Origin of the sequence: Clostridium culturomicium, from assembly GCF_000821305.1 — a bacterium.
Lineage (GTDB): Bacteria > Bacillota > Clostridia > Clostridiales > Clostridiaceae > Clostridium_J > Clostridium_J culturomicium.
Genome location: NZ_CCXK01000015.1, coordinates 403,701 through 461,371, shown reverse-complemented (window position 1 = coordinate 461,371; position 57,671 = coordinate 403,701). Strand labels below are relative to the sequence as shown.

Below are 57,671 nucleotides of genomic sequence, written 5' to 3'. Positions count from 1 at the left end.
TTTAGAAGAAAGTGAAAATTGTACGGTGTTTGGCAAGAAAAATCTAGTAATAGGCTTTGGAGTTAAGGATTTAGTAATAGTAGATGCTGGAGATGTAATTTTAGTAATGGATAAAGAAAAGGATCAGGAACTAAAGCATCTTCTAAATGAAATGAAAAAAGAAAAAGAGTTTGAAGAATTCTTATAAAGCAATAAAGGATAGCTGTTTTATGCAGCTATCCTTTATTATTTGGAATCTTCTATCATGCTATAGACTTTTTCATAGGCATTCAGGGTGTTCATAGCAGTTTTCTCCCAGGAAAACTCAGCGGCTCTTTTTAAAGATTTTTCTTGAAGATTTTCTCTTAATGAATTATTACTTATTAAAGTTTCCATTGCATTTTGAAGTTCCGTATCACTAAAAGGATTAATTAAAAGACCATTATCTTTAACTACTTCTGGAATAGAGGTGGTATTTGAGGTTATTACTGCAGTACCACAGCTCATTGCTTCTAGAGGTGGAAGTCCAAAACCTTCATAAGTAGATGGATATATGAAGCCTTCGCAGGCATTATAGTATATAGGCATATCCTCATCAGGAGCAAAGCCAGTAAATTTAATATAGCTTTCCATGTTTAAAGATGACACAAGTTTAACCAGCTCTTGAGATTCATCACGATAAGAGCCAACGATTACAAGATTATAAATTTCATCTAAATGAGGAACGATCTTCGCAAAAGCGGTTATAAGACCATGAACATTTTTACGTTTGCTAAAGCCACCTATGTATAAGAGAAAGGGCTTATCAACACCGTACTTTTCTTTTATATATTCTTTACATTTGGTTTTATCTAATGGTGCATATTTTGAGTCTGCAGCAAGGGGAGTAACAAAGATTTTGTCAGGATTAATAGGAAAAAATCTTAAAATATCTTCTTTAGAATATTCCGATACAGTTAAAATTCCGGAGCAATTCTCAATAATATAAGGCATTTCTTTTAAAAATTTAAGCAAGTAACCACGACCAACTGTTTCTGGCATGATGTATGGAATTAAATCATGAATAGTAACTATCGTCTTGCATTTAGTATCATCATTCAAGCCTATTCCGTTTTGTGGAATATGATACAAATCTATTTCTTCCCTTTTTATATTTTCGGGAAAAAAGTTTTCTTGAAAGTATCTTTGATATTTTTTTGAGCACATAACTAAATTTGTATTTTCATTTTGATATTGATGATAGTTTAATCCAGACCAATAAATCTGATAATAGTTTCTTTTGTCTATGTTAAGTAGGTTTTTTAAAAGATTTTCAGCATAAGTACCTAGTCCACTGCCCTTATACCAATTAATTCCTCTACCATCAATGGCAATTCTCATAATTACAACTCCTTAAAAACTTATATAATATATATTAATCCATGAACAAATAAGTGTTACAAATACTTGAAAACTAAACACACATTTATTCATAACTTCATATATTACATATAGAAGGTTATGGAGGAGGTTTTCTTGAAAAATATAGATATATTGAGGATTCTTAAACAAGAATACAACATCGAGGCTAAAGAGGTTGAAAAAATCAAAGGAGCATACAGAGTAGAGACTGAGGACAAAGTTTATTGCTTGAAAATTGTTAAGTATGAGCTTCAACATTTTTTATTTATATTATCAGCAATAAATCACTTGAATGACAATGGATTTAAATATGCACCTGAAATAATTAAAACTGTGAATGGTAAAGAATATATAGCTATTGATGGTTTTTTTGCTTATATAACTTGTTGGCTTAGGGGAAGGGAAGTTTCTTATGATAATCCTATAGAGCTAGAGTTAGCAGCAAGAAAGCTTGCAGAGCTTCATAAAGCCAGCCAGGGTTTTGTGGTTGAAGAATACATGAGGCCAAGGGTAGGATGGTTTAAATGGATTGAAGTATACAGAACTAGGCGAGGAGAAATCTTAGATTTTAGAGATAGGATATATACAAAAAAACATAAAACGATGTTTGATTTTTACTTTTTACAGCTTATGGAGGGAGCACTAGATCAGTGTGATAAGTCTATAGAGGATTTATGCAATAGTAAATATGAAATAAGGATGCTTGAGGAAGTAAAAAATGGGGGCTTCTGTCACCATGATTATGCACATCACAATATACTAATTGGTGATGACAATGAATTAAATATTATTGATTTTGACTATTGTATATTGGATACTCATCTTCATGATTTATCAAGTCTGCTAATAAGGGCTATGAAGTATGATAAATGGTGTGAGGAACGTATGAAGATTATATTAAGAGCGTATAACGAGGTATATCCGTTAAAGCAAGAAGAAATACCTATAATGGCTGCATTTATGGAATTTCCACAAGACTATTGGCAGAGAGGAATTCAATACTACTGGGAGAACAAGCCTTGGGATGAAGAGTTCTTTATAAAAAAAATAAAAGTTTATGAGGATGACCGAAAATGCAGACAGGAGTTTTTAGAAAGATTTAAAGAAGTTAAAATCAGCGATCTTTAAAGGAGGGAAGATTTTGGCTAGGAATGATGATGATAGAAATTTAAAAGATATAGATATGGTTGAGGAATTAAAAACCTTAGACGATTATGATAAAAAGCTAGAAGATATGGAGGCCCAAATTAAGGAATTAAAGAAAATCAAAAGAAGAAGGAAAAAAATGATGGAGCTTGAGTCTGAAAGAGATGATATCATAAAGAAAATTAATAAGGTCGATAAAACTAAACATAGATAGAGGTGAGGGAATGGAGAGATTTTTTTATGATAGTTTTCAGGAATATCTATGTTCGAGAGGTGTAAAAAAAGTTAATTTCATGCTAAAGAGCAATGAAGCTTTAAATAAAAGGATATTAGAGAAAAAGGTTATTAATCAGCTTTATATTATTAAGGAAGTTCATAATTTGTCCTGTGGATTTAATGGCTACTTGAGAAAAAGGATAAATAACCAGACTTGCAAACTTGTTGAAGAAGAAAAGATTCAGTTAAAGAAGTTTAAAAGAAGTTTAGAAAATATAAAAGAACGTGGACCGCAGGATAGAATTGAAACTATAGTTTTAGATAGAGGATATGAGCTTTTAGATAGAGGACAAAAGTGTATAGATGTTATAACTGAAAATGGATATATGGATCTAGTAGCTAGAAGTATGAAAAATGTTGAAATCTGTTTAACAGAAGTAGACTTTGATAATTTAGGTAAAAGTGATGCTATTGAAATTGTTAATTTTGATGACATAGCATACAACATGGTAGAAATGGATTGCTACTATTTCTTGGCAAAGCTTAAGAGAAAAGGGTTTTATGTAGATTTTGAAGGCGCAATAGAACAATTTTGTAAATTAGAGGATTTAGGACAGGAAAGCAACATATTTATCAGATCACTTTTATCTTATCCTTATGAATTTTTTAAAGTATACGAAAAATATAAGAAAAATAAAAAGAACTGGAGTGAAGATGAGTATGTGAGGAGGATGCTTAATGGGATTAAGGAAGATGAAGAGTCCTTAATATAAGGAGGTACTTATTATGGAGACAAGATTTTCATATAAGGAGTGGCTTAGTATGTATGACTTAGATATAAAGCTGTTTGATAACTACGATTTTATCGTGGAGGATTCAATCCCTTTAAGGAAGGTTTTTATTTTAGTGACAGATAAGGGGAACAAGATAATAAAGCGCGTTACTTATAACGAAGAAGAGCTAGAGTTTGTACAAAAAAACATAGATTATTTGAAAAGTAATGGTTTTAATAGAATAATTAATTTTTATAAGAATAAAGAAGGGAAAGTTATTACACCATGGAAGAATAAAAACTATATAGTTATGGACTTAATAGAAGGAAGAGAATGTGATTATATTAATCCATTGGATATAAAGCTAGCTGTAAAGAGCTTAGCAGAACTGCATAATGCATCAAAAAATATAGAGTTTGATGTTGATTCAAAGAAATTTATGGGGTTTAAATTAATAAACCTATTTGAGGATAAATTAAAGGATTTAATTAAAATAAAAAATGAATTTAACAGTTATGAAAATAAGAATGAATTTCATAATGTATTTTTAAGCAATGTTAATAATCAAATTGAAAGAATAGAATTAGGAATTTCAATTTTAAAAAATTCAAAGTATAAAGAACTTTGCAGCAGTGGAGACAACTTTATTCTTTGTCATCACGATTTAGCTTATCACAATATTTTAGTTTTTAATGATGAAGGTTATTTTATAGACTTTGATTATTCTATAATTGACTTAAGAGTTCATGATTTATGTAATTTTATAAATAAGGCTACAAAACATAGTTGTTTTGACTTTGAAGTTTTGAAGATGATTATAGATGAGTATAATAAAAATACTAATCCGTTAACTCAGGATGAATATGAGGTGCTATATGGAATGCTATGCTTTCCACAAGGATTTTATTCAATAGCGTCAGATTATTTTTATCGAAAAAAACTTTGGCAATATGATAGTTTTTTGTATAAAATATCTAAAAAGGTGCAAGATATTAATGAGCGAGAAGAAATGATTGAAAACTTTAAAAAAGCTTACGTTGATGCTACTTTTTAGTCCCCCCTATTGAGTAGCATAAAGGGATATTTCATTAATGAAATATCCCTTTAATTTTATTTTAATATTTTTTTATAGGCCTCCATGGTTTTTTTTGCGGTAGTTTCCCATGTCAGAGAGTTAGACTTTTCAAATCCCTTTTCAATGAGTAAGTTTTTAAGATTATCATTTGATATTACAGAAAGAATATTTTCAGCTAAAATATCTATGTCCTGAGGTGGACATAAAAGCGCACTATCACCTAGAATTTCTGGTATTGATGTTGCGTTAGAGGCAATAACGGGAGTTCCACAAGCCATGGCCTCTATAGGAGGAAGTCCGAAACCTTCATAGAAGGACGGATAAACTAAAAGTTCAGCTCCGCTATAAAGGTAAGGCATGTGCTCCATTGAAATAAAACCAGGAAATAAAACTTTGTTTGAGATATGAAGCTTTTCAGACAATGATTTATATATATCATAGGACTTTCCTTTAGTACCAGCAATAACGAGAACCATATCATTAGAAAGCTTCCTTTCAATTTTACTAAAAGCCTCAATTAAACCGCTAATATTTTTCCTAGGACTGAAGCCTCCAACATATAAAATATAATTATTTGGAATAGAATAGTATTTTTTTAATATGTTATTACATATATGTTTACTTGTAGGCTTATAAATTGGTTCACTTGCAAGATAGGTAACATGAATTTTTTCTTTAGGAAAATTAAAATCCTTTGAAATGTCTTCGCGAGAGAATTCGGATACAGTTATTATTCCATCACATCTGTCAATGATAGATCTCATGTGAGTGTTAAATAGATTCAAATAGTTCTCACCAACTGTTTCAGGCATGTGAATGGGAATTGTATCATGAAGAGTTATTACAAATGGTAGATTGTGATTAATTGGAAGCCCTATACCATTTTGGGGAGTATGATAAATATCTACCATGTTTGGTGTTAATTCCGCGGGGATTTTCACATTATCCCAAAAATTCTTTGATTGTATAGTTGGGAGTGGTTTGAAGTTGAAATTTGATTTGAATTTTATGTCTAGAGGCGTATTGTCACTAAAGAGCATAAATCTGTTGTCGTAATCAAGGGTATTAAGTGCATTTATTAACTGATAGGTATAAGTGCCAATTCCGGTGCCACGATACCATTTGGCAGCTCTAATGTCGATGCCGATATTCATATCAATTCTCCTTAATAAGGCTATATACTTTATACTATTCAATCACTTCAAATATGTTATGGACTATTCTAAATTATAAGCAGTACACATATAAATTATAGAGGGGGTGCGGAATATGATGAGAGAATTTGAAATTGAGCGTCAGTTTGATATTAAAATTGAGAGCATTAAGCCTAATAAAGGCGTATATCAATTAAAGACAAACAAAGGCGTTAGATGTTTAAAGAAGATAAGCTATGGAACCCAAAAGCTTCTCTTTGTATATGGAGCAAAGGAACATCTTTATAATAATGGATTCAAAAATATAGATAGATATTATCTTAATACAGAAGGAAAAGCCTATGCTCTAGTTAATGAAGATATTTATACACTTTCTGAATGGATAGAAGGAAGAGAGTGTGATTTTTATAATGATGAGGATTTAATATTAGCTACAAAGGCCCTAGCGAATTTTCATATAGCATCAAAAGGTTATGAGCCATCCGAAAATAGTAAGTTAAAATCTGATTTAGGTAGATGGCCACATCTTATGGAGAAAAGGATAAAATCCTTCGATAAGATGAAAGAAATGGTAAGAAAGAAAAAAAATCATAAAGGTGAATTTGATTTAAGTTATATAAAATCTGTTGATTATTATAAAACTTTAGGCAAAAAAGCTTTGGAAATTCTTGGGGATTCAAATTATTACAATCTTTGTAAGGATACTGAGGAAGAAAAGAGTTTTTGTCATCATGATTTTACTTATCACAATATTATTTTGGGCGAAGATAATAGTGTAAGTGTAATTGATTTTGATTATTGTAAGCGAGAATTAAGAACTTTTGATTTAGCAAATTTCATGATTAAAGTACTTAAAAGGAGAGAGTGGGATTTTGATATAGCAAAGGCTATTATAGATAATTACAACGAAGTTTCTCCTTTGAGGGAGGATGAATATAAGGTTTTATATGCATTTTTAATTTTCCCACAAAGATATTGGAGAATCTGTAATAGATATTACTACAATGAAGTTAACTGGGTTCAGAATACCTTTAACAAAAAGATGGAAGAGCTTATAGCAGAGCAAGATAAATTTGAAGTATTTATGAAATCATTTAAAGAGTATTTTGAGATTAATTAATGAGATATTTGTATAGCAAAGACGCTATTTTATTAAAATTTTAAACAAAGACCATGAAGTTATATATTTCATGGTCTTTATTTTTTCACCATTAGCACCTTATGTACATATTATATATTACGACATAGGTAGCGTTAAAGCTAAAGGAGAGAAATATGGAAATAGGAGATAAGGTAGTAAGAAGATCTTATGGGAAAGATATAATTTTTACAATTATAGATATCTACGATGAGGATGGAAAAAGAAAATATTTATTAAAGGGATTAAATATTAGAATTGAAGCAGATAGTGATGAAGATGATTTAGAATTGAGTAATAATGGTGAGAAAGACAAGGTTTTTAATAAAAAGGTTAATACTACTTTAAAAAAGGTTTTGCTAGCTAGAAATGGAAATGCTGCGACGTTTAGATATCCTGAAATTGATATTGAAAGAAGGGATAAGAAAAATTCCTCTTTAAAAAAAAATGAATTGTTCTTTGGAAGACCAGGAAAAATACTTCATATAGACGGGGATCCTGTTTATTTGGAGATATGTTTAAAAACCTATAAGCAGTTAAATATAGATGCAGTTGGAAGGGTTATTGCTGAAAAAGAACAGCCATCAAAAATATTAGATTTAGTTAAGGAGGTGAATCCAGATATTGTTGTAATTACAGGACATGATGGAATGATGAAGAATGCATCAGATTATATGGATCTTAATAACTATAGAAATTCAAAGTATTTTGTGGAGTGTGTTTCACTTTTAAGGAGTTATAAATCTAATTATGATGATTTAGTTATCTTTGCAGGGGCATGTCAGTCAAATTATGAGGCATTATTAGATGCAGGTGCAAATTTTGCATCCTCACCAAACAGGGTACTTATTCACTGTTTAGATCCTGTATTTATATGTGAGAAGGTTGCTTATACCAATATTAATGAGATAGTGAATATTGAGGACGCTATTGAAAATACAATAACTGGAATTAAAGGTGTTGGTGGACTTCAAACAAGAGGAAAATATAGAGAAGGATATCCCAAATCTCAATATTATAATAACAGTATAATGGTTTAGTTTTTTTTATTGAATTATTTTAATTAACAGCAGTGTCGATTTATTGAATAATTTATCGATACTGCTGTTAATTGTAGTTAAATGTAGGCTTGTTTGCGAATATTCTAAATAATTACTACACATACTATTGTCAAGTTGATTTCAGTTCATTTTTGAGCGTTATAAAGGGAAAATGTGCAGTAATTAAAAAAATACGTTAAAAATTAACGGATTTTTAACATTGACAAGGTACATATATATGTTGTAAAATATTTGGTTCGCTTGACTAAAAAACCAAAATTTGTTACAATAATAATAGAAGCCTTTACGAAAATTAAGAAAGAGGGTGTCTACTGTGAAAATGGGAAATGTATTGACCACGATTAAAAAAGATATCGAAGGTCATGTTGGCGAGAAAGTGACATTAAAGGCAAATGGCGGAAGACGAAAGATTGTAGTAAATAAAGGAGTTCTAGAAAAGACATACGATAGTATATTCATTATAAGACTAGACAGTAATTGTCAGCGTACTGTTAGCTATAGTTATAGTGATGTACTTACAAAGACAGTTCAACTAGTATTTGCAGGATAACATATTGAGACATTCTATTAAGAATGTCTCTTTTTTATTTGGGAGCTTCTAAATAGGTTATTTCTCCAATATCTATATATTAAATAATAATTATTCCAAAATCATAAAAATTTTTTTAGTTCAATGGCATAAGTAGTTATATTTCGGAACAATCCCATATATACATTATTAGTAGGTATTTTAGGAGGGAAAGTTTATGGATTTAGATCTGATAAAAGACTATATAGAGTATGAACAATCAATAGCTCAAAATGACGCAAAGATCTTTGTAAAAGAAGAGTATGTTATACCAGATACTCTTCCAGATGTAGAAAGCATACTAATGTTAGATGTTAAACCTATGATTACTAATAAAGAAGTTGGAACTGATAAGGTTAATTTAGAAGGTCAGTTGCAATATACGATTCTTTATATGGCAAAAGACAGTGGTGCTACAGAAGCACATTCAGTTACTTACAATGGTAATATGGCAGAGTCAATTAATATGGTTGGGGCTCAAGCTAATATGTATTGTGATGTAGAATTGAATATTGAACATATGGACTGTGTTATTATTAATGAAAGAAAGATATCAATTCAAGGATTTATGGTATGTAGATGTAATGGATACAATATAAATTCTTTTGAAATTGTTAAAGATGTTCATGAAGGTAAGGATATTCAATTCTTGAAGAAGCCAATGACTGTTGATAAGGTTATGGAACCAATAGAAGCAGAATTAGTTGGTAAAGCTGAAATGAAGATTGACATGGAGAAAAATGAGTGCTTAAAGGTTGTTAAGTACAATGTATTGATTGGTAAAAAAGATGTTAGAATACATGATGGAGGCCTAAAAATAGAGGCTATGGCAACTGTTTCTATATTATATAAAGGCAAGAATGGAAGAGAGTTATTCTGTATTTCAGATAATGTGCCATTGTATAAGGAAGTAACAGTAGATGAATTAAAACCAAATATGGAGTACTTTACTGATTTCTGCTTGAATTCTTTTGAATATGATGTTAGACAAGATGATATGGGAGAAAGCAGAATTATAGATGTAGAATTTATAGTAAAAGCTACTACTAACGTTATGTATAAAGAAGAAGTTGAAGTAATTCAAGATGGATATTCTCCAACTAAGCATCTTGATATGGAGACTAAGGAAAATAATATTAATGTTATCCAGGGTCATGGGTATAATGAGTGTATAGTTAAAGGTGATATTGAAACTAAAAATGATGATTTAAAACCAGTTAAGGTTATAATGACAACAGGAGCTGTAACAATCAGTGATAAGTATGTTAAGAATGATAAGGTTGAAGTTGAGGGTGTATTAAAAGTATGTGTAATTTATGCATCTGAAGACGATGAACATTATCTTGTTAACATGGAGGATGAGATACCATTTAGTGCTAAAGTTGATATAGCAGGTACCAATCCAAATATGCAGGCTGTAGCTAGTGTTGCATTAGAATCCATCGAAGGCAGCTTAGAAGGCGGTAATATTAACATTAGAGCTGTTGTGAGAGTTCACTGCAAGGTATTCTATACAATCAAAAATAAATTTGTTGTTAGTATGTCTGTTAATGATGGTGAAGTTCCAAAGAAAAAGGCAAGTATTATTATTTATGTAGTTCAGCCTGAAGATACTCTTTGGGGAATTGCTAAAAAATACTTAACTACAATAGAAGAAATTATTGGATTAAATGATTTATATGACGATGAGGATATTAAACCATCTCAAAAGTTAATAATTCCAGGAAGAGCAATAGTATAGCTGTTAGTGCCATGGGGGTTAAGAAATTGACTTCTATGGCATTTTTATTTTGTGCATTCACGCTTGACGTTTCTATATAAAAAGCTTATTCTCTTTGTTAGTGAGGTGTTTGAATTATGAAAGTTAAGGCCTATGGAAAAATTAATATTGCTTTAGATGTAATCGGAAAGCGAGATGACGGCTATCATCTTTTAAAAATGATTATGCAGACGGTAAATATTTATGATGAACTTGAATTAAAAAAAAGTGCGAAGGGAATAAAGATAACTAGCAATAAATCCTTTGTACCTACTGACAATAGAAATCTAGTATATAAGGCTATAGAGTTATTTTGTAACACGTATAGTGTTGAAAAGGCAATTTCAGTTCATATTGAGAAAAACATACCTGTAGAGGCTGGTATGGCAGGGGGAAGCACTGATGCTGCAGCGGCACTAAGGGCCATGAGAGATTTATATAAGCCTGAAATAAGTGATAAAGAGTTAATGGAGCTTGGAGTTAAAATTGGGGCTGATGTACCTTATTGTATAAAAGGTGGAACAGCCTTGTGTGAGGGAATTGGGGAAGTTATTACTGAGCTTAAACCGTTTAAGGATAAGCTGTTAGTAGTAGTTAAGCCTAACTTTGGAGTTTCAACTATTGCTACCTATAAAGGATTTAAACTTAGCGAAGTTAAACAGCATCCAAAGGTTGATGAGTTGATTGAAGCCATGAATAGGGATGATTTAAAATATGTAGCTGATAATATGATGAATTTGTTAGAGTTAGTTACATTAAAAGAACATGAGGAGATTTCAAGAATAAAAGAATTTATGTGTGCAGAAGGAGCTTTAGGCTCAATGATGAGTGGAAGCGGGCCGACAGTGTTTGGCTTTTTTGATAGTGAGGAAAAAGCAAATAAATGTGCTGAAATGTTAAAAGATAAATATAAAGAGGTCTTTGTAACTTCAACAATATAGTGGTTATAAAGTAAGTAAAGGGTATCGTGAATTTAAATTCTCGATACCCTTCTTATTTGTATATTATTTTTATTTAAAGCTCAAACTAAAGTGAAGTATATTATGAAATTTAAGGAGACGTGAACTGTGATAGAAACATTTATAGAACGAATAGATATGTACTTGGTTTTGTTAGTTTTAGCTTCGGCTTACATGCTCATTGTTTCGGACTCGAGATATTTTAAGAGAGAGAATAAGCAGAGGGCTAGAAATCAAAGTATAGCTATTGGAGTTGTTATGGCAATTATTACTGTTGGATTATATATTGTTAGGCAGACATGGTTATAACATAGAAGAGAAGGGAGTTTAGGCTATGAAGGAAAAGGTACGCACTAATATTTCTAAAAGTACAAAAGAGAATATGGCTTATGTCAGAGACCTCTTTAAGGATACCAGTGATATGGTTTTTAGAGAGTTTAATTGCGGGAACATTCTTTGTGCTTTAGTGTACATTGATGGAATGGCAGATAAAATTTTATTAGATGATTACGTTGTAGAGCCATTGATGGAGATGGCGGGTGAGGTAACAGATCCGGTAGAGCTAAAATCAAGAGTTATTTCTGTATCGGATATGAGAGAAGTAAAAACAATGACTGATGGCTTAGCAGCAGCATTGTCAGGAGAAACTCTTTTATTCATTGATGGATATCCTGGCGCTATAATTATTGCCACAAGAAGCTGGCCCAACAGGGGAGTTTCGGAGCCTTCATCAGAAACTGTTATAAGGGGACCTAGGGAAGGGTTTACTGAAACTATTAGATTTAACACTGCACTGCTTAGAAGAAGAATTAGGGATGTAGGGCTAAAAGTAGAAGCATCTCAATGTGGTGTAAGGTCTAAAACAGACATAGCCTTAGTGTATATAGATGACATTGTAAACATAGAAGTTTTAAAAGAATTAAGAAGGAGATTGAAAAGAATTGATATAGATGCCATTTTAGACAGCGGATACATAGAGCAGTTTATTGAGGATAATGAAAATACCCCATTTCCGCAGGTCCAAAGCACTGAAAGACCAGATGTGGTTTCGGCAGCTTTATATGAAGGCAGAATTGGAATTATAGTGGATGGTTCACCTTTTGTACTTATAGTGCCTGCTGTATTAGTTGATTTCTTCCAAGCACCAGATGATTATTATTCTAGCTGGATAACTGGAACCTTTGTAAGATTTCTGAGATTAATAGGGATTATGACATCTCTTATTATGCCTGCTCTATATGTGGCAGTGACATCCTTCCACGCAGACTTAATTCCTACAAAGCTGGCATATACTATTGCTGCATCAAGGGAGGGTGTTCCATTTCCGGCTTATGTAGAAGTATTTTTAATGGAAGCTGCATTAGCGTTTTTGATTCAAGCCATAATAAAGCTTCCAAAGGCTATAAGCTCAACTATTGGTATTGTTGGTGGTTTAATTATTGGTCAGTCAGCTGTAAGTGCAGGGTTAGTTAGTCCGATAATGATCATTATATTAGGGACAACGGCAATAACTACTTTCTTGATTCCTAACTATGAAGTAACGGCTGCATTTACATACTTTAGAATTATGATTATTATTTTATCTGCGGTTTTGGGTTTGTATGGAATAATGCTTGGGGTAATATTCCTAGTAATTCATTTAACCAGGATTAAGAGTTTTGGTATTCCATACTTAGCACCTGCAGTAGACTTGGTATGGAGTGATATGAAAGATTTATTTGTGAGACTACCTTTAAATAGATTTATAAAAAGACCAGAGTTTTTGAAGCCTCGCAATACTATAAGACAAAAAGAAGATACTAATTAAGGAGGATGAACTATGGAGAAAAAAGGATTTATTGAAGAATTTGCTCTGTTTGTAAGTCTTTCAGTTTCGATGATAGGTGTTGGAATATTTTACGCACCTTCTATTGTTGCAAAATATGTGGGGCCAAGTGGCTGGATTTCAGCATTGATTACTGGTGTGGAAATTTTAATAATTTTATATTTAATATATAAAGTTATTAGTTTGAATAAATTTAAAGACTTAACATTTATCTTGACCAGCAATTATGGAAGGCTTATTGGGAAAATAGTAGCAGTTGCATATTCAATATTAACTTTAATAGTATTAGCACTATCCCTTAGGACTTTTTCAGAAGTAATATCGATGTATTTATTAAAAAATACGCCGACGGAAGTTATAATAGCAACATTTATATTCATTGGTATGTATCTAAGCAGAGGTGGTCTTGCTAATGTGGTTCATTTTAATGAAATAGTATTTTGGATAATGTTTGTACCAATAGGAATAATGCTTCTATTAACTCTTCCAGCAGCAGATTTTAGTAATTTGCTTCCGATAGGAGGGTATCCCGTAAAAGATTATTTTTTATCTAGCTTTGAAATATTATTTTTGTTTAATGGATTTTCTATGGCATTCATATTAATGCCTTATGTAAAGAAAAGAAAAAAGATTAAATCTATAATCTTTAAAAGCAGTATTTTCGTTACAATATTTTATATTATTATTTTAATTTTGGTTTCAGCAACCTTATCGTCTGTACAAACAGCGGATAGCATTTTTCCTACAATAACAATGCTGCAGTCTATCAGCTCAAGCAGTGGAATTTTAGAGAAGTGGGATAGCTTGATAATGGCTTTATGGGTTATATTTTATTTTACCTCTTTTGCAAATATATACTATTTTTCATCTATTATTTTAAAAGATGTATTCAATATTGAGGATGTTAGAATCTCATCAATGATATATGTACCTATTGTATATCTTGCAGCTATGATACCTGAAAATATAATTGATGTGAGAAATTTAAGGTTTAATTATCTTAGAATTGGATTTATAGGGGTACTTTTAATAATCATAGGCTTAACTTTAGCTGTAAGTTTATTTGGAGTTAGAAGGAGGAGTGTTAGTGAAAAATAAAGTTTTGAATTTAATTTTAGTATTATCATTAGCACTGTTACTTACAGGATGCTGGGATAGAATTGAGATTGATAGGAGAGCTTTCGTTTCAACCATAGGAATAGATGTTGGAAGTGACGTAGATAAAAAGGAATCCCTATCGGAAGATGTAGATATTAATAATTATAAAGATATGAATATGGTTAAAATAACTTATGGCTTCCCAGATTTACGTCATATGGATACACAAAAGGGAACAACAGAAGGACTTTCATTAACTGTAGATGGATATTCACCAACAGATGCATATTTTAAAGCTGCGAGTATGAGTAGCAGAAGTCTTCATTTTGGACATAGCAAGCTTCTTCTTTTGAGCAATAAGGTTTTTGACTATCCAGAATTAGAAAAGGAGATTTTAGATTATATTGAGAGAGAACCTAATTTAAATAGGTCTATAATCATGGCTATAGTTAAAGGAAATACAGAGGATTATATAAAGGTTAAGCCAATGATGGAGGACGGTATAGATAGTTATATAACAAATCTTCTTGGAAACAGCAGAATTACGGGTACTATATCTCCTATAACATTAACTAAGTACATTGATATGGTTAAGTCTAAGTCTATAAGCATGCTTCCTGTATTTGATTTAAAAAGTGAGGACGAAATTGAGTTAGAAGGCGTCGCTGTTATAGAAAACAATAAAATAAAAGCTTACTTAAATAATAATGAAATAGAAAATGTACAAATTCTTAGAAGTGATATTGGTTCAAGTAAAAAGGTTGTTACCAGCGGAGGTCATCCCATAGATTATTATATAGAGACTGTGGATTCTAATTTAGATATAAAATACATAGATAATAAACTACATTTAAAATACTCTATTTTTACAGAGGGGGATTTAGCAGGATATTATACTGATGCTAAGGAAATCGAAGCTAAAGATATTAAAATTCTTGAAGAAGAATTAAATACACAGATGGAGAAGGAACTGCTAGAGGTAGCTTACAGAACAAAGAATGATTTAAAACTAGATGTGTTAGAAATTGAAGATAAGGTGAAAAAATATCATTATAAACTTTGGGAAAGCATTAAGGATAATTGGTCAGAGGAATTTCAAAAAGCAGAGATTTCTATAGTAGTTAAAAATCAAATTAGAACTGTAGGAATTATAAATTAAAGATCAAATAAATTTAAAAGTTATGTATATAACTTGTCCAAGTGGCAATAATTTGAGTATAGATGAAAGTGTTGGGGGAGGAAAAAACATGAAGAAAAATATACCTGGAATTATTGTCACTTTACTTTTAATGATAATTACTATTGGATTTATAAATATAAATACGGTAAAAGCTCAAAGCAAGGATATGGATAATCAAGTGGATGGGCAAGAAGATATAACGGTTGAGGAAATCGCTGAAAAACTAATTAGATTTCATGTTATAGCAAATAGTGATGGAAAAGCGGATCAAGAGCTTAAATTAAAGGTTCGTGATGAAGTTTTAAAATATATACAGCCAATACTTAAAGAAAGTACAAGTATTGAAGAATCAAGAATAATATTAACTGAGAAGAATGAGGAGATTTTAAAGATTGCAGAGAGAGTTATTGAAGAAAACGGATATGATTATAAAGTTCAATCAACTTTATCTAAAGAGTATTTTCCAGTTAAAACTTATGGAAATATAACTTTGCCACAAGGCCAATATGAAGCTTATAGAATTATTATAGGAAGTGGAGAAGGTCAGAATTGGTGGTGTGTAATGTTTCCGCCTATATGCTTTGTTGATATAACTAAGGGCGAAGTTGCTTATGAAGAAACTGAAAAAGAGATGAAAAGCGTATTAAATGAAGATGAGTTTAATATGGTTGATAATACAAGTAAGGAGAATAATAAAAAAACTAGTAAAAATGATAATAAAACTGATAAGAATGATAACAAAAGTGTAAAGGTAGTAGATAATACTGAAGATAAAAATGTAGTAGTAAAGTTTAAGGTAGCTGAAATGTTTAAAGGACTTATGAAGTAGTAAAATAAAATAATAATACAATAAAATGATGAAGAAACTCTGCCTCACATGCGGTTGGTGGAGTAATCAGCTTAGTAAGTACGAGGTGCTAAATCAAAGATTTAAACTCTCACTTAAGTTCTGATAATCAAATCAAAGATTTGGAGGATCATTTATTGAATATGATAGTGAACATGGATAAAATAAAGAGTATAATTATTTGTGTTCACTATTTATTTTATCTATGAATAAGGTGTACAGAGGATAAATATTTTTAGGAGTGATATTAATGAAAAAGAAAATAGCAATATTGTTTGGCGGTCAATCAACAGAACATGAGGTTTCTAGAGTGTCTGCTACTTCTGTTTTAAAAAATATAGATAATGACAAGTATGTTGTATATCCAATAGGAATAACTAAAGATGGACAATGGTTTCAGTATAAGGGTAATGTAGATAATATAGGCAGTGGGAAATGGGAAAGTGATTCTGAAAATAAAATTGAAGGTGGAATCAATCTATTACTTAATAAAGAAGTTGATGTAGTATTCCCAGTTCTTCATGGAATGTATGGTGAAGATGGTACAATGCAGGGGTTCTGCAAACTTATGAATCTTCCATGTGTAGGGCCATCAGTAATGAGCTCTGCAGTTTGTATGGATAAGGTTTATACAAAGTATTTATTAGAGCATGAGGGAATAAAACAAGCTGATTATGTAGTTGTAAATGCTTTTGATTACAGTAAAGATACAAAACAATTTACAGATGCAATTGAAAGTAAATTAGGGTACCCATGCTTTGTAAAACCTGCTAACAGTGGTTCATCTGTTGGTATAACTAAGGCACATAACCTATCAGAATTGAAAAATGGCTTGGAAGAAGCTCTAAAACATGACAGAAAAGTACTTGTTGAGGTTGGTCTTAATGCAAGAGAAATAGAGGTAGCTGTTCTTGGAAATGATGATCCAAAGGCTTCTATTGCTGGAGAAATTATTCCGGCTAAAGAGTTCTATGATTATGAGGCAAAATACCAAAATGCATCTTCAAAGCTACTAATACCAGCAGCTTTAAATGATGAAGAAATGAAGCATATTAGAGAGCAAGCAGTTAAAATTTATAAAAAACTTGACTGTGCTGGAATGTCTAGAGTAGATTTCCTTGTTGATAAGGAAACTGGAGAGGTATATTTAAATGAGGTTAATACACTTCCTGGATTCACAAGTATAAGTATGTATCCTAAGATGTGGGAAGCATCAGGTCTTCCATATAATGAGCTTATTAATGAGTTAATCGAATTAGCAATAGAAAGAGGTTAATATGCTAGTGCTGCATTTATTTTTAAGAAAAAAGTAGATATGTTTGTATTAAACCATTACTTTCAAGTTGATTATAAGAGCAGATAATAGTAGAATGAGACTGTACCAATGAAGAATTCTTATGTTAGTTTTATAGCATATGGTACACCATATTATAAAAAGGTTAGGTGAAATATTATGACAAGAGCATTAGCAATGGTTTCAGGTGGATTAGACAGTATTCTTGCAGCAAAATTAATTAAAGATCAAGGAATTGATGTAATAGGGATTTGTTTTAGATCTCATTTCTTTAATGAAGAAAATGCGAAAAAGATGGTAAAGCAAATTGATATTCCTTTAAAAGTAGTGGATTTTAGTCCAGCTCATTTTGAGATGGTTAAAAACCCAAAGAATGGATATGGTAAGAATATGAATCCATGTATAGACTGTCATGCTATGATGATGAGATACTGTGGACAGTTATTAGAGGAACTAGAAGCAGATTTTATAATAACAGGTGAAGTTTTAAACCAAAGACCGATGTCACAAAACAGAATGGCTTTAGATAGAGTTAAGAAGGAAAGTGGAATTGAATCAAAGATTTTAAGACCACTTTGTGCAAAGATGCTTGCTCCAACAGAGATGGAGGAAAATGGGCTAGTTGATAGAGAGAAGCTTATGAACATTCAAGGAAGATCTAGAAAGGTTCAAATGGAACTTGCAGAGCAGTGGGGAATTAAAGAATATCCATCTCCAGCAGGGGGCTGCAAACTTACTGAACCAAACTATTCAGTAAGACTTAAAGAACTTTTATCTTTCAATAAAGATCCAGAAGAGAGAGAATTAGGCTTATTAAGAGTTGGACGTCACTTTAGAGTAACGCCTAATGCTAAGGTTATTTCAACAAGAACTCAAGATGAAGTAGCACTACTTAAGAAGTATTTAGGTAAAGATGATACTATATTATTAGTTAAAGATTTTAATGGTTCTATGGTTGTTATCATAGGCGAAGCTACAGAAGAAGTAATAAGTTTTGCTGCTAAAGTGGCAATAAGATATAGTAAAGGAAAAGATGAACCAAAGGTTACTGTAAAATATGCTAAATTCGGTGAACAGAATCATGGAACTATCGATGAGGTTTGTGCAACTGATGCAGAGTTAGATGCCCATATAATCCAATAAGAGTATTTACTGGGAAGTGAGGGGTGGATTATGAGTAAGGATGCAGTTATTAGTGTATGCAGTGTTCAAAATAATGAGGAACAGGAACGTATTGAAATAGTTAGTCCAGGAACATTTGTTAAAGAAAATGATGAATTTGTTGCAACATATAATGAAACAGAACTATCTGGTTTAGGAAATACAGTAACAACATTCCGTATTGGGGAAAATTATTTTAATATGATTAGAACTGGTGATATAAACACAACTATGGAATTTAAGAATGGTAAAAGAGCAGCTATTCTTTACAACACACCACATGGTGCTTTATCTATCAGAATCAAAACTAATAAAGTAAAAATAGATATAAATGAAGATGGCGGAAAAATTAATGTAGATTATGATGTTATTGTTGCTAAAAATGAAATCATAAATACAAAACTAGAAGCCACAATCAAAGTAAAATAATAATAAATTACATTTAAGAGTTATGCACCAATGAAATGTGTGTAACTCTTTTTTTATTAATCAAGATTAGGAATTAATTTTAAGTGAAGAGTATAGGAAGGTTTTTCGTTGTTAGGTTTTGAAGGAGGGGTTAAGGGTGTATTGCTTTAATGATATTTTAGGGGTTAGTGATGAAATTAATAAAGTAAAAGCTATCGGTATGATGGCATGTCAAACTTCTTCACCGGTTTTTATTTATGGAGAAACAGGAACGGGAAAAGAGATGATGGCTCAAGCTATCCACTGTAAGTCGATCAGATATAAAAAGCCATTTGTAGCTCAAAATTGTTCGGCAATTCCAGAAAATCTTTTAGAAAGTACTTTTTTTGGTGTTAGTAAGGGGAGTTTCACTGGTGCAGTAGAAGCTGAAGGAATTTTTGAGGCTGTTCAAGGTGGGACTTTATATTTAGATGAATTAAACTCAATGGACATTTCTTTTCAGGGAAAGCTTCTCAGGGTTATACAAGAAGGTGAGTTAAGACGACTTGGAGAAAATAAAATCCGGAAGGTGGATGTGAGAATAATTGCATCTGTAAGTGAAGACCCAGAAATTTTAATTAAGACTAATAGATTAAGAAAAGATTTATATTATAGACTGAATGTTATTAGAATTGATATTCCAGCTTTGGATGAAAGAAAAGAAGATATACCACTTTTAGTTAATAGTTTTATAAGTAAACATAATTTAAAATTACAAGCTAATATAGATGGAATAACGGAGGAAGCTTTAAAAGCTATTATGAAAAAAACTTATGATGGCAATGTGAGAGAGCTTGAACATTTGATTGAGGGAGCTATTATATTGAAGCAAAAGGGTATTATTGATAGCTGCGATCTTAATATAAAAGAAAATTTAAATACTTCGTTGAAATGCAGGTTAGAGATAATGGAAAAGAAGTATATAAAAGAAGCATTGATTATATGCGATTACAATGTAAGCAGAGCAAGTGTTTTTTTGGACATACCAAGACAAACACTACAGTATAAGATGAAAAAGCATAAAATTATGTTATAAACAAAGTGGTTATCATACTGGTTTTATGTAAATTTATATAAAGACAAGTATTTGAATAAATGATATAATTATGGACAAAATAGGGAGTAGATGTTTTATGTTTTAAAATGCTACAAATATTTTGTAATAATTCTAGTAAGTAAATATGTTGTAGATTATAAAAAAGGTAGTGTATACTAAGATATATAATCAAAGTATATCTTTGGTTTTATTAGTCAAACTTATTTTTAGAGCGCTTCTTCAAGTTGAGTATAGAAGGCTTTCCCTTTAAAAATCTTTTACGATTTTCATTTTAAGAAATTTGTGCCGAATTTATATAAATGATTCCAAAATGTAGTTTAGTTTTAAAATTATAGATTAATTAGGAGGTGATCCTTTGGATAATGGTAATTTATATAGCAAAAGTGTTATAGAATTAAAGGCTATTGCAAAGGAATTAGGAATAAAGAATATTTCCAAGCTGAAAAAAAATGAGTTAATTGATGAGATAGATAAAATATCACAAAATAGTATGAGTGAAAAAATGGAGAAATCTACATTAGAACCGGCAGAAATTAAAAGAGAAGGAGTTGTTCTTAGAGAAAAAATTTCTAGGAAAAACTCAGAAGAGGATAACGATATAATGAAGGGCAATACGGAAAGTACATATAGTACGGAGATACAAATTGAAAACTCAAGCTCTGAAGTGAATAAAGATTCGGAGAGAAATAGAGAAAATTCAAGCTACGATATGAGTAGAAGTAATGGAGACGGAAATTCAGATGAAAGAGTAGTTTCAGCTGAAGAAAAAAGAGAACGTTTAAAAAGTTTAATTAGTGAATCAGAGACGGCAAAAGGTGTATTTGAATTAAGTGACAATGCTAACTTTGGACTTTTAAGAATGAATAATTATCTAAGCGGAAATGATGATATTTATGTATCTATTTCACAGGTTAGAAGATTTAATCTTAAAACAGGTGATGAAGTTGAAGGTAAGGTTAGAATGTCTAAGGATGGAGAGAAATATAAGGCTCTTCTTCAGGTTAACAAAATAAATGGAGAGAACCCAGAAAAGGCTGTTGGAAGAATGCCTTTTGAAAAACTTACTCCTATATACCCAATGGAGAGATTACAGCTTGAAACAACGGATTCTAGAGATTTATCCACAAGAATAATGGATGTTATTGCACCTATCGGAAAGGGGCAAAGGGGCGTAATAGTAGCTCCGCCTAAGGCTGGAAAAACATCTATTCTAAAGAAGATTGCACATAGTATTGCAGAGAATCATCCAGAGGTAAAGGTAATTGTACTTCTTATAGATGAAAGACCAGAGGAAGTTACAGATATGCAAAGGTCTATCAAAGGAGATGTTATTTACTCTACTTTTGATGAAGAGCCAGAACATCATGCTAAGGTTGCTTACATGGTTCTAGAAAGAGCTAAGAGAATGGTTGAGCAAGGGCAAGATGTTATTATACTTTTAGACAGCTTAACTAGACTTGCAAGAGCCTATAATTTAACAATAACGAGAACAGGAAGAACCTTATCAGGGGGATTGGATACTGGTGCGCTTTTAATGCCTAAAAAGTTCTTCGGAGCTGCGAGAAATGTTGAGGAAGGTGGAAGTTTAACTATCCTTGCAACTGCTTTAGTTGAAACTGGAAGTAGAATGGACGATATGATTTTTGAAGAGTTTAAGGGAACTGGTAATATGGAGGTTCATCTTGACAGACAGCTTCAGGAAAGAAGAATATTCCCTGCCATTGATATTTATAAATCTGGAACACGTAGAGAAGATTTATTATTTACACAAAAGCAGCTAGAAGTATCTTATGCAATTAGAAAGATAATGTATAAGACAGGAAACCCACAGATAGTAACTGAAAAATTATTAGAATTATTATCTAAAACTAAAAGTAATGATGAGTTTTTTGAAATAGTATCTAAAAATCAAGATATATTGAAGTAGAATAAAAGCAACTTTAAAGAATGAATATTTAACATATCACTCTTTAAAGTTGCTTTTAAAATAAAAAAATAGGAGAAGTAAAACTTCTCCTAACTTAAAAATATATATGATTATTCGCTTTTAAGGTTGAACTTCTTCATGAATCTGTCAACTCTTCCGCCAACATCTACATTCTTCTGCTTACCTGTGAAGTATGGATGACATTGAGAACAAATATCAACTTTTAACTCGTCTTTAACAGATCCAGTTGTAAAAGTATTTCCACATGCACATTTAACTACAGCTTCATTGTTATACTTTGGATGTATTCCGTTTTGCATTACATTTCACCTCTTTCGATATTACATATATATCCGTATTATCAACTATTAGATTATAACATATGCATATTTTTCAGTCAAGGTAATGATTTTTTTAATATTTTTTACTTACTTTGGTATTTGAACATAGAATATTAATTTGATTAATCATATCATTTCTAATAAAATATTATGTATATGATTAATGAATGAATATACTATGGAGGAATATGACAATGAGTAAGCTATACTTTAGATATGGAGCAATGAATTGTGGGAAATCAACAAACCTTCTTCAAGTAGCATTTAACTATGAAGAAAGAGGCATGAAGGCGATTATAATAAAACCTAAAACTGATACAAAGGGTGGAGAGAAAATAGTTTCTAGATTAGGGGTAACTAGACAGGTGGATTTGTGTCTAGGAAGTGAAGAGAATATTTTTAAATCAGTTGAAGATTATATAAAAGAGAATGGCGATATACATTGTATATTAGCGGATGAGGTTCAGTTTTTCAAAGCAAAACAAGTTGACGAACTTTTTAAAATTGCTGTAATACTGGATGTACCAGTAATCTGTTATGGGCTTAGAACTGACTTTCAAATGCAGGGCTTTGAGGGGAGCGAAAGGTTATTGTTACTTGCGCATAGCTTGGAAGAGTTGAAGACGATTTGTAAATGTGGTAAAAAAGCAATTGTTAATGGAAGAAAAATTAATGGTAAGTTTGTATTTGAGGGAGAGCAGGTTGCCATAGATATGGAAGATAACGTGGAGTATGAGTCTCTTTGTGCAGAGTGTTATTTTAAATTCAAAGCTATGTCAGAAGAAATGAGATAAGTAAGATGAATTCATAGGTATATTAATTTATACTCTAAGGTATTCATAAGCTGGGAGTATTATAGCTTGGAATGAGTAATAAGTAATTAAATAAAATTTCTATTTTTTACAATATGAAAATTCTTTATAAATAAGTTGTAGAAAAGGTAGGTGTAATTATGGAGAAGAAGACAACCGTTGGGGGGCAAGCCGTAATTGAAGGTGTAATGATGAGAGGAACCAAAGGGCTTGCAACTGCAGTAAGGCTTCCAAATGGAAATATTGAGATAAAGACAGAAAATAGTTCTAGTTATACTAAAAAAAATAAAATTCTTGGGCTTCCGCTTATAAGAGGTTTTGTTTCTTTAATAGAATCGTTAATAGTGGGAATAAAGAGCTTAGAGTATTCGGCATCTTTTTTTGAAGATGAAGAAGAGGAAGAGTCTAAATTTGATAAGTGGTTTGATAAAACATTTAAGGATAAGGGAGATAGTATTTTAATGGGAATATCTCTTGTTTTATCTTTAACTTTTTCAGTAATATTATTTTTTATATTGCCAACAACTTTGGCTAGTCTTATGAAAAAATATGTAACGGATAATGCTTTGGCATTAAATATATTAGAAGGTGTAATAAGAGTTTTGATATTCTTAACGTATATAGTGCTTATTGGTAAAATGAAGGATATATATAGACTTTATCAATATCATGGGGCAGAACACAAAACTATTTTCTGTTATGAAAATGGAATTGATCTAACTCCAGAAAATGCTCAAAAGTTTGGCAGACTTCATCCTAGGTGTGGAACAAATTTCATGTTCTTAGTAATGGTAATTAGTATAATTATTTTCTCATTTACAGGATGGGAATCACTTGGACAAAGGGTTGTTTCAAGAATTTTATTATTACCTTTAGTTTCAGGAGTAACATATGAAATCATCAGATGGCTTGGAAAAAGTGATAGTACTATATCAAAAATTATTGCATGGCCAGGACTATTATTGCAAAAGATAACTACAAAAGAACCTGATGAAAAAATGCTAGAGGTTGCAATCGCGTCTCTTAAGGCGGCAGAAGGGTTAGAATAGAATAAACGAGGAATAATATGAATATAAGTGAAGCATTATCAAGTGGGTATAATTTATTAAAAGAAGCTCAAATTGAGTCTTATATAATTGATACGCAGCTTTTATTAAGCAGAGTATTAAATGTTGATAAGTTATATCTAATTATGAATAGAAATGAAGAGCTATCTAAAGAGATAGAAGTAAAATTTGAGGAGCTTTTAAAAAAGAGAAAAGAAAAAATGCCAATAGCATATATTCTTAATGATGTAGAATTTATGGGACTTCATTATTATGTGAAAGAAGGAGTTTTAATTCCAAGACCAGATACTGAAATTCTTGTGGAAGAATGCTTAACAATTATAAAAAATAATCAGTTGAAAACAATATGTGATATGTGTTGTGGAAGTGGTGCCATAGGTTTAGCTATTGGAAAGCATATGGAAGACACTAAGGTCTGCCTATATGATATAAGCGATACGGCTATAGAGGTTAGTAGCAGAAACCAAGAGATTCTTGGACTTGAAAGAAGAACCAACATCATAAAAAGTGATTTGTTTGAGAGGCCTTTAAAGGAAAAGATGAAATTTGACATGATAGTTTCAAATCCGCCATATATCGAGGAACACATAATTCCAACGCTTATGGAAGATGTTAAAAATTATGAACCTCATTTAGCGTTATCTGGTGGACCAGATGGGCTAGAGTTTTATAGACGTATTTGTGAAGACGGAAAAGAGCTTTTAAATCCAAGTGGTTATATGTGTTTTGAAATAGGGTATAATCAAGAACAAGAGACTAAAGAGCTTTTAAGAGAAAACGGCTTTATTGATATATACAGCCTGAGGGATTTAGGTGGTAATTTTAGAGTTGTTATAGGGAAATTACCTTAGATGATGCTTCAAGCCTATGATTTGGCAAGCAGAACTTAAGTGAGGGTCTAAATCATTAATTTAGTATCTCGAAGTTACTCAGGTGAGTAGCTCCACCAAAATATGGTAAGGTTGAGTTTCATTAGAAATTAATAAGGAAAGATTAAGGGTGAAGGGTTATGGAAAGGATTCCTACAGAAGTCTTGGAAAAGTATTAAGAAGTTCAAAAGGAGTTTCTACATTAATTTTTCATTTTTCATCTTTCATTTAATAGTCAATGTACGTAAAATTATGTTATAATATTACGATATGAAAAGAGATTAAGATTAAATACGGAGAGTGTTATATATATGTTAGAGAGATTAGATTTTTTAGAGAACAAATATGATGAATTATCCAACAAAATTAGTGATCCAAGCATAATGGCTAACCAAAAAGAATGGCAGAAGTTATGTAAGGAGCATGCAGAGGTTGAAATTATAGTTGGAAAGTACAGAGAGTACAAAGAAGCAGAAGCTGCATTAGCAGATAATAAAGAAATGCTTAATGAAGAATCAGATAGAGAAATGAGAGAAATGATTCAAGAGGATATTAAAGCATTAACAGAGCAAGTTGAAACAGTAAGAGATGAAATAAGAATTCTTTTATTACCAAAGGACCCTAATGATGATAAGAACGTATTTATCGAAATTAGAGGTGGAGCGGGTGGAGACGAAGCAGCTCTATTTGCAGCAAACTTATTTAGAATGTACACAAGATATGCTGAAAGACATAGATGGAAAGTTGAAATTATGAGTGCTAATGAAACTGATATCGGTGGATTTAAAGAAGTTGTATTCATGGTTAAAGGCGATAAAGCTTATAGTAAGTTAAAGTATGAAAGTGGAGTTCATAGAGTTCAGAGAGTCCCAGATACAGAATCAAGTGGAAGAATTCACACATCAACTGCTACAGTTGCAGTTCTTCCAGAAGTTGAAGATGTAGATATTGATATAAACATGAATGATATTAAAGTTGACGTGTTCAGAGCATCAGGAAACGGTGGTCAGTGCGTTAATACAACTGACTCAGCAGTAAGAATGACTCACCTTCCAACAGGACTTGTTGTATCTTGCCAAGATGAAAAATCACAGTTAAAGAACAAAGAAAAAGCATTAAAAATCTTAAGAGCTAGATTGTTTGAAGCAGCTGAAGCTGAAAGAGCAAAAGGAATAGCTGATGACAGAAAGAGCCAGGTTGGAACTGGAGATAGAAGTGAGAGAATAAGAACTTACAACTATCCTCAAGGAAGAGTTTCTGACCATAGAATAGGACTAACTCTTTATAAGTTAGAAGCGTTCTTAGATGGGGATATAGATGAAATGCTTGATGCATTAATAACTACAGACCAAGCAGAAAAAATGAAAGAAATGGGTAATGGCATCTAATTTGCCTTTTAAAGGATTAGGAGAGTAGTATATGGATATAAATAAAGTCCTGAAGAAGCAAAGAAAATCTTATGTAAGATTTATGCTATCCATGGGCTTTATTTTTCTGTTATTGCCTATGGTGTTATGGCTCACAAAGCAGATAACAACATTTTTTTTAGGATATCTGGTGATTATAGAGGCATTAATACTTGCCCTTATGATTATGAGATATAATGAGGAATATCTGAAGAGTGAGCTGGTAAATGATAAAATTGCAATTTCTATACTGGGTGGGAGAGTAAAGTATAAAATCTCTTACAGCAAGGTTGCTTTAGTACATACAATTCCAAATGAGAAGTATTTTGATATCTTAATAATAACTAAATCAAATTTTAGAAATAAAAGAATGAGAGTTGTAACTAAAAAAGCCCTTGAAAAGTATTCTGATATCGAGAAGCATTACAGAAAAATAAAAATGCCTGAAAGTGGAAGCTACTATTATTTTATAGTTAGAAGAGGTGGAGCAAAGAAATACCTTTTATTAGACTTACTATATAAGTATTCAGTATCGGCTATATTTACTGAAAGTGCTGTAAAAAACATAAAAGAATATAGAAATTTGAATACGCTCTAAGGCAAAAACTTTAAAGCTGAATAAAATCAGCACTCCATAAATATATTTAAGTGAAGTTTATTATTTATGGAGGGGGATTATGAATAATACAATATTTATTATAGGGATATTTTCGGCAGTGGTATCCCTGATAGGAACTATGGTGGGTGCCTTTATAGGTGTATCTATAAAAAATCCTACTGAAAAACTTTTAGGTACATTATTGTCCATTGCGACAGGCATAATTATATCAATAATTTTTTTAGAGTTAATACCAGATTCAATAGAACATATTGGATTTTTTAAGACTCTCATTGTAATAGTTATTGGTATAGCAATAATATATCTAGTGGATAGAATGATAAAGATAGCTAATGACAGTAATCAGATTTCTGCTACGAGAATAAATCATACTAAGGTAGCAATATTAATGGCTTTAGGACTCATGATGCATAACTTCCCAGAAGGAATTATTATGGGATTTGGTTTTGTTAAGGGGTCAGGATTAGGTGTTAAAATGAGTATTTTAATATCCATTCATGATATCCCAGAAGGAATAGCGATAGCAGCTCCATTAATTGCTGCGGGCAAGAATCCATTCAAGATACTGTGGTATAGCTTTTTAGTAGCATTTCCAACAGTAATAGGTGCTTGGCTTGGTATAATAATGAATAACATATCCACAGCATTTTTGGGTTATAGTATAGCCTTTGCTAGTGGAATAATGATTTATGTTGCATTTGGTCAAATGCTGCCAGAGAGTAATGAATTAAATAAAAGTTACTCTAATGCAATGTGGATTATCATTGGTATAATATTTGGATTCGTAATGATAAATTTATTTTAACTATTAAGGTGGGGGAAAAGTGATGAAAACAAAAGTTGCGATGTTGAGTGAGAATGCCGTAGATAAGAGAATAATAAATGATGCAGCACTTAAGATAAGAGACGGAGGTATTGTGGCTTTTCCAACGGAAACTGTATATGGATTAGGAGCAGATGCTTTAAATGAAAAAGCAGTAGCTAAAATTTTTGAAGCGAAGGGAAGGCCACAGGATAACCCGCTTATAATTCATGTTGCAGATTTTAATATAGATGAGTATGTTACAGAAGTTCCAGATATGGCAAAGGATATAATGCAGAAGTTTTGGCCAGGACCAATAACAATTATATTAAATAAGAAAGAAATAGTACCAAGTATTACAAGTGCTGGACTTGATACTATAGGTATAAGGATGCCTCAAAATAATATAGCAAGGGAACTTATCAAGGCCTCAGGGGTACCAATTGCTGCACCATCGGCTAATATATCAGGAAGGCCAAGTCCGACAGATATGGAAAGCTGTGTTGAAGACTTAGATGGGAAGGTAGATTATATTATTGGAGGCGAAAACAGTATAGTTGGGGTAGAATCAACTATAGTAGATTGTACTGTTAATCCGATTTGTGTATTAAGACCAGGAGCTGTTACATTAGAGATGCTTCAAACCGTTGATAGCAATGCATACATTGATCCAGCTATATTATCAAAACCTAAAGAGGATTTTAGACCAAAGGCACCTGGAATGAAGTATAGACACTATGCTCCAAAGGCGCCAGTTAAAATAGTATCTGGTGAAATTGATAAAGTAGTTGCAAAAATTAGTGAAATGGTATTAAATTATAATGAACAAGATAAAAAGGTAGGCGTTATAGCCACTGATGAAACTAAAGATTTATATAAAAATCAAATAGTTGTATCTCTTGGTTCAAGAGAAAATTTAAATGATATAGGAAAAAACCTATTTAAGGTACTTAGAAGCTTTGATAGTATGGATGTAAACATAATACTTTGTGAAGCATTTGAGGAAGTTGGGGTTGGTACAGCGATAATGAATAGACTTAAAAAAAGTGCTGGCTTTGATATCTTAGAAGTTTAGTGGAGGTAATTTATGAAAATAGCAATTGGTAGTGACCACGGTGGATTAAGACTTAAGAAAGATGTAATTAAACATCTTGAGAAAAAGGGAATTGAAGTGAAAGACTTCGGAACGTACACAGAAGAATCATGTGATTATCCAGATTATGCAAATGCTGTTGGAAAAGCTGTAGTAGCTAAAGAATTTGACTTTGGTATCTTAATTTGTGGAACAGGTATAGGAATAAGCATAGCTGCAAATAAAATATCAGGAGTTAGAGCAGCTTTATGTAGTGATACATTTAGTGCACATGCAACTAGAGAGCATAACAATGCAAATATATTAGCTATGGGTGAAAGAGTCGTAGGACCTGGATTAGCCTTAGATATAGTTGATGCTTTTCTTGGTGCTGAATTTGAAGGCGGAAGACACCAAAACAGAGTTAATAAAATTACTGATATAGAAAAAGAATACAGTAGATAATCTAAGGAGGGTACATATAATGAGTAAAGTTACACAAATCAATCATCCATTAATACTACATAAGTTAGCATTTATGAGAGATAAAAACACAGGATCTAAGTATTTCAGAGAGTTAGTTGAAGAGGTTGCAATGCTTATGGCATATGAAGTAACAAGAGATCTTCAAACAGAAACAGTTGAAATTGAGACACCAATCTGTACGGCTAAATGCCAAATGCTTGCAGGTAAGAAAGTTGCCATAGTTCCAATATTAAGAGCAGGTCTTGGAATGGTTGATGGTATGCTTAAGCTTATACCAGCTGCTAAGGTTGGTCATATAGGAATGTACAGAGATGAAGAAACTTTAATGCCAGTAGAGTATTTCTGTAAATTACCACAAGATATTGAAGAAAGAGATATAATCGTTACAGATCCAATGCTTGCTACAGGTGGATCTGCTATTGATGCAATCAATGCTTTAAAGAAAAGAGGAGCAAAGAATATAAGACTTATGTGTCTTGTTGGAGCACCAGAAGGCGTAAAAGCTGTTATGGAAGCACATCCAGACGTTGATATATACTTAGCTTCAATTGATGAAAAGTTAAATGAACATGGATATATAGTACCAGGCCTAGGCGATGCTGGTGATCGTTTGTTCGGAACTAAATAATATTTTAATCATAAAAAGTACTAGAAATTAGTGATAATTTCTAGTGCTTTTTTGTTTGAAGAATAGACGGATAAATGAAAATAATGAATGAATGTGAAAAAATTACTTCATATTATATAATATTAGAATGAGGCCATATTTATAGATACATGAAAATATAGATAGAATAAGATTATAATTGAATATTTCGTTAGTATGAATAATCATTTTTTTGAATTAAAATGATTGTTATAATTCTAACAATTGTGGTTTAATTCGAAAATAAAAACACCACAGTCAAATGACTATGGTGTTTTTTATATAAGGTATATAGGCAAACAAATTTAGTTTTGGGAGATTATTTACCGAAATATCTGTTTAATAATCCTAAGAAAGCTTTTCCGTGTCTAGCTTCATCTTTACACATTTCATGAACTGTATCGTGGATAGCGTCTAATCCAAGTTCTTTTGCTCTCTTAGCAAGTTTTAATTTTCCATCAGTTGCGCCATATTCAGCATCAACTCTAACTCTTAAGTTTTCTTTAGTGTCAGCAACAACAACTTCACCTAATAATTCAGCGAATTTAGCAGCATGCTCAGCTTCTTCAAAAGCTATTCTCTTATAAGCTTCAGCAACTTCTGGGTATCCTTCTCTATCAGCTTGTCTGCTCATAGCTAAGTACATTCCAACTTCTGTACATTCACCAGTGAAGTTAGCTCTTAAACCTTCAACGATTTCTGCGTCAACACCAGCACCAGCACCTATTCTGTGTTCGTCAGCCCAAACTAGTTCTCCTGACATTTCTTCGAATTTATCAGCACCTACTTTACATACTGGACAAACTTCTGGAGCTGTTTCTCCTTCGTGAATATAACCACAAACTGTACATACGAATTTTTTCATAATATATTCCTCCTTAAATCAATTAAATTACATTTATTTTTATTTGCTAAAATCTTGCGTCTCATCTCTATGTATTAATCATACAACAAATAATAATTATTGTCAACGGATAATTATTATTTGTTAGTAAAATTTTTTAAAAATGTTTCGACAAGAAACAGAAAAAAATAAATGTTAATTTTTAATATAATGTTACATATGGTGTAAATGTACATATGTATTGTAACATATTAATATTGTAAAATACTACAAAAAATTCTTTAACATATAGATTGTTTCATTAATTTTTTGTAATCATTTCGTTAAAATTTAAAATAATTCAAGAGAAATCGAGCAAACAAAAGAGAAACGAAGGAACGGTGAACTAAATATTAAAAAATATGTTAATTTACACAAATTTGAATTAAAATGATATTTTTGAATATGATATTTTGAGAGTATAATATCAGCATGTGCAAGGAGTGTGAATTTATGGGGGATGAGTTAAAGCATCTATTAAAAACAATAGGCTTGTATGATTTAATAATTGGATGTATTGTTTCAATAATTTTGTGGAGATTCTTTGGAAGTGCAGCTATATTGTTTTTATCTGGAATTGTACTGGGATTTATTAATTTTTTAATTAACTCATGTGCCACAAGAAAAATGGTAGACAATCAGAAAGGTGGAGGAATAACATATATTCTATCTTTATTTGTCAGAATCATAATTATTTGTGGACCAGCCATCATTATTTTTACACAGAGTGAGGTGAGTTTTTTTATTTTCATAAGTGGGTACATTTCACAGATATTATCAATAGTATGTTATGGAGTTAATTTAAGACGACGGGAAGGGGTGTGATTTGGTGGAAGAGTCAATAATATTATTTTCTATTAATTTATTTGGTTATGAATTTCCGGTTTATTTAAGTATTTTTATACAATGGATAATTATATTTGGCACATTAGTATTGTCCATGCTATATAGCAGACAGGTAAAAATGATACCAGGTAGAGTTCAAGGTTTAGTTGAAATGGGAATAGATTTTCTTAATGGTGTAGTAGAGGATAACATGGGCGAAGGAAAAAAGAAGTTCGTGCCATATATAGGAGCTTTAGGAGTTTACCTGTTTTTATTAAATATGGTTGGTTTATTTGGAATTAAACCTCCTACTGCAGATTATAGTGTTACTCTAGGAATAGGGCTTACAACGTTTTTCATAGTTCAAGGTTATACAATCAAGAAGCTTGGATTAGTTGGGTATTTTAAGGGATATGCATCTCCAGTAGCAATATTATTACCTATTAATATAATGGAAAGAATAATGCTGCCAATTTCTCTAAGTTTGAGACTTTTTGGAAATATATTTGCAGCAACAATGATTATGGAGCTTTTATATGAGGCTCTAAATGGTATAAGCTTTATTGCAACCATAGGAATACCAATTCCATTTCACTTATATTTCGATATATTCGATGGAACTATTCAGATGATTATTTTCGTAATGTTGACAATGATAAATATCAAGATTACATCAGAGCACTAATAAAATTTATAAAGTATTTTAAATAAAAAGAATAAAGGTTAAAAATAGGAGGAATTAAAATGGAATCATCAGCATTTATAGCAGGAATGTCAGCAATTGGGGCAGGAATAGCAGCCCTAGCAGTTATAGGTGGAGGTTTAGGAACAGGTAATGCTACAGGAAAAGCAGTAGAAAGTATTGCTAAACAACCAGAAGCAAGTAGTAAAATTATGAGTGCATTAATCGTAGGAGGAGCATTATCAGAAGCAACTGCAATATATGGTTTCTTACTTGGATTACTATTAATATTATTTGGAGTAAAAGGTTAGCAGTAGTGGTCTAGAAAGGCAGGCAAAGAAGGTATGAACATTAATTTAGAAATGATAATTCAGGCAACTATAAACTTCTTTATATTTTACTTCATACTATATAAATTTGTATTTAAAAAGACTATTGCTATTATGGATTCAAGAAAGGCAGAGGTGGAAAAGTCTTTTGCCAAAGTTAAAGAGCAGGAAGATAGAGCAATACTTTTAAAAGAGCAATATGATAAAGATGTAATAAACTATAAAAATGAAGGGCTTAAGCTTGTTGAAAGTTACAAGAGAAAAGCTGATCAAGTTTATGGAGAGATTATTGAGGAGTCTAAGAAAGAGGCAAGTAATATTAAAGATAGAGCTCTTAAGGAAATTGCGAAAGAGAAAGAGAAGGCTAGAGTAGAGATTAAAGAGGAAATTGTGGACTTATCCCTTCAGCTTTCAACTAGAATTTTAGAAAAAGAAATAAGTGAGGATAAACATAGAGAGTTAATTGATGAATTTATTGCTAAGGTAGGGAGTTAAAGATGTATGAATTCTTAGATAGAAGATATGCATTAGCACTTTATGAAGCTGGTGTTGAGGCTGGTAATGTAGAGATCATCCTTCAACAGTTAAAAGAAATTGTAAATGAAATGAATTCAAACAAGGACTTTTTTAAGGTAATAAAAAATCCTCAAATAAGTAAATTTAATAAAAAGAGAATATTTAGGGAGTTATTTGAAGATTGTATAGAGCGGGAGTTACTTAACTTTCTTTTACTTACTATAGACAAAGAAAGAATACTATATTTGCGAGAGAAGTATGAGCAATTTAGACAAATTTATTTGGCAGCTAATAATATAATAATAGCTGAGGTTAGATCAGCAATACCACTAAGTAATAAGGAGAGGGAAAGCCTCAAGGTTGTGTTGGAAAAGAGATATAAGAAAACTATAATGTTGAAGCAACAGATAGACAAGTCTCTTATAGCTGGAGTTATTATACGTATTGGTGATGAAATAATAGATGGAAGTATAAAGAATAAACTTGTTGAAATAAGAAAAATTTCAGATGAAAGTTATGATGCAAGTAATGAGTCTGCTAATGCAAAAGACATAAGAAGACAACCACAAAATGGTTATAAGGAAGAAGTGCTTCATGCCAATGTAACTACAGTTATACCGTTAACTCCAGAAGAAAAAATTAAGCTTACAGCTAATTTGGAAAAGTTCTATAATAGAAAGATAGAAATAACTGAAAGCATTGATAAGGAGATACTCGGAGGAATTGTAGTTAAAATTGGGGACGATGTTACGGAGTATACAATAAAGAATAAGTTAAAGCATATTCAAAGAAGCTAGACTAAAAGTAAACATGAAGTAGAGGTGAAATTATGCATATTAAGCCTGAAGAAATAACCTCAATTATAAAGAGGGAATTAGAAAGGTATGAAAACCATGTAAATACGGTAGATTCAGGTGTAATTATACAAATTGGAGATGGAATATCAAGAGTTTATGGCTTAGATGATTGTTTAGCCGGAGAGTTAATTGAGTTTCCTAACAATGTGTATGGATTGGCATTAAATCTAGAACAGGATAATGTAGGCTGTGTTTTACTTGGACCAGAAGAAGGAATTAAAGAAGGCGATATAGTAAGAAGCACTGGTAGAGTTGTAGAAGTACCAGTGGGAGAAGCACTTATTGGAAGAGTTGTAGATGCCTTAGGAAATCCTATAGATGGTAAAGGAATAATTTGTACAAATGAATATAGACCGATAATGACGGATGCACCAAGAGTTATAGACAGACAGTCAGTTAAAACACCTATGCAAACAGGAATTAAGGCAATCGATTCAATGATTCCTATAGGTAAAGGTCAAAGAGAGTTAATAGTAGGAGATAGACAAACTGGAAAAACAGCTTTAGCTATAGATGCAATAATTAACCAAAAGGATAAGGATGTTATTTGTATATATGTTGCTATAGGCCAGAAACAATCTACTGTGGTTAATATAGTTAATACCCTAGAAAAGCATGGAGCTATGAACTATACAACAGTGGTTTCAGCTACAGCATCAAATACAGCATCACTTCAATATATTGCACCATTTTCAGGATGTTCAATGGCAGAGTACTTTATGCACAAAGGCAAAGATGTTTTAATAGTATATGATGATTTGTCTAAGCATGCTGTTGCATATAGAACAATTTCATTACTATTAAGGAGACCACCAGGAAGAGAGGCATATCCAGGGGATATATTCTATCTTCACTCAAGATTGTTAGAGCGTGCTGCAAAGCTTTCGGACAGCTTAGGGGGAGGCTCTATAACTGCACTACCAATAATAGAAACCCTAGCTGGAGATGTAACAGCATACATTCCGACCAATGTTATATCTATCACAGATGGACAAATATTTTTAGAAACTGATTTATTCCATGGTGGACAAAGGCCGGCAGTTAACGCTGGTATATCAGTATCAAGGGTAGGAGGAAGTGCACAGACTAAGGCTATGAAACAGGTTTCCTCAACTCTTAGGTTGGAGTTAGCTCAATATAGAGAGTTAGCAGATTTTACTCAATTTGGTTCAGACCTAGATAAAGAAACTGTTAAAAGATTAGAAAAAGGTAAAAGGCTTATAGAAATATTAAAGCAAGATCAGTATGTTCCAATGGATATGGAGAAGCAGGTAATAATAATTTACTGTTGTGTTAATGATTTTCTAGCCGATATACCAGTAAATAAGATAAGAGAGTTTGAAAAATTATTTTTAGAATTTATTTATACTCATCATAGAGATATTCCAAAAACTATCAAGGAAAAAGGATCTCTAGATGATGAAATTAAGAACAGTATAAACGAAGCTGTGAAAGAATTTAAGAATAGATTCACATTAGAGGCATAGTTAAATCACCTGAGGGTTTAGGAGGTGAATGATATAGGTATTGTTGGCACAAGTAATTTAAAAAAACAAATAAAGTCTATAGAAGGAATAAAAAAAGTAACTAAAGCAATGGCCTTAGTTTCAACCTCTAAGCTTAGAAAGGTAAGAGATATCCTAGATATAAATAACACTTATTATAAAACTTATGAGGGTATTGTAGAGGAAGTTGCTCCATATTTATCAGAGGAAAGTATTTATCTTAATGCCAATGAAAGTGACAAACGACTTATTATTGTTATAGCATCAGACAGAGGTATGTGTGGAGGTTATAATTATAATGTTGCAGATAGTTTGAAACAATTAGAAGTTGAGGATGAGGATAAATGTAGCCTCATTGTTATAGGAAAAAGAGGAGTAAACTTATGTAAGAGATATGGCTTTCATATTATAGAACATGATCTAAGTATTTCAGATCTTCCAAAATTAGAGGAGGCCGAGAAAATTTCAAGGTTTTGTTTAGAAAGATTTGTATCTGGTGAGTTTGGAAGAGTATCTATTATTTATACATGGTATAAGAATCCATTATTAAAAGAGGTAAAGCAAACAGATATCCTGCCTATAGATATTTCCAAAGGAAAAAATTCTTCAAGTGGAGAGTTTGATGTAGAAGGAAATTATGAAGAGTTAACAGAGCAGATTATATTACCATACTTTACTTGTAAGATAATGAATGCCCTTGTAAATTCAAAGGCTTCAGAGCAGAGTATAAGAATGGAGACCATGAACAGTGCTACAAAAAGTGCTGATGATTTAATTAGTGGATTGAAACAAAAATATAATAGATTAAGACAAGCTGAGATTACCCAGGAGATTTCAGAAATTGTTGGTGGAACTCAGAGATAAAATCGAAGAAAACTTGTAAGGTATAATTTATTAGATTGGAGGAGTGTGTTAAGGTTAAAGATAAAGTTTTAATCATTAACACCGTAAGTTGAGATGCTACAAGGAATTGGAAAAGTCATTCAAGTAATTGGACCAGTAATAGATATTAGATTTGACCAAAATTCTTTACCAAATATATATAATGCCATTGAAATAAAAATGGATGGTAGAGTGGTGGTTGCAGAAGTTGAACAACATATAGGAGATGATGTAGTTAGAGCTATAGCTATGGAGTCAACAGATGGGTTAAAAAGAGGGCTTAGAGCTGTTGATACAGGAAGGCCAATAGAAGTACCTGTAGGAGACAAGGTTTTAGGAAGACTATTTAATGTACTAGGTAAGATACAAGATGAAAATGGTGAATTAGAATGTGATAAATACTATACCATTCATAGACCAGCACCAAAATTTGAAGAGCAGTCTGTAGAACCTGAAATGTTTGAAACAGGTATAAAAGTAATTGATTTATTAGCCCCATACCAAAGAGGTGGTAAGATTGGATTATTTGGTGGTGCAGGAGTTGGTAAAACTGTACTCATCCAAGAATTAATTAATAATATTGCCAAGGAGCATGGGGGATTATCTGTTTTCACTGGAGTTGGAGAAAGAACTAGAGAAGGAAATGACCTATATAATGAAATGAAGGAATCAGGGGTTATAGATAAAACTGCCCTAGTATTTGGACAGATGAATGAATCTCCTGGTGCAAGAATGAGAGTTGCCCTTACAGGATTAACAATGTCTGAGTATTTTAGAGATCAGGGTCAAGATGTATTATTATTTATAGATAATATATTTAGGTTTACTCAAGCTGGTTCTGAGGTTTCAGCTCTACTTGGAAGAATACCAAGTGCTGTTGGATATCAACCAACTTTAGCTAGTGAGATGGGACAGCTTCAAGAAAGAATTACTTCAACCAATAATGGTTCTATTACATCTGTTCAAGCGGTTTATGTTCCAGCGGATGATTTAACAGACCCAGCTCCAGCAACAACCTTTACTCATCTTGATGCAACAACAGTTCTTTCAAGATCTATAGTAGAGCTTGGAATATATCCTGCTGTAGACCCATTAGAATCTTCATCTAGAATGATGGATCCTATAATTATTGGTCAAGAGCATTATGATATAGCTATGGAAGTTCGATATATACTTGAAAGATATAAAGAGCTTCAAGATATTATTGCAATATTAGGGGTTGATGAACTTTCTGATGAAGATAAGGTTTTAGTTAATAGAGCCAGAAGAGTTCAAAGGTTTTTATCACAACCATTTACTGTAGGAGAACAATTCACTGGTATTAAAGGAAGATATGTTCCTATTAGAGATACTTTAAAAGGATTTAAGGAAATCTTAGAAGGAAAGCATGATTCGCTACCAGAATCAGCATTCTTATTTGCTGGGACTATAGAGGATGTTATAGAAAAAGCTAAAACTATGGCATAAATAAAGGAAAAGATGTGATGGTTATGAGTAAGTATTTTAAGCTTCTTATTGTTACACCTGAAGAAGAATTTTATACTGGAAATATTTTGAGTTTAAACTGTAAAACTACTGAGGGGAGCAGGGGAATCCTGCCTAATCACTGTGCAATGATAACAGGGTTAGTACCTGGTGTTACAAAATTTAAAGATACAGAAGAAAAGGAGTATGAGGTAGAGACAGCTTCAGGAATATTAAAGGTAAAAGATAATGAAGTAATAATGCTTTGTAATTCAGCAAAGTGGGCTGAGAAAACTTCAAAAGAATAATTAATACGTAGTGAGTATTAATAAAAGAGACTAGGGATTTAAAGAGATAAATTCCTAGTCTCTTTTATGATGAAAAATTAAAGCTGAAAAGTGAAGGGTTTAGGATGAACTTGAATAAAAGCTAAAAGCACCGTAATCAATAAGATTACGGTGCTTTTAATTTATGGGTATATAGGCAAACAAATTTATTGGGTAACTCCACGATATTTTGTGGAGTTACATTAGAGGTACTAAATCTTAGATTTAGATTCTCATTTAAGGGAGATTATTTACCGAAATATCTGTTTAATAATCCTAAGAAAGCTTTTCCGTGTCTAGCTTCATCTTTACACATTTCATGAACTGTATCGTGGATAGCGTCTAATCCAAGTTCTTTTGCTCTCTTAGCAAGTTTTAATTTTCCATCAGTTGCGCCATATTCAGCTTCAACTCTAACTCTTAAGTTTTCTTTAGTGTCAGCAGCAACAACTTCACCTAATAATTCAGCGAATTTAGCAGCATGCTCAGCTTCTTCAAAAGCTATTCTCTTATAAGCTTCAGCAACTTCTGGGTATCCTTCTCTATCAGCTTGTCTGCTCATAGCTAAGTACATTCCAACTTCTGTACATTCACCAGTGAAGTTAGCTCTTAAACCTTCAACGATTTCTGCGTCAACACCAGCACCAGCACCTATTCTGTGTTCGTCAGCCCAAACTAGTTCTCCTGACATTTCTTCAAATTTATCAGCACCTACTTTACATACTGGACAAACTTCTGGAGCTGTTTCTCCTTCGTGAATATAACCACAAACTGTACATACGAATTTTTTCATAATATATTCCTCCTTAAATCATATCAATTATATTTATTTTTTATTTGCTAAAATCTTGCGTCTCATCTCTATGTACTAATCATACAACAATAAATAATTAATGTCAACGGATAATTATTATTTATTAGTGTTTTTTTATAAAAAGATTTCGACAAAATTTTATTTACAGTTTAAAAAGCAATAAGATTTAAGGTATATAGATTTTATATTTACAAATAATAAAATATACCCTAAGTGAATAACTAGGACTTTTATAGTGCATCGATGCTTTAATAATATGAAGCTATTTCTAAAGATAGTTTTTAAAGGTGTGTAAGGAGTGGGTGATGATGAATGAGGAGTGTTTAAAACTCATTAAAGATATTGGTAAGTACGACTTTGTTATTGCATTGATAACGACGATAATTTTAATTCCATTATTGGGAGGGGGTGCTGGTTTATTTTCACTAGGAATAGCTTGTAGTTTTATAAATTTTATCATTAATTCTTATGCCAATAACATAGTGAGTTGTATTAAAAATAGCTTTAGCGCAGTTTTATATTTAGTGTTTTATGCTGTTAGAATTGGCGTTGTTTGCACTATAGCCATTATTCTTATCATGAGAAATGATTTGTTTTTCTTTGCTTTTATTGCAGGTTATTCAGCACAGATTTTTTCTCTTGTTGTGTATGGACTCAAATTAAAAATTAGAGAGGGGGTATAGGCATATGGAGGAATTAAAGGTTTGGTTTACTCTTAATCTTTTTGGGTATTCATTTGATGTAACCTCGGCTTTGCTAATTCAATGGGCAATAGTAGCTTTAGCTTTAATATTATCAACGTTTTACAGCGGCACACTAAAAAAGCATCCAGGAAGGCTTCAAACAACAATAGAAGCGGGGATTGAGTTTGCATCTAAGACTGTTGAAGAAAATATGGGGAATGATAGCAAGAAGTTTGTTCCATACATTGGAGCACTAGCAATATATTTATTTTTGCTAAATATGGTAGGCTTATTTGGTGTTAAACCTCCAACTGCTGATTATAGTGTATCTTTAGGCCTCGCAATAACGAGCTTTTTAGTAATTCAAGGATATACAATTAAAAAGTTAGGAATAGGAGGATATTTTAAGGGATATGCTTCCCCATTAGCTGTGTTATTGCCTATAAACGTAATGGAAAGGATTATGCTTCCAGTTTCATTAAGTTTAAGACTTTATGGAAATATTTTTGCAGCAACAATGATAATGGAATTGATTTATGAGACATTGTTGGGCTTTAACTTTATTACGGCAATAGTAATACCAATACCATTTCATTTTTATTTTGATTTATTTGATGGAACTATACAGATGGTTATTTTTGTTATGTTAACTATGATAAATATAAAAATTACAGCAGGGCACTAAAGTTCTTATTAAATTATAAAACATATTTAAAGGAGGAAGTATTATGGATTTAGCATCAATGGCAGCATTAGGAGCAGGGATTGCAGCGTTAGGAGTTATCGGAGGAGGAATAGGAACTGGTATAGCGGCAGGCAGAGCTGCGGAAGGTATATCTAAACAGCCTGAGGCAAGTGGGAAAATAATGAGTGCAATGATTGTAGGGGGAGCCTTGTCAGAGGCTACTGCAATTTATGGCTTCTTGATTGGATTACTTCTAATATTATTTGGTGTAAGAGGCTAAGTTTATGAACATAAGTGTAGGAATGATAATATTCTCTACAATAAACTTTTTAATATTTTATCTTATAATGAAAAAGTTCTTTTTTGAAAAAACCCTGGCCGTAATAGATGAAAGAAAAATGGAAGTGGAAAGTTCTTTTAAAAAGGCCAGTGACGAGGAAGCTCGGGCTGAACTATTAAAAAGTAAGTATGAAGAGGATATAAAAAGATTTAATAATGAAGGAATGCAGCTAGTAGAAAGCTATAAGGAAAAGGCTGACAGAATCTATTCAGAAATAGTTGAAGAATCTAACAAAGAAGCAGTGAATATTAAAGAAAAAGCCATTAAAGAAATAGAGAGAGAAAGGGCCATAGCGAATAAAGAAATGAAGCAGGAAATTATAGAGTTATCTATGGAACTTGCAGAGAAAACTTTAGAAAGAGAGATTGATTCAAATCGTCATAAGGAATTAATTGATGAGTTTATCGCTAAGGTTGGTATTTAAAAATGTATGAGTTTTTAGATAGAAGATATGCCTTTGCTCTGTATAAAGCTTGCTCAGAAGTTGGTAATACAGATTTAGTTCTTGAGGAGTTAGGTGAAATTGTTGATGAGATGGAAGCGAATGAAGGGTTAAGAAAAATAATTAAGAATCCCCAAATAAATAGATATAACAAGAAGAGAATTTTTATAGAAATGTTTGATGGTGACATAGAAGATGAACTTTTAAACTTTTTATTACTGTTGATTGATAAAGGAAGAATTCTTTATTTAAAGGAAAAGTATATTCAGTTCAAACAGATATATCTTAAAAGACATAATACAGTTTTAGCAAAGGTTAAATCTGTAATTCCTCTTGATGAAAATCAAAAAGAGGATCTGAAAAGCAAATTAGAAAAAGAGTATAAAAAGAAAATTATTATGGAAGAGGAAATTGATAAAGCCCTTATTGGTGGTGTTTTAGTTACTGTTGGAAATGAAGTTATAGATGGTACTATTAGAGCTCGCTTAGAAGCATTAGAGGAAGTTGCTGAAGGTAACGTAGTAAACAGATATAACTATGGTGAGTTTGATAAAGTTTTAGAAGCGGTTGTTTCTACATCAAAGCACCTTGCTGAAGAAGATATTATGAAATTAAGAAAGTGGCTAAAGACATTCTATAAGAGAAATATCAACATAATTATTGATGAGGATAAGGATAAATATAGGAATAAGGAATTAGTGGTTACTATAGGAAGTGATGTGCTTACTAAGTCTTATATGGAGAACTTATCAAGTTCAGAAGGTGAGGTTAAGGAACTTAAAAATCCTGATGATTATCTGGCATAGAATAGAGGTGGAATTATGCATATTAAACCAGGGGAGATAACATCAATTATAAAAAGAGAGCTAGAGAGATATGAAAATCACATAAATACAATAGACTCTGGGACTATAATTCAAATTGGTGATAGAATAGCTAGAATTTATGGATTAGATGATTGTCTTCAAGGAGAGTTATTAGAGTTTCCAAACAACGTATATGGTATTGCTTTAAATCTAGAGCAGGACAATGTTGGTTGTGTGCTTTTAGGTTCAGAAGAAGGAATAAGAGAGGGAGATATAGTTAAGAGAACTGGAAGAGTTGTAGAAGTTCCGGTGGGTGAAGAGTTAATAGGCAGAGTTGTAGATGCATTAGGTAATCCGATTGATGGTAAGGGTGTTATTACAGCTACTCAGTATAGACCTATAGAAGTTGAAGCACCGGGGGTAATTGATAGACAGTCAGTTAATAACCCAATGCAGACAGGAATAAAGGCAATTGATTCAATGATTCCAATTGGAAAAGGGCAAAGAGAGTTAATTGTTGGGGACAGACAGACTGGTAAAAGTGCTATTGCAATAGATGCAATCATAAATCAAAAAGGGAAAAATATGACTTGTGTTTATGTAGCAATAGGACAAAAACAGTCTACAGTTGCCAATATAGTTAATATGCTTACTAAAGAAGGGGCTATGGATTACACCATAGTTGTAGCTGCCACAGCTTCAGAGGCTTCATCACTTCAATATATTGCACCGTTTGCAGGCTGTTCTATGGCTGAATATTTTATGTATAAAGGTGAAGATGCATTAATTGTATATGATGATTTATCTAAGCATGCAGTTGCATATAGAACTATGTCATTATTACTACGAAGACCACCAGGAAGAGAAGCATATCCAGGAGATGTATTCTATCTTCACTCAAGGCTTTTGGAAAGGGCAGCTAGACTTTCTGATGAATTAGGGGGAGGGTCCCTTACAGCATTGCCTTTAATAGAAACATTAGCTGGTGACGTTACAGCGTATATTCCTACAAATGTTATTTCAATAACCGATGGACAGATTTTCTTAGAGTCAGATTTGTTTCATGCAGGTCAAAAGCCAGCTGTAAATGCAGGAATATCAGTTTCAAGAGTTGGTGGAAGTGCTCAAATAAAGGCAATGAAGCAAGTTGCTGGGACTTTAAGATTAGAACTAGCACAATATAGAGAGCTTGTTAATTTTACTCAGTTTGGTTCCGATTTAGATAAGGATACAGTGAAAAGATTAGAGAAGGGTAAGAGGCTTACAGAGATTTTGAAACAAGATCAATATTCCCCTATGGATGTAGAAAAAGAAGTAATTATTATTTATTGCGGAGTTAAAGACTTTTTAAGTGATATTCCAGTTAATAGAGTGAGAGATTTTGAAAAAGAATTTTTAGAGTATATATATACTCATCATAGAGATATTCCAAGTGAAATTAGAGAGAAAAAGGCGTTAGATTCTAATCTAGAAGGTAGATTGAATGATGCTATTCTTGAATTTAAACAAGTATTTATAAAGCGAGGATAGAAATCACCTAAAGCATAGGAGGTGAACTCATGGGTATTGCTGGCTTAGTTGATTTAAAAAAGAGGATTAAGTCTATACAAAATACAAAAAAACTTACTAAAGCAATGGCATTAGTAGCCACATCAAAATTAAAGAAAACGAGAGGGAGTCTAGAAAGAAATAATACATATTTCGAAAGCTATAATGAAGTAATGAGTGAGATTATTCCTACAATAAACAAAGAAAGTAAATATATTAAAAGAAATAAAGGGAGTAAGGATAAATTAATTATAGTTATTACCTCAGATTTAGGAATGTGTGGTTCATACAACTTTAGCTTAGTTAACAAGGTGGAAGAACTAACAAGTGGAAATATGGACTCAAGTAAAATAGTAGTTATAGGAGAAAAGGGGAAGTCACTATTTAAGAGGTATAAATTTAATTTATTAGATTTTGATGGGAAGGTTTCTGATATACCATCTATTGATGAAGCAAAGGTCATATTTGAATATGGATATGATATGTTTGAAAAAGGGCTAGTTAGTGAGGTTATATTAGTTTACACCTGGTTTAAGAATCCATTAGTAAAGCAACCGGTAGATAAAGTTATGCTTCCACTTCAAATTAAGGATGAAGTGGAAGTTCAAAGCAAGGAAGAGTTTGATATTGAAGGAAACAGGGATGAATTAATGGATGCGCTTATTCCTTCATATTGTAATTCTATGGTTTATAATGCATTGATAAATGCAAAAACTGCTGAGCAGAGCTATAGAATGGAAACGATGAATAGTGCTTCTAAAAATGCTGGTGATTTAATTTCAAGCTTAGAAATTAAATACAATAGAATTAGACAAAGTGCTATTACACAGGAGATTTCTGAAATAGTTGGTGGTTCAGAAGCACAAGGTTAATTTATGATACAAAACGAAAGATAGGAGGAGCTGTATGTAAGGGATGTAACTCGGAACTGAAATGCAGCAATTTGATATGGCAAGAAATATGTCACAAAGAGTTGGGAAAGTGGTTCAGATAATTGGACCTGTAATAGATATAAGGTTTGATGAAGATTCACTGCCTAATATCTATAATGCAATAGAAATAAAAATGGATGGAAGAGTTGTAGTTTCTGAGGTTGAGCAGCATATAGGTGATGACATAGTAAGAACTATATCAATGGAACCAACTGAAGGGCTAAAGCGTGGCTTAAGAGCAATAGATACAGGACGTCCAATTGAAGTGCCTGTAGGCGAGAAGGTTTTAGGAAGATTGTTTAATGTGCTTGGACAGACAAAAGATGATAAGGGACCTATCGATACAGATAAATACTATACTATTCATAGATCGGCACCAACCTTTGAGGAGCAGGCTGTTGAACCAGAAATTTTTGAAACTGGAATTAAGGTAATTGATTTAATAGCTCCTTATCAAAAGGGTGGAAAAATTGGTTTATTTGGTGGCGCAGGAGTAGGAAAGACAGTTCTTATACAAGAGCTTATAAACAATATTGCAAGAGAGCATGGTGGATTATCTGTTTTTACAGGAGTTGGAGAACGTACCAGAGAAGGAAATGACTTATATCATGAAATGCTTGATTCAGGAGTTATAGATAAGACTGCCCTGGTGTTTGGCCAAATGAATGAGTCACCAGGAGCAAGAATGAGAGTTGCACTTACTGGATTAACTATGGCAGAATATTTTAGAGATGAAGGTCAAGATGTGCTTTTATTTATAGATAATATATTTAGATTCACTCAAGCTGGATCAGAAGTTTCGGCACTTCTTGGAAGAATACCAAGTGCCGTAGGATATCAGCCTACATTGGCAACTGAGATGGGAGCTTTGCAGGAGAGAATAACTTCGACTAATAGCGGATCAATTACATCAGTTCAAGCGGTTTATGTTCCTGCTGATGACTTAACAGACCCGGCCCCTGCTACGACATTCTCTCACTTAGATGCAACAACAGTTTTATCAAGATCTATTGTAGAGCTTGGTATATATCCAGCTGTAGATCCACTGGAGTCCTCTTCAAGGGTTTTAGATCCAAGAATTGTTGGAAAGGAACATTATGAAGTAGCTACGGAGGTAAAATCTATTTTAGAAAAGTATAAAGAACTTCAAGATATAATTGCAATTTTAGGAATAGATGAGTTATCAGATGAAGATAAATTAGTAGTAAAAAGAGCAAGAAGAGTTCAGCGTTTTTTATCACAGCCTTTCACTGTTGGAGAGCAGTTTACAGGAATAAAAGGAAAATATGTTTCTGTAAAGGATACAGTAAGGGGGTTCAAGGAAATTTTAGAAGGAAAATATGATTCGTTACCAGAAGCAGCTTTTTTATTTGCTGGAACTATAGAGGACGTTATTAATAAAGCTAATGAAATGAAATAAAGGAGGGGTAACATTGGAAAAGGTTTTTAAGCTGAAAATTGTTACTCCTGAAGAAGATTTTTTTGAAGGTGACGTAGTAAGTTTAAATTGTGCAACTACAGATGGCAGAAGAGGTGTTTTAGCAAATCATTGTGCTATGCTTGCAGCAGTTATTCCAAGTATAACAGCCTTTGAGGATGCTTCAGGTAGAAAATATAAAGCAAAAACTTCCCAAGGAGTTTTAAAGGTGAAAAAAAATAATGTGGTTATACTTTGTGATTCCGCAAGCTGGGAAGAAAAATAGAGTCTGTGTAACTTTAACTTCAGAAATAACTTTCGTAAAAGGATATTGGGATTAATGATGAGATACCAACATCCTTTTAATTTTTCTTAGAAACAAGTAAGCACATATTAATAAGAAAATTATATATTAATAGTATAAGTAACAAATATTCATCCATTGAAGCAAAGGGAAGAATAAAAAAATGATTTAGTGTAAATAATTTACAGTAAGAAGGGCGGATGGAGGTTTGTTATGATGTTAAATAAAAAAATATTAGTAGGAATTATGTTAGTACTATTTCTTATTACTTCTAATAATGTTTTTTATGGGTATGAAGATTTTAGTATGATAGATGAAGTTTTAAAAAAGATTGAGGTATCAATAAAGGAATGTAAGGTATCTGGAAATTTTAGCAGTATAAAAAGTAAAAATGAGATATATGATGAATTAGTAAGTAAAGTGGCTAACTCAATTGGACAAGTTGACATTAGTTCGGAAGATAAAAATATGTTTAAAATTTACAATGGTGATGAAGTATATTTGGGCGAAATTACAATACTACCCTATAAAAAAGAATATAAGGTTACTTTTAGTATTTCTATAGATGGTGATAATTTAACTTTTGATAAAAAAGATAAGTTACAAGCAAAATTAAGAGAGGTTTTATCCATTTTTGATAGCAATGTAGAATATTCACTATGTGTAAAAAGTGAAATCTTAAATAATACTATGGATGAAGTTAGAGATATAGTTATTAATAACTTAAGTTTATATGAAGCGAAAAATACAGATGAAGTAAAGATAAATAATGGATATAGTATTATTGGATACACAGGGTTAAACAATAAAAGAACTATTTTAGGAAAAGATATTGATTTTAATTGTGCAATAGTTAAATATTCTTCAGGGTGCTATTTAATAATGGGGGAACCAGAAATAACAATTACTTATTGATAATAGCATTTAAAATGGAGGATTAACATGTGTAAATTTTATATAAAGGGAAATAATCGCTTAAGTGGTGACGTAAACATAAGTTCAGCTAAAAATTCAGTATTACCTATACTTGCATCAACAATATTAGCCGATGGGGTTTCGGTTATAAATAATGCGCCTAATATAGAAGATGTATATGTACTATGTGATGTGCTCAGATCACTTTCAGCAGAAGTTACTATAGATAAGAATAATAATATAATGATTGACTCTAAAAAATTAAGCGATAAGAATATTGATAATGATCTGATCGGTAAGATGAGAGCCGCTTTTTTAGTTTTAGGACCACTAGTTGCAAGGCTAGGAAAAGCAAGGATATCTCTGCCAGGAGGTTGTAAAATAGGAGCTAGACCAATAGATTTATATCTTAAGGGTCTTAAATCATTGGGTGCGACAGTGAAAGAAGAATGTGGATATGTTGAGGTTACTGCAACAAGGTTTGTAGGTGGAACAGTATTTTTAGACTATCCATCAGTTGGAGCTACTGAACTTTTGATGATGGCTGGTGCAATTGCAGACGGGACAACTTATATTGAAAATGCAGCTAGAGAACCAGAAATTGTTGATTTGGCAATGTTTTTAAAGAAGATGGGTGCAAGGATTACTGGTGCAGGAACTAGTTCTATTTATATAAAAGGTGTAAAAAAATTATCCGGAGCAACTTATACTCCTATGTTTGATAGAATAGAGGCTGGAACTATGATGATAGCTGCAGCTATGACTAAAGGAAAAATAAACATTATAGGGGTTAAGGAAGAATGGATGAAACCCGCAATATTTAAGTTGAGAGAAATGGGTGTAAAAATTAATTGTAATGGAAATCAAATGTTTGTTGATGGAGATGTGGATTTGAGAGCAATAGATATAACAACAATGCCACATCCAGGTTTTCCAACAGATTTGCAATCACAAATGTTAAGTTTATTATGTATTGCGGAAGGTACAAGCACTGTGAAAGAGACTGTTTTTGAAAATAGATTTGTACAGGTGCCAGAATTAAGAAGAATGGGTGCGGATATAAAAATTATAGACGGTAAGGTTGCAAGTATAAATGGGGTTCAGAAGTTGACAGGTGCTAGTGTTGCAGCTCCAGATCTTCGAGCAGGAGCAGGATTAATTTTAGCTGGTTTAGGAGCTCAGGGGGATACTGAAGTAGATAATATATACTTTGTAGACAGAGGTTATGTAGCTTTTGAAGAAAAGCTTGCGGCTTTAGGCGCGGATATTGAAAGAAAATAAATTTGAAATGTATTTTAATTTATATAGATATAGGCTTTGACTTTGTATGAAGGTCGAAGCTTATTTTTGATAATGGTATAAATTTGTAAAGAGTGTTAAAGAGGTATAAAAGCAGAGGCAATGGCATATTCATTAGAGTGGATAAGTTGAAGTCGGCAAAATTTAAAATTCTTTGAGACAAATGGCTAAAGCTTATCTTTAAAATTCATGAAAAAATGAGTTTAATTTAGGAGGAGATAAGTTTGAGTTATTACAAGAGAGGTAGAGTAAGTATAAATTTTGAAAGTGTGATAAAGATAGGTAAGCCAATAATCAGCATAATATTATATTCATCAATATTTTTAGGTTTTTTAATATTTTCATATGAATTTATATTAGGAGATCATGATGAACAAGCTAAAAGCAACATACCAGAACAAGCTGAAACTGTAGCTGTTAGTGGAGAGAGCAAGGTGCAAACGCCTGTAGTTGAAAATGCTGAAAGTAATATACCGTTAGATGTTAGTATTAAAACAATCAAAGTATATTTAAATGATGAGGGAAGATTTGTTGAATTAAATTTAGAGGAGTATGTAAAGGGTGTTGTCTGTAGTGAAATGCCATTAAATTTTAATAAAGAAGCACTTAAGGCGCAAGCTATAGTTGCAAGAACTTATGCAATATCACATGCCATGGAAGGTGGATGTTCAAAATATGGTGGAGATGTCTGTGATACGGTGCACTGTCAGGTATACACATCAAAAGATACTAAAATAGCTCAATTAGGAGCTCTAGGGGAAAGCAGATGGGACCTTGTTGAGGCTGTAGTTAATGAAACTGAGGGTATGGTTTTAAGCTATGAGGGAGCAATTGCTACAGGAGCATTTTACTTTTCAACAAGTAGCGGAAGAACAGAAAATGTAGAAGAGGTTTTTTCGACTGCTATACCATATTTAAGAAGCGTTGAGAGTTTAGGTGAGGAAGTTGCACCTAGATATACAAGTACGGAGACTTATGATTTAAATAGATTTGTGCAGATTGTCAATTCCAGTTTTAGTAAAGCAAATTTAGCAGCAGCAAATCTTAGTAGTCAAATTTCGATTAATAGTTATACTGGAGGTGGAGCTGTGAAAGAAATTACTCTAGGAGGAGCAACCATATCCGGAGTAGAGTTTAGAAAGATTTTTGGTTTAAATTCAGCAAATTTTAGTTTGGAGTTTTTAAGCAACCAAGTAAATATTAACTGTAAGGGCTTTGGTCATGGTGTAGGAATGAGTCAATGGGGTGCTAATGTGATGGCTGGTGAGGGGAAGAGCTGTGAAGAAATTCTTAAGCATTACTATACTGGTATAAATATAGATAAAATTAACAATTAAATAAGTTTTATATAAGACACAGGTTTTAAATATTAACCTACATATATAATGATTTCAACAAGAATAAGGTCATATGACCTTATTCTTTTTTTTATAAAATATAAAAATTTTTATAAAAACACTAAAATTTTAAAGAAATTTTGAAAAAAATTTTCTTTATATGTATTAATTTTCTAATATGCGTCCACAATACTGATGGAGGTGTTTTTATGAACAATAATTTAAACAAAATGAAGCAATTCTTCAAAAAAGAAGGCTTCTATGTGATTTTATTTGTGTGCTTATGTGCTGTTGCTACAGTTGCTGCAATAACAGCAGGAAGAAATAACAGCAAAAGTACAGATAATAATGAAAATGTAGCAGTAGTTGAGCAAACAAATAAAGAAAATATGGTAAACAAACCAGAGAATCCTGGTAATGCATTACAAGTTAAAGAGGAACTTGGAGATGTGCCAGTAGTTCAAAATAATGATGAAACTGCACAAGTTTCAAATTCATCTGATATGACTTTCCAAAATCCTGTTGTAGGTACTTTGGGAAGAGCATATGCTGAGGATCCAGTATTATTTAAAACTACAAACACTTATAAAACTCATTTAGCTATGGATATAAAAGCTGAAGAAGGTGCTGCTGTTGCTGCAGTAGGTGCTGGAGTTGTTAAAAAAGTAGGTGTAGATACTGAAGGAAATTATGTAGAAATTGATCATCAAAATGGACTAACTACAGTTTATGGTAATCTTCAAGAACAAGTGGCGGTTAAAGAAGGCGATGCTGTAACAGCAGGCCAACAAGTTGGAACTATCGGAAATACTACAAATCTAGCATATGAAGAATATGGAACATATCTTCATTTCCAAGTAATGAAGGATGGCGTTGCAGTAGATCCAGCTAAATATGTTACTTACGAAAAGTAGCTAAATAAAAATTAAATCACTAATCAGCTTTTAAATTAAAGTTTAAAAGCTGATTAGTGGGTAATTTAAAAGCTGATGTTAGCATATTTATAATTATAGAAGGGTTAAGGAGGTAACACTTTGAAAGACTATATTGAAGATAGAGTATTAGAAGTAGCAAAATATATTATAGAGTCCGAGGCCACAATAAGAAAGACGGCATCGGTTTTTGGAGTAAGTAAAAGTACAATTCACAAAGATATGACTGAAAGATTACCAAAAATTAATGCTCAAATAGCAGAAGAAGCCAAAAATATTTTGGATTTAAATAAGGCTGAACGACATATAAGAGGTGGAAAAGCCACAAAAATGAAGTATAAAACAATTGAAGGTTAATTAGAATAGTAATATAATAAACATGTAATATAATCTTTAGTAAATATTGTATAGTATTTCAGAAAGAAGAAAATACTAATGAGCAGGAGTGAAATTTAGATGTTTTGGAGTCTAGGAACGGATATGGGTATTGACTTAGGGACAGCCACGGTTCTAGTTTTTATGAAGGGTAAAGGCATAATTTTAAAGGAACCTTCAGTTGTAGCCATAGATAAAAATGCAAACAAAGTTTTAGCTGTTGGCGAAGAAGCTAGAAAAATGATCGGTAGAACACCAGGAAACATTGTCGCTATACGTCCTTTAAGAGATGGAGTAATATCAGATTATGATGTTACAGAAAAAATGTTAGAACATTTTATAAAGAAGGCTTGTGGGAAACGAAAGATGTCAACTCCAAGAGTTGTTATGTGTGTTCCATGCGAAGCAACAGAAGTTGAGAGAAGAGCTGTTGAAGATGCAGCAAGAAATGCTGGTGCTAAAAAGGTATTTTTAGTTGAAGAACCATTAGCAGCAGCGATAGGAGCTGGGCTTGATATAACTAGAGCTAGCGGAAATATGGTAATAGACATAGGTGGAGGAACAACAGATATCGCAATTATTTCATTAGGTGGTATGGTTGTTAGAGAATCCATTAAAATTGCTGGAGATAATTTTGATGAAGCAATAATTCGTTACATAAGAAAGAAACATAAGTTAATGATTGGGGAAAGAACAGCTGAAGATCTAAAGATGAGTATAGGATGTGCTTATCCAAAAGCAGAAGATGAAAAGGCTGAAATAAGAGGACGAGATCTTATTACTGGACTGCCTAAGAATATTACAGTTTATGCTAGTGAAATGGAAGAGGCGCTTAAAGAAGCTGTAACAGCTATAGCAGAGTGTGCCCATTCTGTACTAGAGAAGACTCCACCAGAGTTAGCTGCAGATATTGCAGAGCAAGGAATTATAATGACAGGTGGAGGAGCATTATTAGATGGACTAGACAAGCTTATTGAAGAAGTTACTAATGTACCTGTACATATAGCTGAAGATTCAGTATCATGTGTTGCAAGTGGTACAGGTAAAATGTTAGAGTTTGTTGATAAGTTAGATGATACTTATGATGGATATAATGTTTCGATCGGATATTAAATAAATTTTTTTATCGAAATTTTCTATAAGTGAATATTTAAGCTTAAAATTGGACAATGTGAGCCTGCTTAACCTAATATGTTTGGTGTAAAGGCTCATTTAAGCTATAGTTTATTCAATCTTAAAAAATGCCTAGTATAATTTAAAATTTATACTAGGCATTTTTTAGTCATAGAATTATTTTTTGCTTAAAGCACTTAAATAGTATCCATGCATAATGCCATTAGTTATAACCTTAGATATTTCTAAAATTAAACTTAATCGAATATTTCGAGTTGTAAAGGGTTCATCAATTTCACTAGAATCAACAATTCCTATGATTGAAATATCACCTACAGGAGGAAGTGATTTGCCAACACCTTTCCCTGGATTTATAGGATAATCTCTTATTTGAACTTCGCCAATTTTACCTGGTGGACCTAAGCAAGCATCTATTCCGATTATTTTTGAGTCAGGGTGTTTAGCTTTTATATAAGTTAGTTTGTCATCTAAGTTAAGAGCATGAATTGGATTTTGAATCGTGCCATACACAGGGAGAGGAAAGAATTTTTCCTCTAACATACTGCCAACAAGAGGTCCTAAACAATCACCAATACATCTATCTGTTCCAATACAAACAATAATCGTGTTTGTAGTAATTTCTTCTTTTAAAAAGGTTGATAAGGAGTAATAACCTAATGGATCTTTATAATGAATCTTTATATTGCTCACAGAAACACCTCCATATGAATTTATATGAAGATAAAACGGTATAAATTCTTAAAAAAAAGGAATAATTTAGATAGTTTTAAAAATGGAGGGTTTTAGTTATGGACAGAAAAAAATATTCGATTTTTGTTATCCTGTATACTATTTTTAATATAGGATTATTAATGGGAGCAAGTGATTATATACAGCAGGCATATAAAAATGAGTATAGTGATGAAAAACAAGTAAATTCAATTGATGTTAATGATAATTTAAATAGTGAAGTAAGTAATGAGGAAAATCAGAATAAAAATGAAAATTTAGCACAGAATAATGCTGAAAATCAAATTTCAACCTCAGATAAAGAAAAAAATAAAATGCAAGATACTTATGTTAGTGACGATGAGATTTTAAATTATAATCAAAGTTATAACAGCAGCAGTTATGCAACAAGAAATTCATCAACTCAAAGTAATAAAGTTTTTAAAGTTACGGCAGAGGAGATTATTGGTGATTTAAATCCTATTGAAAAGGCTAAAATTTTATGGGTTTGCAGAAAACTTACTAAAGAAGAATATAATGAAATTGAAGAATATCTTTCTTATAGAAATGAAAAGCTTGGAGTGATGAAAGTATATGCTATATTAGAAAAAAAATTAGATGATGAAAGTCTTGAGGAAGTTAAGGAGATTTTTTCTAAATATATAGATACAGATAAGGTGAAGGAAATATATTACTAATTTACAATATTCAAATAGTCTAAATAATAAATATTGCATAAATAAAAACAAAAAAATTAAAAAATAATGAAATTAGGGGTTGAAAAATAATCAATATAATTGTATACTAAGTCTTGTCAGTTTACTAAGTTATAAATTGATGAAAAATTAATCAAGAATTAAGTTGTTTCTTAATTAATTATAATGTGGAGGAGTTCCCGAGAGGCCAAAGGGGGCAGACTGTAAATCTGTTACGTTTCGTTTCGATGGTTCGAATCCGTCCTCCTCCACCATACAACTTTAAATTAAATATATAACATTTAATATGCTTCCATGGCTCAACGGTAGAGCAGCTGATTTGTAATCAGCAGGTTGTTGGTTCGATTCCGACTGGAAGCTCCATTAAGTGGAGGAGTTCCCGAGAGGCCAAAGGGGGCAGACTGTAAATCTGTTACGTTTCGTTTCGATGGTTCGAATCCGTCCTCCTCCACCATATACGGTCGCATAGCTCAGCTGGGAGAGCACCTGCCTTACAAGCAGGGGGTCACAGGTTCGATCCCTGTTGCGACCACCATTTTAAATTTAAATATAAACATTTAATATGCTTCCATGGCTCAACGGTAGAGCAGCTGATTTGTAATCAGCAGGTTGTTGGTTCGATTCCGACTGGAAGCTCCATTAAATGGAGGAGTTCCCGAGAGGCCAAAGGGGGCAGACTGTAAATCTGTTACGTTTCGTTTCGATGGTTCGAATCCGTCCTCCTCCACCATACACGGTCGCATAGCTCAGCTGGGAGAGCACCTGCCTTACAAGCAGGGGGTCACAGGTTCGATCCCTGTTGCGACCACCATTTAAATTTAAAATATAAATATTTAATTTGCTTCCATGGCTCAACGGTAGAGCAGCTGATTTGTAATCAGCAGGTTGTTGGTTCGATTCCGACTGGAAGCTCCATTTTATTTTTTGGAGGAGTTCCCGAGAGGCCAAAGGGGGCAGACTGTAAATCTGTTACGTTTCGTTTCGATGGTTCGAATCCGTCCTCCTCCACCATTAAAGACATCAATTAATTGATGTCTTTTTATTTTAAACTTCTAAAACTTATTTATAAAATACAGTTTATTGTCTTAAAGAAATATAAACTAGAATAAGGATTAGTATTTATTGATTAAAATAATGTTGACACTATAAAACTACTGTGATATTATCATTGTATAATTAAAAAAAGAATACTCTTATCAAGAGTGGTGGAGGGAAAGGCCCTATGAAACCCAGCAACCAGCGTGAAATAACGCATTGGTGCCAAATCCTGCAGTTTAACTGCAAGATAAGAAAAGCTTAGTTCGTTTATACTAAACCTCTTCTTGTCGTGCAAGAAGAGGTTTTATTATTTGCACAATAATCTCTAAGTATTTTTGGTAAGAATATGTCTTGACATTTAAGGAGGATATATTAATGAGAAGATTATTTACATCAGAATCAGTAACGGAAGGACATCCAGATAAGATTTGTGATCAGATATCAGATGGAATTTTAGATGCAATTTTAGAGAAGGATCCAAATGCAAGAGTTGCGTGTGAAACCGCTGTAACAACAGGGTTAGTTATGGTTATGGGGGAAATTAGCACAAACTGCTATGTCGATTTTCAAAAGGTGGTTAGAGAGACTGTAAGAGGTATTGGTTATGACAGAGCTAAATTCGGATTTGACTGTGATACGTGTGCCGTAATAACTTCAGTCGATGAGCAGTCATCAGACATAGCAATGGGTGTTGATGAGGCTTTAGAAAGCAAAAAAGGTGAGAAAGATGGTATAGAAGCTATAGGAGCTGGAGACCAAGGAATGATGTTTGGTTTTGCTACAAATGAAACAGAAGCATATATGCCATTACCAATCTACATGGCTCACAGATTATCTAGAAAATTAACAGAGGTAAGAAAGAACGGAACTTTAGAGTATTTAAGACCGGATGGAAAGACACAGGTTACAGTAGAATATGAAGGAAATACTCCTGTAAGAATAGATACTATAGTAATTTCAACTCAACATGGACCAGAAATTGCGAGAGAGCAAATAGAAGAAGATTTAATTAAATATGTAATAAATGAAGTAGTTCCAAATGAGTTATTGGATGAGAATACAAGATATTTCATTAATCCAACGGGAAGATTTGTTATTGGGGGACCACAAGGTGACTCAGGATTAACAGGAAGAAAAATAATAGTAGATACTTACGGTGGATCAGGCAGACATGGTGGTGGAGCTTTCTCAGGAAAAGATCCAACAAAGGTTGATAGATCTGCAGCATATGCAGCTAGATGGGTTGCTAAGAACTTAGTTGCAGCTGGAGTTGCCGATAAGCTTGAGATTCAACTTGCTTATGCAATAGGAGTTGCGAGACCAGTATCTATTGAAATTGAAACCTTTGGAACTGGCAAGTATGCTGAAGATAAAATTATAGAGATAGTGAATGCGGTGTTTGACTTAAGACCAGCAGCAATTATTAAGGAGCTTGACTTAAGAAGACCAATTTACAAGCAGACTGCAGCATATGGTCACTTTGGTAGAATTGATTTAGACTTACCATGGGAAAGCTTAAATAAAGTTGAAGATATAAAAAAATATTTATAATAAAAACTAATGTAAGGCCTACATCATTTTAAAGTGATGTAGGCTTTTTTAAATATATATATGAAACTTAGCTTCAGATTCCTTTGGTGGAGTACTTAACTAAGTAAGTTTGAACGGCTAAAGCATAGATGTAATCCGTGGAAAGTCTACTTACAAAATTATAGATTTTGAGTGTCACTTGTAGATTATCACGTAAGTTTTACTTAGCCAAATTATAAATTTGGAGTGAAGCTTATGTTAACAGAAGGTAAAAGTAAGAATATTATTGTTATAGTATTGATATAGGATTGAGGAATTTTGTTATAATAGTAATAGGTATATTTATTTTCAATATGATTTATGATAAGAATTGAAAATTTAAGTATGTATAGGATTGTTTTAAGCAATGATGTAAAATAGAATTGAAATTATAGTAATCAAATATCAAGTGGTATATATATTAATTTTTAGGAGCGATTTTATGGTAACTATTGAAGGTGTGGTTGATAGTGTAGTATTTAGAAATGAAGAAAACGGCTATACCATATGTAGAATTAAAAGTGAGAAGGAAATAGTAACAGTAGTTGGTTCAATTCCATATATTAATGAGGGACAAGAATACAAAATAGATGGAGAATGGACTGTTCATCCTAAATTTGGAAAACAGTTTAAATTGGAGACTATCTGCGAAATAATTCCAACAACCACATCAGGAATAGAAAAGTATTTAGCAAGTGGAGTTATTGAGGGAATTGGAAAGGTTACAGCAAAGAAAATTGTTGATTTCTTTGGTGAAGAAACTTTGAAAATAATGGATAACAGTATAGAAAGATTAGCAGAGATTCCTGGAATAGGTAAGAAAAAGATAGATACTATAACTAAATCCTATCTTGAACAGCGTGTGACAAAGGATATAATTATGTTTTTTCAAGCCTATGGTATTACAGTTAATATGGCAATGAAAATTTATAAAAGGTTTGGTGCGAGCTGTATAAACTTAGTGAAGGATAACCCATATATATTGACAGAATATATTAGTGGAATTGGTTTTAAAACTGCTGATGCTATTGCTAAAAGTCTTGGTGTAGAAAAAGATTCCCTTTTTAGAATTAAAAGTGGAATATCTTATATAATAAATGAATTTTGTGCCATGGGTAATACATTTATACCTTTAGAAAAGCTTACTGCTAAAGGCATGACACTTCTTGAAATCAGTAATGAAAAGATGGATGAAGGGATTTATGAACTTATATTAGACGGAA

Annotated in this window: 62 protein-coding genes, 9 tRNA genes and 1 riboswitch (2 of these 72 cut by a window edge); of the genes, 65 read left to right on the top strand and 6 right to left on the bottom strand. The window is 32.2% G+C overall.

All coding sequences use genetic code 11. The features are described 5' to 3' along the window. Window positions 1-187, top strand: the end of a protein-coding gene (locus tag BN1075_RS09130) for a mannose-1-phosphate guanylyltransferase (protein WP_040192918.1). It extends 881 nt beyond the left edge of the window; only the last 187 of its 1,068 coding nucleotides appear in the window; the start codon falls outside the window, past its left edge; the stop codon is at window positions 185-187. Between the two features lie 38 nt (window positions 188-225). Here BN1075_RS09130 and BN1075_RS09125 read toward each other — a convergent pair whose 3' ends face one another. Continuing rightward, window positions 226-1,359 carry a glycosyltransferase family 4 protein gene (locus BN1075_RS09125; RefSeq protein WP_040192796.1) on the bottom strand — a complete coding sequence of 378 codons (1,134 nt, stop codon included), beginning with the start codon at window positions 1,357-1,359 and terminating at the stop codon, window positions 226-228. Window positions 1,360-1,494: 135 nt separating this feature from the next. Between BN1075_RS09125 and BN1075_RS09120 the strand changes: the two genes are divergently transcribed. Genes BN1075_RS09120 through BN1075_RS09105 form a run of 4 tightly spaced genes read left to right on the top strand, consistent with a single transcriptional unit; the run spans window position 1,495 to window position 4,569 of the window. Next, window positions 1,495-2,508, top strand: coding sequence for a CotS family spore coat protein (locus BN1075_RS09120; protein ID WP_040192795.1), 1,014 nt, complete (start codon window positions 1,495-1,497; stop codon window positions 2,506-2,508). 13 nt (window positions 2,509-2,521) lie between these two features. After that, window positions 2,522-2,740 carry a hypothetical protein gene (locus BN1075_RS09115; protein WP_040192794.1) on the top strand — a complete coding sequence of 73 codons (219 nt, stop codon included), beginning with the start codon at window positions 2,522-2,524 and terminating at the stop codon, window positions 2,738-2,740. A 10-nt stretch (window positions 2,741-2,750) separates the two neighbouring features. Continuing rightward, window positions 2,751-3,515 (top strand): hypothetical protein, encoded by a 765-nt coding sequence (locus BN1075_RS21915; RefSeq protein WP_040192793.1) that lies wholly within the window; start codon window positions 2,751-2,753, stop codon window positions 3,513-3,515. A gap of 13 nt (window positions 3,516-3,528) precedes the next feature. Then, window positions 3,529-4,569, top strand: coding sequence for a CotS family spore coat protein (locus BN1075_RS09105; RefSeq protein ID WP_040192792.1), 1,041 nt, complete (start codon window positions 3,529-3,531; stop codon window positions 4,567-4,569). Between the two features lie 56 nt (window positions 4,570-4,625). Here the strand turns inward: BN1075_RS09105 and BN1075_RS09100 are convergent, their stop codons facing one another. Next, entirely contained in the window at window positions 4,626-5,744 is a 1,119-nt protein-coding gene (locus tag BN1075_RS09100) for a glycosyltransferase family 4 protein (protein WP_040192791.1), read from the bottom strand. A 115-nt stretch (window positions 5,745-5,859) separates the two neighbouring features. On the opposite strand from BN1075_RS09100, the gene BN1075_RS09095 reads away from it, so the two are divergent. The 15 genes from BN1075_RS09095 (at window position 5,860) to rho (ending at window position 22,065) form a co-directional block, all read left to right on the top strand. Next, window positions 5,860-6,864: a CotS family spore coat protein gene (locus tag BN1075_RS09095; RefSeq protein WP_040192790.1), complete on the top strand. Its 1,005-nt coding sequence runs from the start codon at window positions 5,860-5,862 to the stop codon at window positions 6,862-6,864. 155 nt (window positions 6,865-7,019) lie between these two features. Beyond that, window positions 7,020-7,922 carry a sporulation peptidase YabG gene (yabG, locus tag BN1075_RS09090; RefSeq protein WP_040192789.1) on the top strand — a complete coding sequence of 301 codons (903 nt, stop codon included), beginning with the start codon at window positions 7,020-7,022 and terminating at the stop codon, window positions 7,920-7,922. A 340-nt stretch (window positions 7,923-8,262) separates the two neighbouring features. Next, window positions 8,263-8,493 carry a Veg family protein gene (locus tag BN1075_RS09085; protein ID WP_081911545.1) on the top strand — a complete coding sequence of 77 codons (231 nt, stop codon included), beginning with the start codon at window positions 8,263-8,265 and terminating at the stop codon, window positions 8,491-8,493. 196 nt (window positions 8,494-8,689) lie between these two features. Further along, entirely contained in the window at window positions 8,690-10,252 is a 1,563-nt protein-coding gene (locus BN1075_RS09080) for a DUF3794 and LysM peptidoglycan-binding domain-containing protein (protein WP_040192787.1), read from the top strand. Between the two features lie 116 nt (window positions 10,253-10,368). Then, window positions 10,369-11,211, top strand: a complete 843-nt coding sequence (gene ispE, locus BN1075_RS09075; RefSeq protein WP_040192786.1) for a 4-(cytidine 5'-diphospho)-2-C-methyl-D-erythritol kinase — start codon at window positions 10,369-10,371, stop codon at window positions 11,209-11,211. A gap of 156 nt (window positions 11,212-11,367) precedes the next feature. Beyond that, window positions 11,368-11,538: a CLC_0170 family protein gene (locus BN1075_RS09070; RefSeq protein WP_156132778.1), complete on the top strand. Its 171-nt coding sequence runs from the start codon at window positions 11,368-11,370 to the stop codon at window positions 11,536-11,538. Between the two features lie 25 nt (window positions 11,539-11,563). Beyond that, window positions 11,564-13,036, top strand: coding sequence for a spore germination protein (locus BN1075_RS09065; protein WP_040192784.1), 1,473 nt, complete (start codon window positions 11,564-11,566; stop codon window positions 13,034-13,036). A gap of 12 nt (window positions 13,037-13,048) precedes the next feature. Next, window positions 13,049-14,152, top strand: coding sequence for a GerAB/ArcD/ProY family transporter (locus BN1075_RS09060; protein ID WP_040192783.1), 1,104 nt, complete (start codon window positions 13,049-13,051; stop codon window positions 14,150-14,152). Continuing rightward, window positions 14,142-15,311 (top strand): Ger(x)C family spore germination protein, encoded by a 1,170-nt coding sequence (locus BN1075_RS09055; protein ID WP_040192782.1) that lies wholly within the window; start codon window positions 14,142-14,144, stop codon window positions 15,309-15,311. Before BN1075_RS09060 ends, BN1075_RS09055 begins: the two co-directional genes overlap by 11 nt. A gap of 88 nt (window positions 15,312-15,399) precedes the next feature. Next, window positions 15,400-16,161, top strand: coding sequence for a stage II sporulation protein R (gene spoIIR, locus BN1075_RS09050; RefSeq protein WP_040192781.1), 762 nt, complete (start codon window positions 15,400-15,402; stop codon window positions 16,159-16,161). A gap of 268 nt (window positions 16,162-16,429) precedes the next feature. Next, window positions 16,430-17,455, top strand: a complete 1,026-nt coding sequence (locus BN1075_RS09045) for a D-alanine--D-alanine ligase family protein (RefSeq protein WP_040192780.1) — start codon at window positions 16,430-16,432, stop codon at window positions 17,453-17,455. A gap of 177 nt (window positions 17,456-17,632) precedes the next feature. Further along, complete coding sequence (locus BN1075_RS09040) at window positions 17,633-18,616, top strand: DUF814 domain-containing protein (RefSeq protein WP_040192779.1); 984 nt, start codon at window positions 17,633-17,635, stop codon at window positions 18,614-18,616. A 30-nt stretch (window positions 18,617-18,646) separates the two neighbouring features. Beyond that, on the top strand, window positions 18,647-19,063 hold the full coding sequence (locus BN1075_RS09035) for a YwiB family protein (protein ID WP_040192778.1): 417 nt from the start codon (window positions 18,647-18,649) through the stop codon (window positions 19,061-19,063). Window positions 19,064-19,199: 136 nt separating this feature from the next. Next, window positions 19,200-20,117, top strand: coding sequence for a sigma-54 interaction domain-containing protein (locus tag BN1075_RS09030; protein WP_040192777.1), 918 nt, complete (start codon window positions 19,200-19,202; stop codon window positions 20,115-20,117). A 376-nt stretch (window positions 20,118-20,493) separates the two neighbouring features. Further along, entirely contained in the window at window positions 20,494-22,065 is a 1,572-nt protein-coding gene (gene rho / locus BN1075_RS09025) for a transcription termination factor Rho (RefSeq protein WP_040192776.1), read from the top strand. 110 nt (window positions 22,066-22,175) lie between these two features. Here rho and rpmE read toward each other — a convergent pair whose 3' ends face one another. Beyond that, window positions 22,176-22,385: a 50S ribosomal protein L31 gene (gene rpmE, locus BN1075_RS09020; protein WP_040192775.1), complete on the bottom strand. Its 210-nt coding sequence runs from the start codon at window positions 22,383-22,385 to the stop codon at window positions 22,176-22,178. A 215-nt stretch (window positions 22,386-22,600) separates the two neighbouring features. Here rpmE and BN1075_RS09015 point away from each other — a divergent pair, with 215 nt between their 5' ends. The 9 genes from BN1075_RS09015 to upp all read left to right on the top strand — a co-directional run bounded on the left by BN1075_RS09015 (window position 22,601) and on the right by upp (window position 30,167). Beyond that, on the top strand, window positions 22,601-23,200 hold the full coding sequence (locus tag BN1075_RS09015) for a thymidine kinase (RefSeq protein ID WP_040192774.1): 600 nt from the start codon (window positions 22,601-22,603) through the stop codon (window positions 23,198-23,200). A gap of 158 nt (window positions 23,201-23,358) precedes the next feature. Then, complete coding sequence (locus tag BN1075_RS09010) at window positions 23,359-24,267, top strand: DUF1385 domain-containing protein (protein ID WP_040192773.1); 909 nt, start codon at window positions 23,359-23,361, stop codon at window positions 24,265-24,267. 17 nt (window positions 24,268-24,284) lie between these two features. Further along, window positions 24,285-25,136 (top strand): peptide chain release factor N(5)-glutamine methyltransferase, encoded by an 852-nt coding sequence (gene prmC / locus BN1075_RS09005; RefSeq protein ID WP_040192772.1) that lies wholly within the window; start codon window positions 24,285-24,287, stop codon window positions 25,134-25,136. A 329-nt stretch (window positions 25,137-25,465) separates the two neighbouring features. Continuing rightward, entirely contained in the window at window positions 25,466-26,542 is a 1,077-nt protein-coding gene (gene prfA / locus BN1075_RS09000) for a peptide chain release factor 1 (protein ID WP_040192771.1), read from the top strand. Between the two features lie 31 nt (window positions 26,543-26,573). Continuing rightward, the gene (locus BN1075_RS08995; protein ID WP_040192770.1) at window positions 26,574-27,158 is read left to right on the top strand and encodes a hypothetical protein; all 585 of its coding nucleotides are present in this window, start codon (window positions 26,574-26,576) and stop codon (window positions 27,156-27,158) included. 79 nt (window positions 27,159-27,237) lie between these two features. Further along, window positions 27,238-27,984: a ZIP family metal transporter gene (locus tag BN1075_RS08990; RefSeq protein ID WP_040192769.1), complete on the top strand. Its 747-nt coding sequence runs from the start codon at window positions 27,238-27,240 to the stop codon at window positions 27,982-27,984. 22 nt (window positions 27,985-28,006) lie between these two features. After that, window positions 28,007-29,056: an L-threonylcarbamoyladenylate synthase gene (locus BN1075_RS08985; RefSeq protein WP_040192768.1), complete on the top strand. Its 1,050-nt coding sequence runs from the start codon at window positions 28,007-28,009 to the stop codon at window positions 29,054-29,056. Window positions 29,057-29,068: 12 nt separating this feature from the next. Continuing rightward, window positions 29,069-29,518, top strand: a complete 450-nt coding sequence (gene rpiB / locus BN1075_RS08980) for a ribose 5-phosphate isomerase B (protein WP_040192767.1) — start codon at window positions 29,069-29,071, stop codon at window positions 29,516-29,518. Window positions 29,519-29,537: 19 nt separating this feature from the next. Continuing rightward, entirely contained in the window at window positions 29,538-30,167 is a 630-nt protein-coding gene (gene upp / locus BN1075_RS08975; protein WP_040192766.1) for a uracil phosphoribosyltransferase, read from the top strand. A gap of 337 nt (window positions 30,168-30,504) precedes the next feature. On the opposite strand, the gene BN1075_RS08970 is transcribed toward upp, so the two are convergent. Continuing rightward, window positions 30,505-31,050 (bottom strand): NADH peroxidase, encoded by a 546-nt coding sequence (locus tag BN1075_RS08970; RefSeq protein WP_040192765.1) that lies wholly within the window; start codon window positions 31,048-31,050, stop codon window positions 30,505-30,507. A 471-nt stretch (window positions 31,051-31,521) separates the two neighbouring features. Here BN1075_RS08970 and BN1075_RS08965 point away from each other — a divergent pair, with 471 nt between their 5' ends. The 9 genes from BN1075_RS08965 (at window position 31,522) to atpC (ending at window position 38,436) form a co-directional block, all read left to right on the top strand. Further along, window positions 31,522-31,893 (top strand): ATP synthase subunit I, encoded by a 372-nt coding sequence (locus BN1075_RS08965; protein WP_040192764.1) that lies wholly within the window; start codon window positions 31,522-31,524, stop codon window positions 31,891-31,893. A gap of 4 nt (window positions 31,894-31,897) precedes the next feature. Next, window positions 31,898-32,578, top strand: a complete 681-nt coding sequence (locus tag BN1075_RS08960) for a F0F1 ATP synthase subunit A (protein ID WP_040192917.1) — start codon at window positions 31,898-31,900, stop codon at window positions 32,576-32,578. A 59-nt stretch (window positions 32,579-32,637) separates the two neighbouring features. Then, window positions 32,638-32,886, top strand: a complete 249-nt coding sequence (atpE, locus tag BN1075_RS08955; protein ID WP_040192763.1) for an ATP synthase F0 subunit C — start codon at window positions 32,638-32,640, stop codon at window positions 32,884-32,886. A 33-nt stretch (window positions 32,887-32,919) separates the two neighbouring features. Continuing rightward, window positions 32,920-33,399 carry a F0F1 ATP synthase subunit B gene (locus BN1075_RS08950; protein WP_040192762.1) on the top strand — a complete coding sequence of 160 codons (480 nt, stop codon included), beginning with the start codon at window positions 32,920-32,922 and terminating at the stop codon, window positions 33,397-33,399. Between the two features lie 2 nt (window positions 33,400-33,401). Further along, window positions 33,402-34,217 carry a F0F1 ATP synthase subunit delta gene (locus BN1075_RS08945; protein ID WP_040192761.1) on the top strand — a complete coding sequence of 272 codons (816 nt, stop codon included), beginning with the start codon at window positions 33,402-33,404 and terminating at the stop codon, window positions 34,215-34,217. A 32-nt stretch (window positions 34,218-34,249) separates the two neighbouring features. After that, window positions 34,250-35,764: a F0F1 ATP synthase subunit alpha gene (gene atpA / locus BN1075_RS08940; RefSeq protein WP_040192760.1), complete on the top strand. Its 1,515-nt coding sequence runs from the start codon at window positions 34,250-34,252 to the stop codon at window positions 35,762-35,764. A 24-nt stretch (window positions 35,765-35,788) separates the two neighbouring features. Beyond that, the gene (atpG, locus tag BN1075_RS08935) at window positions 35,789-36,646 is read left to right on the top strand and encodes an ATP synthase F1 subunit gamma (protein ID WP_052406487.1); all 858 of its coding nucleotides are present in this window, start codon (window positions 35,789-35,791) and stop codon (window positions 36,644-36,646) included. Between the two features lie 93 nt (window positions 36,647-36,739). After that, window positions 36,740-38,131: a F0F1 ATP synthase subunit beta gene (atpD, locus tag BN1075_RS08930; RefSeq protein ID WP_040192759.1), complete on the top strand. Its 1,392-nt coding sequence runs from the start codon at window positions 36,740-36,742 to the stop codon at window positions 38,129-38,131. A 23-nt stretch (window positions 38,132-38,154) separates the two neighbouring features. After that, complete coding sequence (gene atpC, locus BN1075_RS08925) at window positions 38,155-38,436, top strand: ATP synthase F1 subunit epsilon (RefSeq protein ID WP_040192915.1); 282 nt, start codon at window positions 38,155-38,157, stop codon at window positions 38,434-38,436. Between the two features lie 265 nt (window positions 38,437-38,701). On the opposite strand, the gene BN1075_RS08920 is transcribed toward atpC, so the two are convergent. Beyond that, window positions 38,702-39,247: an NADH peroxidase gene (locus BN1075_RS08920; protein ID WP_040192758.1), complete on the bottom strand. Its 546-nt coding sequence runs from the start codon at window positions 39,245-39,247 to the stop codon at window positions 38,702-38,704. A gap of 326 nt (window positions 39,248-39,573) precedes the next feature. Between BN1075_RS08920 and BN1075_RS08915 the strand changes: the two genes are divergently transcribed. The 15 genes from BN1075_RS08915 to mreB all read left to right on the top strand — a co-directional run bounded on the left by BN1075_RS08915 (window position 39,574) and on the right by mreB (window position 52,396). Further along, window positions 39,574-39,951, top strand: coding sequence for a hypothetical protein (locus BN1075_RS08915; protein WP_148315483.1), 378 nt, complete (start codon window positions 39,574-39,576; stop codon window positions 39,949-39,951). A gap of 4 nt (window positions 39,952-39,955) precedes the next feature. Next, window positions 39,956-40,636 (top strand): F0F1 ATP synthase subunit A, encoded by a 681-nt coding sequence (locus BN1075_RS08910; protein ID WP_040192756.1) that lies wholly within the window; start codon window positions 39,956-39,958, stop codon window positions 40,634-40,636. A gap of 43 nt (window positions 40,637-40,679) precedes the next feature. After that, the gene (gene atpE / locus BN1075_RS08905; protein ID WP_040192755.1) at window positions 40,680-40,916 is read left to right on the top strand and encodes an ATP synthase F0 subunit C; all 237 of its coding nucleotides are present in this window, start codon (window positions 40,680-40,682) and stop codon (window positions 40,914-40,916) included. Between the two features lie 4 nt (window positions 40,917-40,920). After that, the gene (locus BN1075_RS08900; protein WP_040192754.1) at window positions 40,921-41,400 is read left to right on the top strand and encodes a F0F1 ATP synthase subunit B; all 480 of its coding nucleotides are present in this window, start codon (window positions 40,921-40,923) and stop codon (window positions 41,398-41,400) included. Between the two features lie 2 nt (window positions 41,401-41,402). Further along, a complete protein-coding gene (locus BN1075_RS21125; RefSeq protein ID WP_040192753.1) occupies window positions 41,403-42,224 on the top strand; it encodes a F0F1 ATP synthase subunit delta in 822 nt (273 codons plus the stop codon). A gap of 15 nt (window positions 42,225-42,239) precedes the next feature. Then, window positions 42,240-43,754: a F0F1 ATP synthase subunit alpha gene (gene atpA, locus BN1075_RS08890; RefSeq protein WP_040192751.1), complete on the top strand. Its 1,515-nt coding sequence runs from the start codon at window positions 42,240-42,242 to the stop codon at window positions 43,752-43,754. A gap of 29 nt (window positions 43,755-43,783) precedes the next feature. Next, window positions 43,784-44,644: an ATP synthase F1 subunit gamma gene (gene atpG, locus BN1075_RS08885; RefSeq protein WP_040192750.1), complete on the top strand. Its 861-nt coding sequence runs from the start codon at window positions 43,784-43,786 to the stop codon at window positions 44,642-44,644. An 88-nt stretch (window positions 44,645-44,732) separates the two neighbouring features. Next, window positions 44,733-46,124, top strand: coding sequence for a F0F1 ATP synthase subunit beta (gene atpD, locus BN1075_RS08880; protein WP_040192914.1), 1,392 nt, complete (start codon window positions 44,733-44,735; stop codon window positions 46,122-46,124). Window positions 46,125-46,137: 13 nt separating this feature from the next. Further along, window positions 46,138-46,407 carry a F0F1 ATP synthase subunit epsilon gene (locus BN1075_RS08875; protein WP_052406485.1) on the top strand — a complete coding sequence of 90 codons (270 nt, stop codon included), beginning with the start codon at window positions 46,138-46,140 and terminating at the stop codon, window positions 46,405-46,407. Between the two features lie 231 nt (window positions 46,408-46,638). Beyond that, window positions 46,639-47,340: a YwmB family TATA-box binding protein gene (locus tag BN1075_RS20745; RefSeq protein ID WP_052406484.1), complete on the top strand. Its 702-nt coding sequence runs from the start codon at window positions 46,639-46,641 to the stop codon at window positions 47,338-47,340. Window positions 47,341-47,367: 27 nt separating this feature from the next. Continuing rightward, window positions 47,368-48,621: a UDP-N-acetylglucosamine 1-carboxyvinyltransferase gene (gene murA, locus BN1075_RS08865; protein WP_040192749.1), complete on the top strand. Its 1,254-nt coding sequence runs from the start codon at window positions 47,368-47,370 to the stop codon at window positions 48,619-48,621. Window positions 48,622-48,863: 242 nt separating this feature from the next. Beyond that, the gene (spoIID, locus tag BN1075_RS08860; protein WP_052406483.1) at window positions 48,864-49,976 is read left to right on the top strand and encodes a stage II sporulation protein D; all 1,113 of its coding nucleotides are present in this window, start codon (window positions 48,864-48,866) and stop codon (window positions 49,974-49,976) included. A gap of 209 nt (window positions 49,977-50,185) precedes the next feature. Then, complete coding sequence (locus tag BN1075_RS08855) at window positions 50,186-50,890, top strand: M23 family metallopeptidase (RefSeq protein WP_040192748.1); 705 nt, start codon at window positions 50,186-50,188, stop codon at window positions 50,888-50,890. Window positions 50,891-51,010: 120 nt separating this feature from the next. Then, entirely contained in the window at window positions 51,011-51,265 is a 255-nt protein-coding gene (spoIIID, locus tag BN1075_RS08850) for a sporulation transcriptional regulator SpoIIID (protein WP_035135408.1), read from the top strand. A gap of 99 nt (window positions 51,266-51,364) precedes the next feature. Then, window positions 51,365-52,396: a rod shape-determining protein gene (gene mreB / locus BN1075_RS08845; protein WP_040192747.1), complete on the top strand. Its 1,032-nt coding sequence runs from the start codon at window positions 51,365-51,367 to the stop codon at window positions 52,394-52,396. Between the two features lie 177 nt (window positions 52,397-52,573). On the opposite strand, the gene yyaC is transcribed toward mreB, so the two are convergent. Further along, the gene (yyaC, locus tag BN1075_RS08840) at window positions 52,574-53,107 is read right to left on the bottom strand and encodes a spore protease YyaC (RefSeq protein ID WP_040192746.1); all 534 of its coding nucleotides are present in this window, start codon (window positions 53,105-53,107) and stop codon (window positions 52,574-52,576) included. A 98-nt stretch (window positions 53,108-53,205) separates the two neighbouring features. On the opposite strand from yyaC, the gene BN1075_RS08835 reads away from it, so the two are divergent. From BN1075_RS08835 to recD2, 12 genes are all read left to right on the top strand, one after another. Next, window positions 53,206-53,823 (top strand): hypothetical protein, encoded by a 618-nt coding sequence (locus BN1075_RS08835; RefSeq protein ID WP_040192745.1) that lies wholly within the window; start codon window positions 53,206-53,208, stop codon window positions 53,821-53,823. 187 nt (window positions 53,824-54,010) lie between these two features. Beyond that, window positions 54,011-54,095, top strand: a tRNA-Tyr gene (locus BN1075_RS08830). A 34-nt stretch (window positions 54,096-54,129) separates the two neighbouring features. After that, window positions 54,130-54,204 (top strand) — tRNA-Thr (locus tag BN1075_RS08825). Window positions 54,205-54,210: 6 nt separating this feature from the next. Then, a tRNA-Tyr gene (locus BN1075_RS08820) sits at window positions 54,211-54,295 on the top strand. A 5-nt stretch (window positions 54,296-54,300) separates the two neighbouring features. After that, window positions 54,301-54,376: transfer RNA gene (locus tag BN1075_RS08815), tRNA-Val, on the top strand. 29 nt (window positions 54,377-54,405) lie between these two features. Next, window positions 54,406-54,480: transfer RNA gene (locus tag BN1075_RS08810), tRNA-Thr, on the top strand. A gap of 6 nt (window positions 54,481-54,486) precedes the next feature. Further along, a tRNA-Tyr gene (locus BN1075_RS08805) sits at window positions 54,487-54,571 on the top strand. Between the two features lie 5 nt (window positions 54,572-54,576). Then, window positions 54,577-54,652: transfer RNA gene (locus BN1075_RS08800), tRNA-Val, on the top strand. 29 nt (window positions 54,653-54,681) lie between these two features. Beyond that, window positions 54,682-54,756: transfer RNA gene (locus BN1075_RS08795), tRNA-Thr, on the top strand. An 11-nt stretch (window positions 54,757-54,767) separates the two neighbouring features. Further along, window positions 54,768-54,852: transfer RNA gene (locus BN1075_RS08790), tRNA-Tyr, on the top strand. Between the two features lie 179 nt (window positions 54,853-55,031). Further along, window positions 55,032-55,133: riboswitch (SAM riboswitch) on the top strand. A gap of 121 nt (window positions 55,134-55,254) precedes the next feature. Next, entirely contained in the window at window positions 55,255-56,430 is a 1,176-nt protein-coding gene (gene metK, locus BN1075_RS08785; protein ID WP_040192744.1) for a methionine adenosyltransferase, read from the top strand. Window positions 56,431-56,890: 460 nt separating this feature from the next. Next, window positions 56,891-57,671: the 5' portion of an SF1B family DNA helicase RecD2 gene (gene recD2 / locus BN1075_RS08780; protein WP_040192743.1), read on the top strand. The gene runs 1,427 nt beyond the window's last position; the window shows 781 of its 2,208 coding nt (coding positions 1-781); its start codon is at window positions 56,891-56,893; its stop codon lies beyond the right edge, outside the window.

Excerpts from the sequence above, each read along its gene's own strand:
- atpE (WP_040192755.1), top strand. The coding sequence starts at position 40,680 with ATGGATTTAGCATCAATGGCAGCATTAGGAGCAGGGATTGCAGCGTTA.
- BN1075_RS08945 (WP_040192761.1), top strand. The coding sequence starts at position 33,402 with ATGTATGAATTCTTAGATAGAAGATATGCATTAGCACTTTATGAAGCT.
- BN1075_RS09125 (WP_040192796.1), bottom strand. The coding sequence starts at position 1,359 with ATGAGAATTGCCATTGATGGTAGAGGAATTAATTGGTATAAGGGCAGT.
- BN1075_RS09015 (WP_040192774.1), top strand. The coding sequence starts at position 22,601 with ATGAGTAAGCTATACTTTAGATATGGAGCAATGAATTGTGGGAAATCA.
- BN1075_RS09060 (WP_040192783.1), top strand. The coding sequence starts at position 13,049 with ATGGAGAAAAAAGGATTTATTGAAGAATTTGCTCTGTTTGTAAGTCTT.
- BN1075_RS09095 (WP_040192790.1), top strand. The coding sequence starts at position 5,860 with ATGATGAGAGAATTTGAAATTGAGCGTCAGTTTGATATTAAAATTGAG.
- rpiB (WP_040192767.1), top strand. The coding sequence starts at position 29,069 with ATGAAAATAGCAATTGGTAGTGACCACGGTGGATTAAGACTTAAGAAA.
- atpC (WP_040192915.1), top strand. The coding sequence starts at position 38,155 with ATGAGTAAGTATTTTAAGCTTCTTATTGTTACACCTGAAGAAGAATTT.
- BN1075_RS08995 (WP_040192770.1), top strand. The coding sequence starts at position 26,574 with ATGGATATAAATAAAGTCCTGAAGAAGCAAAGAAAATCTTATGTAAGA.
- BN1075_RS08950 (WP_040192762.1), top strand. The coding sequence starts at position 32,920 with ATGAACATTAATTTAGAAATGATAATTCAGGCAACTATAAACTTCTTT.
- BN1075_RS09080 (WP_040192787.1), top strand. The coding sequence starts at position 8,690 with ATGGATTTAGATCTGATAAAAGACTATATAGAGTATGAACAATCAATA.
- atpA (WP_040192760.1), top strand. The coding sequence starts at position 34,250 with ATGCATATTAAGCCTGAAGAAATAACCTCAATTATAAAGAGGGAATTA.
- BN1075_RS08990 (WP_040192769.1), top strand. The coding sequence starts at position 27,238 with ATGAATAATACAATATTTATTATAGGGATATTTTCGGCAGTGGTATCC.
- murA (WP_040192749.1), top strand. The coding sequence starts at position 47,368 with ATGTGTAAATTTTATATAAAGGGAAATAATCGCTTAAGTGGTGACGTA.
- atpD (WP_040192759.1), top strand. The coding sequence starts at position 36,740 with ATGCTACAAGGAATTGGAAAAGTCATTCAAGTAATTGGACCAGTAATA.
- BN1075_RS08985 (WP_040192768.1), top strand. The coding sequence starts at position 28,007 with ATGAAAACAAAAGTTGCGATGTTGAGTGAGAATGCCGTAGATAAGAGA.
- BN1075_RS08965 (WP_040192764.1), top strand. The coding sequence starts at position 31,522 with ATGGGGGATGAGTTAAAGCATCTATTAAAAACAATAGGCTTGTATGAT.
- BN1075_RS08835 (WP_040192745.1), top strand. The coding sequence starts at position 53,206 with ATGGACAGAAAAAAATATTCGATTTTTGTTATCCTGTATACTATTTTT.
- BN1075_RS09065 (WP_040192784.1), top strand. The coding sequence starts at position 11,564 with ATGAAGGAAAAGGTACGCACTAATATTTCTAAAAGTACAAAAGAGAAT.
- BN1075_RS09085 (WP_081911545.1), top strand. The coding sequence starts at position 8,263 with ATGGGAAATGTATTGACCACGATTAAAAAAGATATCGAAGGTCATGTT.
- BN1075_RS08900 (WP_040192754.1), top strand. The coding sequence starts at position 40,921 with ATGAACATAAGTGTAGGAATGATAATATTCTCTACAATAAACTTTTTA.
- BN1075_RS09045 (WP_040192780.1), top strand. The coding sequence starts at position 16,430 with ATGAAAAAGAAAATAGCAATATTGTTTGGCGGTCAATCAACAGAACAT.
- spoIIR (WP_040192781.1), top strand. The coding sequence starts at position 15,400 with ATGAAGAAAAATATACCTGGAATTATTGTCACTTTACTTTTAATGATA.
- metK (WP_040192744.1), top strand. The coding sequence starts at position 55,255 with ATGAGAAGATTATTTACATCAGAATCAGTAACGGAAGGACATCCAGAT.
- BN1075_RS08910 (WP_040192756.1), top strand. The coding sequence starts at position 39,956 with ATGGAGGAATTAAAGGTTTGGTTTACTCTTAATCTTTTTGGGTATTCA.
- atpG (WP_040192750.1), top strand. The coding sequence starts at position 43,784 with ATGGGTATTGCTGGCTTAGTTGATTTAAAAAAGAGGATTAAGTCTATA.
- BN1075_RS09100 (WP_040192791.1), bottom strand. The coding sequence starts at position 5,744 with ATGAATATCGGCATCGACATTAGAGCTGCCAAATGGTATCGTGGCACC.
- prfA (WP_040192771.1), top strand. The coding sequence starts at position 25,466 with ATGTTAGAGAGATTAGATTTTTTAGAGAACAAATATGATGAATTATCC.
- mreB (WP_040192747.1), top strand. The coding sequence starts at position 51,365 with ATGTTTTGGAGTCTAGGAACGGATATGGGTATTGACTTAGGGACAGCC.
- BN1075_RS08915 (WP_148315483.1), top strand. The coding sequence starts at position 39,574 with ATGATGAATGAGGAGTGTTTAAAACTCATTAAAGATATTGGTAAGTAC.
- atpE (WP_040192763.1), top strand. The coding sequence starts at position 32,638 with ATGGAATCATCAGCATTTATAGCAGGAATGTCAGCAATTGGGGCAGGA.
- BN1075_RS21915 (WP_040192793.1), top strand. The coding sequence starts at position 2,751 with ATGGAGAGATTTTTTTATGATAGTTTTCAGGAATATCTATGTTCGAGA.
- BN1075_RS08920 (WP_040192758.1), bottom strand. The coding sequence starts at position 39,247 with ATGAAAAAATTCGTATGTACAGTTTGTGGTTATATTCACGAAGGAGAA.
- prmC (WP_040192772.1), top strand. The coding sequence starts at position 24,285 with ATGAATATAAGTGAAGCATTATCAAGTGGGTATAATTTATTAAAAGAA.
- BN1075_RS08970 (WP_040192765.1), bottom strand. The coding sequence starts at position 31,050 with ATGAAAAAATTCGTATGTACAGTTTGTGGTTATATTCACGAAGGAGAA.
- ispE (WP_040192786.1), top strand. The coding sequence starts at position 10,369 with ATGAAAGTTAAGGCCTATGGAAAAATTAATATTGCTTTAGATGTAATC.
- BN1075_RS09105 (WP_040192792.1), top strand. The coding sequence starts at position 3,529 with ATGGAGACAAGATTTTCATATAAGGAGTGGCTTAGTATGTATGACTTA.
- BN1075_RS20745 (WP_052406484.1), top strand. The coding sequence starts at position 46,639 with ATGATGTTAAATAAAAAAATATTAGTAGGAATTATGTTAGTACTATTT.
- BN1075_RS09070 (WP_156132778.1), top strand. The coding sequence starts at position 11,368 with ATGTACTTGGTTTTGTTAGTTTTAGCTTCGGCTTACATGCTCATTGTT.
- upp (WP_040192766.1), top strand. The coding sequence starts at position 29,538 with ATGAGTAAAGTTACACAAATCAATCATCCATTAATACTACATAAGTTA.
- BN1075_RS09010 (WP_040192773.1), top strand. The coding sequence starts at position 23,359 with ATGGAGAAGAAGACAACCGTTGGGGGGCAAGCCGTAATTGAAGGTGTA.
- BN1075_RS21125 (WP_040192753.1), top strand. The coding sequence starts at position 41,403 with ATGTATGAGTTTTTAGATAGAAGATATGCCTTTGCTCTGTATAAAGCT.
- BN1075_RS09035 (WP_040192778.1), top strand. The coding sequence starts at position 18,647 with ATGAGTAAGGATGCAGTTATTAGTGTATGCAGTGTTCAAAATAATGAG.
- atpD (WP_040192914.1), top strand. The coding sequence starts at position 44,733 with ATGTCACAAAGAGTTGGGAAAGTGGTTCAGATAATTGGACCTGTAATA.
- BN1075_RS09040 (WP_040192779.1), top strand. The coding sequence starts at position 17,633 with ATGACAAGAGCATTAGCAATGGTTTCAGGTGGATTAGACAGTATTCTT.
- yabG (WP_040192789.1), top strand. The coding sequence starts at position 7,020 with ATGGAAATAGGAGATAAGGTAGTAAGAAGATCTTATGGGAAAGATATA.
- BN1075_RS08855 (WP_040192748.1), top strand. The coding sequence starts at position 50,186 with ATGAACAATAATTTAAACAAAATGAAGCAATTCTTCAAAAAAGAAGGC.
- rpmE (WP_040192775.1), bottom strand. The coding sequence starts at position 22,385 with ATGCAAAACGGAATACATCCAAAGTATAACAATGAAGCTGTAGTTAAA.
- atpA (WP_040192751.1), top strand. The coding sequence starts at position 42,240 with ATGCATATTAAACCAGGGGAGATAACATCAATTATAAAAAGAGAGCTA.